This is a genomic window from Hoylesella timonensis 4401737 = DSM 22865 = JCM 15640 (assembly GCF_000455445.1).
Lineage (GTDB): Bacteria > Bacteroidota > Bacteroidia > Bacteroidales > Bacteroidaceae > Prevotella > Prevotella timonensis.
This window is the reverse complement of the sequence record NZ_HG417101.1, coordinates 1-41,557: the sequence shown is the minus strand read 5'-3', so window position 1 is coordinate 41,557 and position 41,557 is coordinate 1. Positions and strand designations below refer to the sequence as shown.

Here is a 41,557-nt window from a genome sequence, read left to right as displayed (position 1 = left end):
TTTTGCCCAATAAAACAGACTGTTTTGCACGGTTAAGTTATGCAGATAACAGCACTAACTCATGGAAATAACACGATTACTCCATGGAGATAGTTTTACAAAGTTATTTGCCTTTGCTGCTGGAGGTAGTGAAGAGGGGAGCCACCTCTGGTCGGTTCTTATTGATGACGATGAGGTGGTTCATGTTGTAATGTATGGTCACCAATCTTTTTTCGGTGTCTATATCGAAGTTGTCCATGCCTTGCTCCAAGGGAATGAACTTGGGGATGAGCGGTTCTGAATAAGTCCTGGCAGCTGGAGTGTGTGCTATTTCTACGTCACTTATAGGCAGCCGAATGCCCAAGTCGCTCATGCGTCGTCCTTCTGCCAAAAATATTTCTTGACGCATCAGGTAGATAAGTTCTAACAAAGCGTCGTTGTCTTTGCATTCGTCTATCATCTCTGCAGTGACCGATGTGCCCGACACCGTGGGAACTTGTATCAGATGCGGCGATTTACGGTTCAACACCAGTCCACTGCGGTATGGATCCTTGGGAGATGCTGCCACTCGGTAATCAGCTGCATCGGGATAGTGTTTGAATCCACCATTATATCGTCCTTCCAATTGGTCGTTAAGTTGCTGTTGTACTGGTCGCTTAGCAACCAGCTGCAACAGTTGCTTTAACTCTTTTTTAGCTTGCTGCGATTGTCCTTGAGAAAGGTAGGCTTCTGCCAAGATGAGATAATTTTCTTCGGCTTTCGCAATACTGATAGGGCATTCGTCGGTTGCCTTCAGCTGGAAGTATTTTGGATCGAGGAAGTCGAGACGGGGTAGTGGCTGGTACATTGTTTTCCAAATAACATCTTGCATGCTGTTGGTCACATTGTTCTTGCCGTCAAAGGTTACTTGCTCTATAAAGTCGTTGCTATTTTGCAGTGCCAATTTGCTTTCGTCAATAGCATTTTGCGCCTGTCCCATGACATAATACACTCTTGCCTTAAGAGTATGTACCAATGCTTTTTCGTGATTGTTGGTGGCATACGTCAGTGCTTTGTCAAGGGTGGTTTTCGCCAGTTGCAGTTGTTCATTAGCTGGTAGCGGATTGCCTCCTACAGTGGTGGGTAAGGCTCGAAAGTTCTCACCTGCCAGTAAGAAGGCATAGGCTTTCATCATATGTAACTTGAACAGATGTTCTGCGGTGGTGTGTTGGTCGTGCTGGCTCACCGTATTGATGCCATAGTCGGCAGATTCACGCAGATTGGCAACCAAGCGTTGCAGTTCGGCAATGTCAGGATCGGTGTTTTTCAGTTCTGGTTTGTCAAACACTTTGCTTTCACGCGTATAGTTGTTGAAATAGTTATCAGAAATAATTTCGGTATGGAGACAAAATTTGGCAATGGTGGTAGCAAATGCTTTCTCTGCACCGTTTACCCATATATCCATGGCACGATCTGATGCTAAGTATGTGTCTTCTCCAACATTGGGGTTTTCTACTTCGGTTGGCTCTATCAGACTGCAAGAAGCGAGTATGAACGTAAGTGCCAATCCTGTGCTATGTGTAATGAACTTATTCATGTTTTACAAATTTAATTGAATGGAAATGATGTATTGACGAGGCATAGAATAGGTGGAATAATTAAGTCCACCTGTTGCTACGGCACCTTGCGACCGTGCCCCTGCAATAGTGGCTTCGGGATCTACCGAAGCTGCTGTAAAGCTCAGGGGGTTGTACACGTTCAGCCCGATATTTACAGCCTTGACAGGTGTCCTGCCCGATGTGAAAGTGTGTGTGTAGCTCAAGGCGATATTCCTTATCTTTAGAAAGTCGGCTTTCTCTACAAAATAATTGGTAAAGATGAGCCAGCTTTTCTTTTGTGATTTTCCCATAAGAGCCGCTTGTGGTATGGCATCATCTTTCAGTCCTTTGGAAAAGCGGAACTGACGGTCGAACGAATGTACGTACGAGCCTGCTTGGTAGTCGCCACTCATAGTGAACTGCCACGACCGATAATTCACATTTAGCATCATGTTACCATAAAAAATTGGCACCGTGCGTCCTAAATCTTGCATATGCTGTACTTCCTTCAGCGTACCGTCTTCGTTGAGTATGGCTTTGTTTCCTCGTAAAAATCCTACTGACTTGCCCTCTTCCACCACCGTCTGAATGGTGCTGGGACCAAAGCCCCCTATGGCAAAGGGTATTGCTCCTCCCGTACTCAGTACTTTGTTGTGACTGGTATTGAACGATGTACGCAGACTTACACGCCAATCCTTCGTGCGGATGGGAGTGATGAGAGTGTTGATTTCTACTCCATGATTAAGGATATCACCGATGTTTGCCAAATAGTTGGCTGCTTGTCCCGATGAGGGGAGCGTGGGAATGCTGAACAGTGCATCGAGTGTACGAGCATGATAGTAGGTGAAGCCAATGGAGCAAAGGTCGTTGAAGAGGGAGCCTTCGAATCCTATCTCAAAGGCATGTTTCTTCTCGGGACCTAAATTGGCATTCCCGTATTGTCCAAATGTAGCGGCTAACTTACCTTGAAAGGAACTGATGTCCACTGTCTTTTGATAGGCGAAGGGTGGTGGGTAACTGCCTGCCACTCCATAGTTGCAAAACCAGCGTAACGTGGTGAGTATGCGACGACTCACGAGTGAGCGCATAAAAGGCTCATCGGTCATTACGTAAGACAGACCTACCTTTGGGTAAAACTGCCACCTTACATTCTCGCCAAAGGCTGTATTGTAGTCGATGCGAGCACCTAAATCAAGATAATAGCGATTTAGCAATCCGATGTTATCTTGTACGTAAAATCCGTAGCTGTGTAGGTAGCTCATCCATTCGTCAGCTTGTTGTGTTCCTGCTCCCGACATCACTTTTGCTCCGTCGCGTACGTTGGAGCCATTGTAAATAGCCTGATGATCGTGGTTGTTGAAGTATTGAAATCCAGCAGTGACAATGTTACTAATGCCGTGTTCAAAGTATGCCTTGTGTTGTGCATTCAGGTCGGCTGTCAGCCCAAAGTAGGTGCGGTCGAAATTGTTGATGCGCCCAGCGTCTGTAGTACCTATGGGCTTTACTTGGGTGTGAACCAAATACTGGTTGGTTACAATTTCTTTGTTGCCATTGGCACGGTAGTCCAATCCAAAAGTTCCCTTTAACGTGAGATTTGAAATAGGCTTATATATAAGCACTTGCGAAGTTTGGAATCGCTTCACAGACTCCTTGTAGTTTTGTAGCGCTTCGGCTTTGTCCACAAAAGCTTTCATTTGTGCAAATTGGTAGTCGTCTACTGCATCAATGTCGGCATTGAAATTGTGCTGTGTGCCGTCGGCTGCTTGGTACTTCATGTTGGCTGCGGCAGCGCCCTCCGTAAACCATAGCCCAGTGTAAAAGCCCTGATTACCATTGCGACTGCGTCTGTAGTCCTCTGCTACAAAGCCAAACGAGTTTTGATATTCCAAAGTGCGGTGTAATCGCGCATGCGAACCAAAGCGTATGTCGTACCTTTTTTGTTCGTTGTTGTTGTGAATAATGATTCCCGTATTACCACCCATACTGGCTCCTAAGCTATACCCAAAAGTTTGATTGCCACCCGACAGGGACAGGCGATACCGCTGTTGAAAACCAGTTTGGTTGAGCAATTCGCGAGTACGTCGAAAGTGATAAAACTGTGTGGTAGGTACATCGCACCCCATTTCGGCTGTTACAGTGGCTCGGAAGCCTGCTTCGGTACCTTTCTTTGTAAAGATTTGTATCACACCATTGGCAGCATCCGACCCATACAGCGTGGTGGCAGCTCCTCCCGGCACATATTCTATGTGGTCGATGTTCTCAATGGAGATGTCGCTGAGCGTACTCGACGATGCCATCTCGCCCATGGGCATGTCACCAATGGTGTATGGATTGGCTCCATATCCGTGTTTTGAGTAATTAAGGATAGAACCCGTATTGAGGTTGTCGATGCGCACACCGTCTATATATATAATAGGTGTGGAGTTGGCAAAAGCCGATGACAGTCCTCTTGACTTGATGATAGAGGTGGTTCCTGGCTGTCCGTTGGTAAGCAACAGTTGCACATTGGGCAGTGCATTTTGCAGCATTTGGTCGATACGAGTGGCTGGTGTCTTCTGCAGCTCACTTGCTGATACCTTCGTTACTGACGACGACAAGCGGCGGCGACGTATGGCGTTGCCTTGTCCTGTTACTACAACCTCATTAAGATTGATGCTATCCAAGAGGTTTTTATCTTTGTTCTCTATTTTGTTTACACCTGCCAAAGGGTTGATAACTTTGGGCATCATAGACTTTGCATCGGCTGTTTTCGCAAATAGGATGCAAGCCACGAGGCACGCGCTGTGCCATAGGGCAAGTTTTTTCATTGCTGTTAATCCGTTTGTTATTATAAAAAATAATTGTTGTCAAATTCAATCTGCTTACCTTATAAAGGTTCAAAAAGCGATGCAAAGTAAACTATTTTTCCACAAATATCAAAAAATATGGTCCAAATTTGTTTTTACAAAATGATATTTGCTTTCCTTAAAAGTTGAATCAATTATTTCTTTTGCCGAGTATTCAATTGAGGGCTTTCATTGAACAAATTTGGTTATTTCGCTTATCTACAGACGATTAAGGCTATAACGTTTATTTTTCTCGTTAGGATTTCCTGTAAATCATTGCACAATGGTCAATGATTTTGATATTTCAGACAAAGGTGGCTCTTGGATATGGTGACATGAATAAACTGCACTACAAGCCGCTGGGACAGGGAAAAACTTAACACACCTCTTGTTATTGTGGATGCAATTACTTCATGAACATCAAGTAAACGGCACAGAGCAGACAGCCAAATGCAGCAATGTGATTCCAGTGCAAGCTTTCGTTTTGAAAGAAAATAGTGGAAAAGACGCCAAACACCGTAAGACTAACAACTTCTTGAATGACTTTGAGTTGTACCAAAGAGAAAGGACCTCCGTTGTCCACAAAGCCGATACGATTGGCTGGCACTTGGCAACAATATTCCAAGAAAGCCACGCACCATGAGAAGATAACAACAGCAAACAGAGGCCAGTTAGAACTGACCCCTGTTTGCTGTAACTTAAGATGGCCATACCATGCCAACGTCATAAAGATATTACTACAGATGAGTAATAGAATGGTATAGATACCCGTCATTTTGATTTTTTCAATTGTTCGTCCATACTTGATGCAGCTCGACGCCCATCACCCATGGCAAGAATGACAGTGGCTCCACCTCTTACAATGTCACCACCAGCATATACTTCAGGTTTATTAGATTGCATGTTTTCATTCACAACGATGGTGTTCTTTCTGCCCAGTTCCAGTCCTTCGATAGAACGTGGTACGAGTGGGTTAGGACTCACTCCGATAGCAACAACAACCTGATCAACATCTAAAGTGATGGTTTCGCCCTCAATAGGTTCGGGACGGCGGCGTCCGCTGGCATCAGGCTCACCCAACTGCATGACTTGCAATACAGCTGACTTTACTGCACCCTTTTCATCCGTCAAATACTCAATAGGATTGTGTAAACACATAAAGTGGATACCCTCTTCCTTGGCATGCTTCACCTCTTCTAAACGTGCGGGCATTTCTGCTTCGGAGCGTCTATATACTAAGGTCACATCTGCCCCAAGTCGTTTGGCGGTTCGACATGAGTCCATGGCTGTGTTACCACCGCCAACAACCATTACATGTTTGCCCAAATTGATAGGAGTATCGGATGTAGGATTAGAGGCATCCATCAGGTTCACACGCGTGAGGTATTCGTTGGACGACAGGATGTTGATAGCATTTTCGCCAGGAATACCCATGAAATTTGGTAGACCCGCACCCGAACCGACAAAGATACCCTTGAAATTAGCATCTTCCAAATCTTGTATCGTAATCGTTTTGCCCACAATGCAATCCGTTTCAAAGTGAACACCCATCTTGCGAAGGTTTTCTATTTCAACGTCTACAATGTCATTGGGGAGTCGGAATTCAGGGATGCCGTATTTCAATACACCTCCAATTTCATGTAGAGCCTCGAAGACATGTACTTCATAACCATATTTTGCCATATCGCCAGCAAAACTTAATCCTGATGGTCCTGAGCCGATAACAGCAACCTTGATGCCATTGGCAGGCTGCAAATCGGGGAGTGAACTCTTTCCGCTTTCACGTTCATAGTCAGCAGCAAAGCGCTCCAAATGACCGATAGCTACGGCAGGTTCTTTCATCTTCAGATGTATACAACGGCTCTCACACTGTTTTTCCTGTGGGCATACACGTCCACAAACAGCAGGTAGGGCAGAGGTACTCTTCAACACTTTTGCAGCAGCGAGGAATTGTCCACGCTCTATATTTTTGATAAACGAAGGTATATTGATATTTACAGGACAGCCTTCTACACAGGTGGGCTTTGCACAATCGAGGCAACGCTTAGCTTCTGTCATTGCCATTTCTTTGGTTAAGCCTCTGTTGACTTCCTCTCTAAGAGTTGTAGCTCTGTACACTGGATCCAATTCTGGCATTTGGACGCGCGAAATAGCGGTGCGTTCTTTTGGTTTCATGGAAGCTCGAAGTTCTTTTCTCCATTCTGCATTACGATCAGTGAGTACATCTAACTTATCCTCGGTTGGCTCTACATCCATCTTTATGTTAGGTTTCGGCTTCACTTGTTTTTGCTCTACCGCTTCCTTGTGTGCCTGCAAACGCTCTAAATCTATGCGCTCCACATCCTTGAATGTTCCCATTCGTTTGAACATCTCGTCCCAATCAACTAAAGCACCATCAAACTCAGGACCATCAATACAAACAAATTTTGTTTTTCCACCTATGGTGAGACGGCAAGCACCGCACATGCCAGTTCCATCAACCATAATGGTGTTTAGAGACACATCAGTAGGGATGTTGTACTTTTGGGTAAGCAAGCAGCAAAATTTCATCATGATAGGAGGGCCTATAGCAAAGGCCTTGTCGACATGCTCTTGCTCTATAAACTTCTCCATACCTACGGTTACCACGCCTTTTTCTCCGTAGCTGCCGTCATCTGTCATGATGATAACTTCGTCAGAATTGGCTCTTACTTCATCTTCCATGATGATAAGATCCTTGCTTCTGCCTGCTAAAACGGACAACACTCTGTTACCTGCCTTCTTTAATGCTTTGATGATGGGCAACATAGGTGCCACACCAACACCTCCGCCAGCACAGAGTACGGTTCCAAACTTCTCAATGTGGGTGGCATTTCCCAGTGGTCCTACAACGTCAGTCACATAGTCACCCTCGTTGAGCTCACATAATTTGTAGGAAGATTTACCTACCTTTTGTACTACTAATGTGATGGTACCTCGTTTTGGGTCGGCATCAGCAATGGTTAAAGGCATGCGCTCTCCGCGTTTTCCTGTTCGTACAATCACAAAGTTACCAGCTCTTCGACTCTTTGCAATGAGCGGTGCTTCGATTTCAAACAAGAATACCTTTTCGGAAAATTGTTTTTTACGAATAATTTTATTCATAATCGTTTTTTGTATTAGTAATTTAGGTTATATAGTAATCAATTTTTATAGTTTGTTTTATGAGTAGACTACGCTGGCTTGAGATGCGGTATTTACAAATCGAATTGGTAGCCAATGGAAAACACATAAGAAAAATTTGTTCCTTGTAGCTTGGAATTGACCATGTGATAATCATGCTTCCATGCTTCTGCACTTCCCGTATCAGTGACTCCAATATTCCACCTTATATCCAGCACAAAGTTATATAATTCGTATGAAATCGCCATAGGAATAGTCAAATCAAATGTATTCAATTGTCCTTCCATATTGCGATCAATCATGGTAGGGGCATCAATGCTTTCTTGTTTGCTTCTTATACTGATGGCAGGTTGAATGCCTGTTTTTAATGCGAAGCCTTTGAAGATATACCAATTGGCTGTGATAGGGAAGGCGATATAATCGTGCTTCCAGACAAACATGTCTTTGCCAGAGCTATTATAAATACCTCCCATAGGGGCATAGTTTACGCCTCCGCTGACAGATAGGTGCTTAAAATATCTTTTTTCGATATCCACACCAGCCATAACACTTTTTCTAAAGTCAAGGTCTCCGTTAAACATACTTGCAAGGCTGTAGCCAACATAAGGCTTGAAGGTCATGCCGCCCACCTTATGTTGTGCTACACTGTGGATTGAAAGAAATAAGAAAAGAAAAGTATAAATATATTTACACTTCATTATTCTACTTATTTTTAGAAGTTCTGGTCATCAATTATTTCAAAACCGCAATAGGGTACCAAGGCTTTTGGCACACGGATACCATTGGGTGTTTGATTGTTTTCAAGGATGCTTGCAACGATACGTGGCAATGCAAGTGCAGAGCCATTGAGTGTATGGCAAAGTTCAATTTTGCCATCGTCTGTGTGACGGTAACGGCATTTCAAGCGATTGGCTTGGTAAGTCTCAAAGTTAGAAACAGACGAAACTTCAAGCCATCTCTTTTGTGCAGCACTCCAAACTTCAAAATCGTAACATATAGAAGAGGTGAAGCTCATATCACCACCACAAAGTTTCAAGATGTGATAGGGGAGTTCCAACTTTTGACACAAGCCTTCCACATGATTCAGCATTTCTTGAAGAGATTGATAAGAGTGTTCTGGGCGATCGATTCGCACGAGTTCTACTTTATCGAATTGGTGTAAGCGGTTAAGTCCGCGCACATCTTTACCGTATGAGCCTGCCTCGCGACGGAAACATGCAGAGTATGCACAACGCTTAATGGGCAAATCTTTCTCGTCTAAAATCACATCACGGAAAATATTTGTAATAGGAACCTCAGCTGTAGGAATCAAATACAAATCATCCAATTGCACGTGATACATTTGTCCCTCTTTGTCTGGTAATTGTCCTGTTCCATATCCTGAAGCCTGATTAACCACAAAAGGAGGTTGAACTTCGAGATATCCTGCTTTGCGAGCTTCTTCCAAGAAGAACGCCTCTAAAGCTCGTTGGAAACGTGCCATCTTACCTATATATATAGGGAAACCAGCTCCAGTAATCTTAACGCCTAAATCAAAATCGATAAGATTGTATTTTTTGCACAAATCCCAATGGCACAATGCGTTGTCTGGTAAATCCGGAATAACACCTCCTTCTTTAACAACGACATTATCAGAGGCATCTTTCCCTTCTGGAACGTCAGCATTTGGAATATTAGGAATCGTGCATAACAATTCGGTTAATTCGTGTTCTGCCGTTTCCATTGCATCTTGAAGAGACTTTGCTTCCTTCTTTAAGTCTGCCACTTGAGCTTTTATCTCATTGGCCTCGTTCATCTTCTTATCTTTCATCAGCCCTCCAATCTTTTTAGAAAGCTGGTTTGCTTCTTGCTTATTCTTGTCAAGTTTCTGTTGTGATTCCCGACGCTTTTTATCGATGTCCAGTACTTGAGCAATGGTCTCTTTCGCGTTTTCAAAGTGTTTCTTTTCTAATCCTTTTACCACGCGTTCAGTTTCTTCACTGATGAGTTTAAGTGTAAGCATATCTATTTTGTTTTAAATATTTCGTTCTGTTCACAAAGTTACTATTTTTAATTGAATCCAGTACATTGAATGGAGATATTTTAGTAGTTTGTCAAAGTGTTTTTCATTTTAAGTCAAGTTTCTGTACTACTGATGGTTGTTTGAGAAGATATGAATAAAAGTTTGTTTCATAATGCAAGAATCCCAATCCTCTGTAGAGAATTGGGAACCCTGTTGTTTGTTTGGAATAAGTTTGAAAATTGTTAAGCTTCTGCTTTTTTCATTTTTTCTGCGTAAGCTTCTTCTGAAAGAACAGAAACGGTACTCTTGTCTTTACGACCTTTTTGGAAGTAAACGATACCATCACTTAAAGCATATAGTGTATCGTCTTTGCCCATTCCTACATTCTGTCCTGGGTTATGCTTAGAGCCACGCTGACGAACAATGATGTTGCCTGCGATGACACTCTGACCACCCCAAATCTTTACGCCTAATCTTTTCGATTCTGAATCACGGCCGTTCTTAGAACTACCTACACCTTTCTTATGTGCCATTGTTGAATTCCTCCTAAAATTTAAGCGATTACTTGTTTAACTTCTACTTCAGTGAACTGCTCGCGATGACCATTCTTCTTACGATAGTCTTTGCGACGCTTCATCTTGAAAACGATGACTTTGTCACCTTTCACAAGAGGGTTCACAACTTCTACTACTACTTTTGCACCTTCTACTGTGGGTGCGCCGACAGAAATTGCTCCTTCATTGTCTACCAAGAGCACTTTGTCGAACTCAACAGTTTTTCCAGCTTCAACATCTTTCATGTGATGAACAAAGAGCTTTTTGCCCTGTTCTGCCTTAAACTGCTGACCGTTAATTTCTACGATTGCGTACATTATTAATTAATTATAAACGGGTTTCTCCGCAAGGCGACTGATATGTCTCAGTACTTCTTATTGCCAAAACGGACTAAATCGGTTGCAAAATTAATCATTTTTATTGAGTTATGGTACTCTTTATACAAAAAGAGCGTGCCTTTTTAAGAGACATTAACGAACGAATCCCTCTTTTGATGCAATTTCTAACAAAACTATCTGTCACAAACTTGAAAAATACGATTGCTGGATTCCATAAAATAGCACTTATAGTGTTAAGACTTCAGTAAAGTAGGAATCGAATAGTTTGTGGATGTTTTTAGGTTCATCTTCAAAGATTCCATAAATTGTACTGCCACTACCTGACATGGATGCATAAATAGCACCTTGCTGATAAAGTTGCTCTTTGATGACTTTCATCTCGGGAAATTCTTGGAAGACAGGTGTTTCAAAATCGTTGAACAATTCATCTTTCCAGCATTTTATCGGTTTATGAATGATATCTTTGCACGATACAGACGGTTTTTTGACATTGATTTGCTGATAAGCTCTTTGGGTAGAAATAGCAATGTCGGGCTTGATAAGTGCAAGTTTGTATCCTTTGAGCAGGTGCGATGAGTTTGATATTGGTTCTAAAACGTCACCAATACCAGAGGCAAAGCAAGGCTCTGACTTAATAAAAAATGCACAATCAGCGCCAAGACGAGCTGCATAGTCTTTCAGCTTGTCGACCGTTAAGTTCAAAGAGAATTGTTCATTCAGCAACTTCAGCATATATGCCGCATCACTGGAACCACCTCCCAATCCTGCTTGTGTTGGAATTTGCTTAAATAAGTGGATATGGATTTTAGGTAAATCAAAATCATTAGCCAGCAATTTATAGGCCTTAACGACCAAGTTATCAGTGTCTTTGCCTGGTATGAAATTGCCCGTTATCTTGATATCACATCGAGTGTCAGACGGAAACTCGTCATCCATAGGAGTTATCTCGAGGGCATCATGAAGTGGGATAGGGTAGAAAACAGTTTCGATGTCATGATACCCATTTTCCCGAACACCCACTACTTGAAGTCCTAAATTTATCTTAGCACATGGAAATACCACCATATTCTTTTATTTGTTTTATAGCTTATTAGCGCATCTTCGTGATACAGTTACTTTTTACTCATCGTTTGGTATGAATCTTCCACTCCTTTTTTCACCTTTTCGACATACGCATCAATCACTGCTATCGCAGTAATATTCACGATATCGCGAACAGAACATTCGAAATCCGTGAAGTGAATTGGCTTTTTCAGTCCCATTTGGATAGGACCGATGATTTCGGTATCGGTGTCTAAGGCTTGCAGAAGTTTATAACTTCCATTTGCACTGCTTATATTTGGAAATACTAATGTGTTCACCTCTTTTCCTTTCAAACGAGTAAAGGGGAACTTATCATCACGCAGTTTGCGATTCATAGCAAAGTTAACCTGCATTTCTCCATCCACTGCTAAGTCTGGAAAGTCAGCTTGCAGTTTTTCTACAGCCTTATGAACTTCAAGTGGACTCCACTCAGAATCGGAACCAAAATTAGAATAACTAATCATAGCCATGACCGGTTCGTCATTGAAAAACTTGACGGAATGGGCACTCAAACGAGCTATGTCATACAGAACTTTTTCGTCAGGTCGACGATTAATCAATGTATCCGCAATATAATATATACCTTTTTTGGTATCCAAAATATGCATAGAACCAAAGGTATCATAACCGGGACGAATCCCGATAACTTCCTTGGCTACTTTAATCGTATTCGAATACTTTGTATAAAGCCCTGTAATAAAAGCGTCTGCATCTCCATGTTCCACCATCGACATACCAAAATAGTTGCGCTCGTACATCTTGTCATACGCCTCGTCAAACGTATATCCCTGTCTTTCGCATTTTTCTGCCAAGTGTTTAGCGAAGGCAGCTCGTCTGCCTTGCTCTTGATCAGCGCGCATATCAACGATTTCGACACCTTTTAAATCAATCTTGAGTCTGTTGGCTAATCGACTTACACGGTCGGGATTACCTAATAAGATAGGATGACACATTCCCTCCTGCATCGCCTGAAAAGCGGCTTTCATCATGGTAGGATGCTCTCCCTCAGCAAATACGACACGTTGTGGATGTCGCACAGCAGAGGCATGGAGCTTTCTTGTGAATTTTGATTCTTGTCCAAGCAGCTGCTTGAGCGATTCCCTATATGCGCCCCAGTCTTCTATTGGCGTTCTTGCCACTCCGCTTTTTACCGCAGCCTTCGCTACCGCAACACTGACTTCTGTAATGAGTCGTGGGTCGATAGGCTTGGGAATAAAGTATGCAGGACCAAAAACTAAGTCATTGATGTGATACACTTCATTCACTACATCAGGGATGGGTTGCTTTGCTAAGTCTGCTATTGCCTGAACAGCAGCCATTTTCATCTCTTCGTTAATGGCTTTTGCATGGACATCCAAGGCTCCTCTAAAGATATATGGGAACCCGATGACGTTGTTAATTTGGTTGGGATAATCACTTCGTCCTGTGGACATTATGACGTCAGGTCTGCTTTCTATGGCATCTTCATAGCTTATTTCTGGAATAGGATTTGCCAAAGCAAAGACAATAGGGCGGTCCGCCATGGAGCGTATCATGTCTTTTGTGAGCACCTTCCCTTTCGAGAGACCCACAAAAACGTCTGCACCTTTAATCGCTTCCTGTAGTGTGTGTATGTCGGTACGATTGGTCGCAAAAGCAGCTTTTTGTGGATTTAGATCCTCTCTGTCTACTGTTATTACCCCATGAGAGTCTAACATCACAATATTTTCTTTCTGAATACCGAGTGCCATATACAGATTGGTGCAACTGATAGCTGCTGCTCCAGCACCATTGATAACGAGTTTTGCCGTTTTCACATCCTTGCCCGCTACCTCTAAAGCATTCTTTAGACCTGCTGCAGAAATGATAGCTGTGCCATGTTGGTCATCGTGCATCACTGGAATGTCCAATGTCTTCTTTAATCTTTGTTCGATATAGAAACATTCTGGGGCTTTGATATCCTCTAAATTGATGCCACCAAAAGTAGGCGCAATGCGTTCTACCGTTTCACAAAACTTTTCAGGGTCTTTCTCATCCAATTCGATATCAAACACATCAATCCCACCATAAATCTTAAACAGCAAGCCTTTTCCTTCCATGACAGGTTTGCCACTAATGGCTCCAATGTCGCCAAGACCTAAGACGGCAGTACCATTGGAAATCACTGCCACTAAGTTTCCTTTGTCGGTGTATCGGTATGCATCGTTGGGATTGCTTTGTATTTCTAAGCAGGGATATGCCACTCCTGGCGAATAAGCCAAACTCAAATCTGTCTGTGTGCGATAAGGTTTAGTTGGCTTTACTTCTATTTTTCCAGGGCGTTCACCCTCATGATAAGCCAAAGCGGCTTCTTTTGTAATTTTAACCATAAAGTTTGATTCCTAATGAAACAAATGAGGTTCATAGAAGAGATGAACGACTAACGCATTTTCTCCATATCACTGAACCTATTATATATTGAACTTATAACATTCAAGCAAAGTTAGTAAAATTCCATGAATACTGGGTGTGGTTTATTGTTTTTTTTGAAACTTTCCTTAGAAGGAAAAAATACTTTTTTTATCTCATTGGCTTATAATTCGGAAAATTTATCTAATTTTGCTTGATAATCATTGGTCACTATGCGTAAAAATAACAGTCAAAATTCTTACAGACAAGAGTTGCGTGAGCGTATCTTAGCTACGGCTATGAATGAATTTTATACCAAAGGTATTAAAGCCGTTAAGATGGATGATATTGCCAAACGCCTTTCCATATCAAAACGCACGCTGTATGAGATTTATCAGAACAAAGATGAATTGTTGTTAGAAGGGATGAAGGCTGCCGAAGCAGAATTTGATGCTCACATGAAAGCCTTTTCTTTCCAACAAAGCAGCAATGTAATGGATATTCTGATAGAGTTTTATCATTACCAAGTCACCAAATTAGCTAAAATAACGCCTGCATATTATGAAGATCTCCACAAGTATTCATTGATTACGGAGTATCTGCATTCCAAACAGAGCGAAAGAGATAAAAATGCCTCGCTATTTATTAAGAAAGGTATTCAAGAGGGATTTTTCAGAGCAGACATCAACTATTCGATAGTAACACAGATTGCTCGTGAATCTGTGCATTATGCCATGATGAATCAACTGTACAAGGAGCACTCCATTCAAGAAGTGTTTAGTAACATTATCTTGCTGTTCATCAGAGGCATTTGCACATTGAAAGGGCTGCAGAGGTTAGAAGATTTGTCTTAAACTCCTGTTTTTCACGGCGCATACCGTAAATGCTCAGTACTTCGGTGCATAGTCCTCAACCCTCTTGGTTCTTTCCCATGTACTGCTTCGTCATCATATCATAATACAATGATTCTAATTCTGCAACGCTGAGTTGCGAAATGCTATATTCGATGTTTCTAATCAGTTCTTCTCTTCGGAGTTCTTGATCTTTTTCAAATCGTTGAAACTTTGTCATTTTCAGGTTTCATTATAGGAAGTTAGTACAAGATTTTTATTTATGCTCCCAGCTCTTTCTTTCATATCAAGATTTATAGTCGTTGAATCTGTTTGACACCCTTTACCGTCTCCAGTTTCTTTACCAAGGCGTCCAACTTGGAAACATCGTCCACCTGAATGGACAGATTTCCACTAAACAATCCATCATGTGAGTCAATATTGATAGAGCGCATCATGATCTTCTCTTCCTTGGCAATGATACTGGTAATGTTGTTCACAATTCCAATATCGTCGTTGCCAATAATCTTTAATATAATGGTGTACAACGAACTTCCTTGTCCGCTCCAACGTGCTTTTACTATGCGATAGCCAAAACGCTTCCGAAGTTCAGGGGCATTGGGGCAGTCTTTGCGATGAATCTTTATACCACCACTTACCGTGACAAAGCCAAAAACGGCATCACCGTAAATAGGATGGCAGCATGGCGCCAATGAATATTCCACACCTTTCAAGTTTCTGTCAATCACCAAGACATCATCATTTGATGAATGTGATTGAACATCAGGTTTTTCAAGATTGAAATCTTCAGCACTTTGTGCGGGTCTTGTTGAGATGCTGTTGAGTTCTTTGTCTCTAAGATCAATATATTGGTCGATGATATCGTTAACATCCAGTTTTTCGTCTGCAATTTGCTTGTAAAACTCGGACACCTCCTTGAACCCCATTTTCTTTACCAAATGGCTCATGATGGCTTCGTCTAAATCCACCTTCTTATTCTTAAATCGACGCTCTAACAGCTCTTTTGCATAGAGTCCGTCTTTGGCTTGCGTCTCCTTCAAAGCCAACCGAATCTTCGATTTAGCCCTACTTGTCTTGACAATATGGAGCCAGTTGGGATTAGGCTTTTGGTTATTTTGAGTGATAATCTCCACTGTATCGCCCGATTTCAACTGTTCTCGGATAGACACGTTCTTGTCGTTAATCCTCGCACCCACGCAGGTGCTGCCTATTCTGGAGTGGATATAATAAGCAAAGTCTAACACCGTAGCCCCTTTGGGAAACTTCTTGATTTCGCCTTTGGGGGTAAAGACATACACTTCGTCTTCGTATAAATCCAACTTAAACTGATCCATCACCTGCAAGTCGTCGCCAGCTTCTAAAGCTGTACGAATCCCTGCAAGCCATTCGTCCACATTCCCTTGGCTCTTTATCCCTTTATACCGCCAGTGTGCTGCCAATCCTCGTTCGGCAATTTCGTCCATCCTTTCTGTTCTAATCTGTACTTCTACCCATTTGTTTTGTGGTCCCAGCACGGTGATATGCAGACTTTCATAGCCATTTGACTTTGGCACAGAGAGCCAATCGCGCAAGCGTTTGGGGTTGGGTTGGTACATGTCTGTAATGATGGAGTAAGTTTGCCAACATTGCATCTTTTCTTTTTCTAAAGGAGAGTCCAAAATGATGCGAATAGCGAAAAGGTCATAGATACCTTCAAAGCCGCACTTCTGTTTTTTCATCTTCTGCCAAATCGAGTGAATACTCTTGGTGCGTCCCTTCATGTGGAATTTCAGTCCCGCACTCGTTAGCTTTTTCTCAATGGGTTCAATGAAGGAGGCGATGTATTTGTCACGTGCCTGTTTTGTGGCATTGAGCTTCTCTTTAATAAGGTAGTAAGCGTCATGCTCCAAATACTTCAAACTCAAATCCTCTAACTCACTCTTCAGTTGGTACAGTCCCAGCTTATGAGCCAAAGGCGCATACAGATAGCTTGCCTCCTCACTCACCTGATGTTTGGCATCTATGTTTGACACATCTCGTATTTGACGCATGAGGTTCACACGGTCGGCAATCATTATCAAGATGACACGCATGTCCTCGGCAAAGGACAACAACAAGTTTCTGAAGTTCTCGCTTTCAATCACAGGATTCTTGCGGTATAGCTCATCTATTTTAACCAGTCCGTGAATGATGTGCGCAACCGTGTCTCCGTATTTCGCTCCCACCTCTTCTATGGTCAAAATACCATTGACAACACTCTGGTGAAGTAAAATGGCAATCACGCCATCGCGTTTCAATCCTATTTCTTGAACAGCGATTTCGGCTGTCTGTAAAGCATTCAAAAGGGGGTTAAGCCCAAAAACATCACGATCTACTTGTCCGTTTTCAACACATGTCTTGAGGTGTTCTCTGATATTTTCCTCATCATTATCCTGCAACGATTCACCAATAGACTGATGAATACGTTTGAAAATATCCAAATATTCTTGTCGTTCCGTATCCGTAAACTCGAATTTCTTGCTCATATCCCAATCTTTCTGTTGCCACAAAGATAATATTTTTTCTTCCAAACAACTCTGTTTTTCACAAAAAGTAGCTATCTTTGTCTCAATATTCAACGAACGTAAACTCGTGCGATGAGCAAGTCTTTTTAATTCAAGTTCTTATGACACAGCAAGATTTACAACAAATCTCTCAACGTGGTATGACGGAAGAACAAGTCAACCAGCAGTTGGAAAATATTAAAAATGGGTTCCCCTTCTTGGAATTACAGGCAGCGGCAAGTACAGAACATGGCATCATGGTTGCCGATGAGCTTCAGAAAAAGCATTATGTAGAGTTGTGGAACCAATACAAACAGGGCAATCACAGGATTGTGAAGTTTGTTCCTGCCTCTGGTGCTGCCAGTCGCATGTTCAAGGATTTGTATGCTTTTTTACATGCCAGTTATGACGTTCCCACTACCGACTTTGAAAAAGAGTTCTTTGGCAACATCAAGAAATTTGCGTTTAGTGAAGAGTTAACCGAAAAATGTGAAGAGAACGAAGGGCAGAAGATGACCAAGCTAATGGCTGAAGGCAAATATAAAAAGGTGGTTGAGAATTTGGTGGAGCCAAAAGGACTCAATTACGGACAGTTGCCAAAGGGGCTTTTGCTGTTTCATTATTACGAGGACGCCGCCCGTACCCCGATGGAGGAACATTTGGTAGAGGCTGCGCTATATACGAGTTGTCATGGAGAGGCTTACATTCACTTTACCGTATCGCATCAGCACCTCGAACTCTTTAAGAAACGTGTGGCTGAAGTAGTGAATAGATTTTCAAAGCGATATAAAGTTCAATATCATATTTCATTTTCAGAACAAAAGCCAAGTACCGACACCATTGCCACCAATATGGACAATACGCCATTTAGAAATGAAGACGGTTCGCTGCTATTCAGACCCGGTGGGCATGGCGCATTGATTCAGAACCTCAATGACATTGAGGCAGATGTCATCTTTATTAAAAACATTGATAACGTAGTGCCCGATCGATTAAAGACGGATACGGTGACCAACAAGCAACTCTTGGGAGGGATTTTGATAGAGGTTCAAGAACAATGTTTCCATTATCTTAATATGTTGGAAAAGGGAAAATACACGCACGATCAACTGGAAGATGCAATCCGATTTGTTCAGCGTGACCTTACGTGTAGAAATCCTCGACTGAAGTATATGGAAGACGAAGAGTTAATTCCTTACTTGAAAGCCAAACTCAATCGCCCCTTGCGCGTTTGTGGAGTGGTTAGAAATGTGGGCGAGCCTGGAGGAGGTCCTTTTATTGCAATAGGTAAAGATAAAGCAACCAGTCCTCAAATTTTGGAATCGAGCCAAATTGACAAGTCTAACAAAGAGTATGTTCGGATGTTTGAGCATAGTACACACTTCAATCCCGTTGATTTGGTTTGTGCTGTGAAAGATAGCAAAGGGCAGCCTTTTAACCTTCCCGACTATGTAGACCCTGAAACAGGTTTCGTTTCTTATAAGAGTAAGGATGGTAAGGACTTGAAGGCATTGGAACTACCGGGGTTATGGAACGGTGCCATGAGCAACTGGAATACCGTCTTTGTAGAGGTGCCACTAACAACTTTCAATCCTGTAAAGACCGTCAACGACCTTCTTAGAGAGCAACATCAAGCCTAAAGCAGACTCGTAGGAAAGCATCTTTTTTGAAAAGAAACTTTTTTATAAAAAAGCTTGTGTAAACATTTAGAAAAGAAAAAGCGCTGTTCTCTTCATGCAAATTGGAGGGAATGAACAGAAAAGTGGGAGTGAATGAATAACATGGACTACCCACTTTTTCTTTATCTCTACTCTTCATTTGGTAGCCCAAAGTTCAGCTAAGCACTTTTTCTTCATTTCTTTTCTTGTTATTTTCACATGTTCACAGCCCTACAGAGAAGTGTCAATTGTTATTATTTTTCAGAAAACGCATACTTGTAAAATATTTAACAAGCCGTTCATTTTGCGCATATTTCCATACAAACGTGAATATGGTCACGAATTTGTGATTTTTATATTTTCCTCATTCACAAGTACTTTTATTCAAATGAGCAACGATGTTTTACTTTAACTCATGGAGTTAACCACCTTAACTCATGGAGTTAAGAGTGCTGAAGTATATGTTTTCCATGCTTGTCTACATGTTTTAGAAGGCTTATCTCAATGCTTCAATGCACTCCTTTCCATGATTTTGTACTTTTACCATGTTTCGATGTGTCGTCGAGTTGCTATTTTCAACTTTTTGAAATAGTAATTATATTGACAAATCCTCCTTATTTTTGTCGCATTTTGTCAATTTTATTGATACTTAAAACGCAATTTTAGCCTCTTGAAAACAAGTAAAAAAAAAGCAGCTCAAAGTTTCTCCAGCACACTTATTTTACACGCGCCACATTTCTTATAGCATCCCCCGCATCGTTGCGAAACATCCACTAATAGAGCGTTTCTTTGAGAATATGGAAGATAGTTGCGTATAAAAGTTCTTAAAATCAATGGAGACAGTCATAAAATTATTATAAATAAACTCATATCTTTCGCTTCTATCTCATTATTATTGTATTTTTGTGCTTGGTTTTATAAATTGAATAACAACACTATTATGGCAGAAGCTATTGATATTCGTGAGTTAAATATCCGAATCGAACAACAGAGTGGGTTCGTCACCAACTTGGTTCAAGGAATGGATCAAGTAATTATAGGTCAAAAACATTTAGTAGACTCATTGCTCATCGCTTTGTTGAGTGATGGTCATATACTTTTAGAAGGTGTGCCGGGTTTGGCAAAAACGCTGGCAATCAAAACGCTGGCTCAGCTCATTGATGCTGACTACCGTCGTATTCAGTTCACGCCAGACCTGTTGCCTGCCGATGTTATCGGAACTTTGATTTACTCGCAAAAAGAAGAAAAATTCCAAGTAAAGAAAGGCCCCGTGTTCGCCAACTTTGTTTTGGCAGACGAAATTAACCGTGCCCCAGCCAAAGTTCAAAGCGCACTCTTAGAGGCAATGCAAGAGCACCAAGTCACGATTGGAGAAAACACGTACAAATTGCCCCATCCATTTATGGTTATGGCGACACAAAACCCCATAGAGCAAGAGGGTACTTACCAACTTCCAGAGGCTCAGGTGGACCGTTTCATGTTGAAAGTGGTGCTGGACTATCCTACATTGGAAGAGGAGAAGCTCATTGTTAAGGAGAATATTCAAGGCTGTCTGCCCCAGGTAATGCCAGTAACTACCGCTGAAGAAATATTAAAAGCAAGAACCATCGTCAACGAGGTATATATCGACGAAAAAATAGCCCAATATATTGCGGATATTGTTTTCGCCACCCGATACCCTGAACGATATGAACTACCTGAATTGAAGAATATGATTACTTTCGGCGGCTCGCCACGTGCTTCTATCAATTTGGCAAAAGCAGCACGCACTTATGCTTTCATCAAGCATCGCGGATATGTGATTCCTGAAGACGTGAGAGCTGTGGTTCACGATGTATTGAGACATCGCATTGGATTATCTTATGAGGCAGAAGCCAGCAATCTGACATCCGAGGAAATTGTATCGAAAATTATCAATAAAGTAGAAGTTCCTTAAGGCTGGGTAACAAAGGACAGGCTTGAAAGAAGTAGACAAGGCATGACAGCAGGAGTAGCACAACTTGAGGTGAGATGACAATGGAAACAAGTGAAATTCTAAAAAAGGTCAGGAAGATTGAAATCAAAACTCGTGGATTGAGCCAAAACATCTTTGCAGGACAGTATCATACGGCGTTCAAAGGTCGGGGTATGGCTTTCTCGGAGGTGAGAGAATATCAATTTGGAGATGATGTTCGAGATATCGATTGGAATGTCACCGCACGTTTCAATCACCCCTATGTCAAAGTGTTTGAAGAGGAACGCGAACTGACGGTCATGCTACTCATTGATGTCTCAGGCTCTTTGGATTTTGGTACCAAGAAACAAACCAAACGAGAAATGGTGGCCGAGATAGCTGCCACACTGGCATTCAGTGCCATTCAGAATAATGATAAGATAGGAGTGATTTTCTTTTCAGATAGGATAGAAAAATATATCCCACCCAAAAAGGGACGCAAGCATATTTTGTACATTATTCGTGAGATGCTCGACTTTGAACCACAGAGCAGAAAGACAGATGTCGGTATGGCGATAGAGTATCTTACCCGAATGATGAAGAGAAGGTGTACAGCTTGTATTTTGAGTGACTTCTATATCAAACATGAAACTGCCGAGTACGAACACTTCGAGCATGCGCTGACCATCGCCAACCACAAACACGACATCGTTGCAGTGCAGGTATATGACCAACGAGCTAAAAGCTTGCCCAATATCGGATTGCTGAAAATCAGGGATGCCGAAACAGGACATGAGATGCTGATTGATACCTCATCGGCTAAACTTCGTCGTACCCACACAGCTTACTGGTTGGAGCGTGCTGCAAAACTCAAACAGATATTTGCAAAAGGTGGGGTAGACTGGACCAGTGTAGCCACCGATGAAGACTATGTGAAAGCCATGATGCGCCTCTTTGCACAAAGAGGTGTGTAAACATTAGAATGGTCACGCTACTGAAAAAGGAACGGTATGTAATTGTCAAGAAAGAATGAATTTGAAAAAAAAGAACTTTATAATTCTGCTGATAAGCACAGTGTGGTGCTTAGGACTGCATGCCCAAATAGGTGTACAGCAAAGGTTAGACTCTGTTGGTATCTTCATAGGACAACAGATTAATATGACGATTGACGTCACAGCACCTAAGAATGCCACCATTCATTTTCCCGCTTTGAAACCGTCGCACTATCTGGTGCCAGGTGTCGAAATACTTGAGATTTCTAATGGAGACACGACAGCACTGGACAATGGGTTCGTGAAGGTATCGAAGCAATATACGCTCACTTCGTTTGATGAACACTTGTACGCCATTCCCGGACAGAAAGTACAGGTAAACGGCAAAGACTATGTGGGAAATACCTTGGCACTAAAAGTGGTTACGGTGGATGTTGATACATTGCATCCCAACCAATTCTTTCCACCCAAGGACGTTCAAGACAATCCTTTTTCATGGAAAGAATGGAGTCCTATCTTTTGGTTGAGTGTATTGATGTTATTACTTTGTGTATTAGGCTTTTACCTATTCCTTAGAATTTACAATAACAAACCCATCATCACACGTATCAGAATTATCAAGAAGATACCGCCTCATCAAAAAGCACTCACCGCAATAGACAAGCTGAAAAGTGAGAGAATGGTGTCATCTCCCGACCAAAAGACTTATTACACTGAGCTCACCGACACGTTGAGACAGTATATAGAAGAGCGATTTGGCTTTAATGCCATGGAGATGACAACCTCAGAGATTATTTATACGCTGCATGAGAAAGGAGACAAGAAGATGATTGATGAGCTGAAAAGTCTCTTTGAAACAGCCGACTTGGTGAAATTTGCGAAGTACGAAACGCTTATCAATGAGAATGATAAGAACTTGGTGAACGCTATCAACTTTATTGATCAAACAAAGATGGAGGGTGAACCCACCGAAGAGCGCATTGTTCCGAAATTAGATGAAAAAGACAGGCGAACTCAAAAGACCAGAAAGACCATCAAAATGCTCTTAACTGCCATTGGCATCAGCGTGTTTGCTTTGCTTATCTATATTGTCTATCAGGTTTATTTGCTCATGGTTTAACATCTGGAGACTACTAAATCGTAAAATGAAATAACGTGGAATTTGTAAATAAAGAATATTTCTTACTGCTATTATTGCTCATTCCGTATGTGATATGGTATTTCCTGTATCGTAAGAAGAGTGAACCTACCATGAAGATGAGCGATACACACGCCTATCTGTTTGCACCGAAAAGTTGGCGTACACGCTTGGTGCACGCACCGATGGTGTTAAGATGCCTTGCTTTCATCTTTATCATTTGTGTCTTGGCACGTCCCCAAACCCACAATGCTTGGGATGAACGTTCGGTGGAAGGCATCGATATCATGTTGGCAATGGATGTGTCTACTTCTATGCTTGCAGAGGACTTAAAGCCCAATCGCTTGGAAGCTGCCAAAAATGTGGCAGCAGAATTTATTTCTGGAAGACCGAATGATAATATTGGCTTGACCATTTTTGCTGGAGAAGCCTTTACCCAGTGTCCTATGACCACAGACCATACGTCACTTCTCAATTTGTTGAGAAACGTTCGAACAGATATTGCAGCACGAGGATTGATATCTGACGGCACTGCCGTAGGAATGGGATTGGCAAACGCTGTATCACGCCTGAAAGACTCGAAGACTAAAAGTAAGGTTGTCATCTTGTTGACAGATGGCAGTAATAACATGGGCGACATCTCACCCATGACCAGTGCTCAAATTGCAAAAAGCTTGGACATCCGCGTCTATACGATTGGGGTTGGAACCAATAAAGTAGCTCCTTACCCCATGAGTGTAGGAGGAGGAACTCAATATATCAACATTCCTGTGGAGATAGATTCCAAGACTCTCAGTGATATTGCAGCAGTGACCGAAGGAAACTTCTATAGGGCAACGAATAATCAGCAGTTGAAACAAATCTATAAAGATATTGACAAACTGGAAAAGACAAAGATGAATGTCAAGAAATTCTCGAAGCGTTACGAAGCATTCCAGCCATTTGCCTTGTTGGCAGTGCTTAGTTTGTTGCTCGAGTTGGTACTGCGGAATACGGTTCTGCGTAGGATTCCTTAAAGAACGGTAGTTGAGAATGCCAATGCCCTACGATATTCAACGCTAAAAAATATGGTTATAAACAGATTGCAGCTTGCTGCAGATGAATACGAACACGATGATAAGATTTGATGATCCTATATACCTTTGGCTTTTAATCGTTATCCCTATCCTTGCATTGATTCGCTTGATAGGATATCGAAGACGACTTGTGAAACTCAAGAAGTTTGGAGATATGGAGCTGGTACAGCAACAAATGGCTGACATATCGAAATATCGTCCAACTGTTAAGTTTTGGTTGTTACAAAGTGCATTAGCACTGTTAATCGTAATGTTAGCCCGTCCACAGATGGGGTCAAAGATTTCTAACGAAAAACGGAATGGCATAGAAACGATTATCGCTTTGGATATTTCAAACTCCATGCTGGCTGAAGATGTTGTTCCTTCACGTTTAGCCAAGAGTAAGCTGTTGGTTGAAAATCTGGTAGATAACTTTACCAACGATAAAATTGGTTTGGTAGTGTTCGCAGGCGATGCCTTTATTCAGCTACCCATTACCAGCGATTATGTAAGTGCTAAAATGTTCTTGCAAAATACTGACCCTTCCCTGATTACAACGCAGGGTACTGACATTGCGAGAGCCATTCGTTTGTCAATGAGCAGCTTTACACAACAGGACAAAGTGGGGCGAGCCATTATCCTGATTACGGATGGAGAAGACCACGAGGGTGGTGCACTCGAGGCAGCAGCAGATGCAAATAAGAAAGGCATCAACGTCTTTATCTTGGGGGTGGGCAACACACAAGGAGCGCCCATACCTGTAGCTGAAGGTGGCTATATGAAAGATGAAAACGGACAGACGGTAATGACAGCCCTCAATGAAAAGATGTGTCAAGACATTGCACGGGCTGGCAAAGGGACTTATATCCATGTGGATAATACGAATGATGCCCAAAAAAAGCTCAATGAAGAATTAGCAAAACTTCAACGTGGAGAAACGAATAGTGTTATTTATAGCGAATATGACGAACAATTTCAAGCTTTTGGTATCTTAGCCCTATTGCTATTGATCATAGAAGTTTGTATCTTGGAAAGTAAGAATCCATTACTTAAAAATGTCCGATTATTCAAGAAGAAACAGTAGAAGTACGATGAGCATAAAGAAAAAGAGACATATCTTCAGTTTATTACTGCTCACTTTGGGCTTTACCTCTATGTTTGCCCAAAGCGACAGACAATTCATACGTTCAGGAAACAAGCTATTTAGAGCGCAAAACTATGCGAAAGCCGAGGCGGAGTATCGCAAGGCGATTGCGCAAAATGCACAGAATTCGCAAGCATTGTATAATCTTGGGTGTGCGCTGATGATGCAGCAAAAAGATTCAGCGGCTATCGTACAGTACGAAAATGCTGGGAAAATAGAAACCAGCAAGAGTAGGAAAGCCAAGGTTTATCATAATATAGGTGTCATTTGTCAAACTCATCAGATGTATGGTGAAGCCATTGAAGCCTACAAAGAAAGTTTGAGAAATAATCCGCAAGACAACGAAACTCGTTATAATCTTGCACTTTGCAAGCGTCTTCAAAAGCAACAAAAGAAGGACAACGAGCAAAAGAAAAAGAATGATAAAAAAGGTAAGGATAAAGAGAAGAAAGACAATCAGCAACAAAAGCAAAAGGACAATCAGCAGAAACAACAAAACAAGCCAAAAGACCGCATGAGTAAAGAAAATGCAGAGCAACTGTTAAATGCTGCCATGCAACAAGAGAAAGCTACTCAGCAAAGAATGAAGAAGGCTGAACAACAGCCTCGCTCACGGAAGTTAAAACGAAATTGGTAAGTTGGTTTCTTCCTATTTTATAACTGCATCTATGAATCGATATATAAAATATACATCTATACTGCTCATTTTCAGTGTTCTATGCGCTCTGAACACTTATGCACAAAGCATTTCGGTGTCTGTGCCCAGTCAGGTAGCTGTAGGCGAAAACTTCAGACTCTCATACACCATCAACACCCAAAACGTGGAAGATTTTAGGGCAGGAAACATTCCTTCAGCAATTGAAATTATCGCAGGCCCTTACACTTCCAGTCAGTCAAGCTATCAGATGGTGAATGGAAAAACGAGTAGTTCGTCCTCTATCACCTACACATATACGCTCTATGCTTCTAAGAATGGCACTTTTACGATTCCAGCGGCTCGTGCTCGTGTCAATGGAAAGGTCATTAGCTCAAAATCTGTCAAAGTAACTGTCTCTGGATCTGCACGCAAAGGACATGGTACGCCATCCATGCGTGATGACGAAGGAGCAGACATGCCGATGAGATCAACTGGCAGTAGAATCTCTGGAAACGACCTCTTTATAAAGGTGAGTGCCAACAAACGACGGGTACATGAACAAGAGCCCATATTGCTCACATACAAGGTGTACACGTTAGTGGACCTCACACAGTTGGAAGGTAAAATGCCTGACCTTACTGGATTTCATACACAGGAGATTAAACTGCCACAACAAAAGAACTTCCACATTGAAAAAGTCAATGGCAAAAACTATCGATGTGTAACTTGGAGTCAATATGTGATGTATCCACAAATGACGGGTAAATTGAAAATTCCAAGCATTACGTTCAAGGGAATTGTGGTGCAACAAGATCGAGCAGTAGATCCTTTCGAAGCATTCTTTAACGGAGGGTCTGGCTATGTCGAGGTGAAACGAAATATCAAGGCACCAGAAATCAACATTCAAGTAGACCCCTTGCCCAAACGCCCCAATGATTTTTCTGGTGGGGTAGGTAAGTTTAACATTTCTGCCTCTATCAATCATTCGGAAGTAAAGGCTGGAGAACCTATGACATTACGTGTAGTGGTGAGTGGAATTGGCAATTTAAAGCTGATGAAGCAACCTACTATCGAGTTTCCAAAAGATTTTGATAAGTATGATGCAAAGGTGACAGACAAGACCAAAGTGACTGCCAATGGGGTAGAAGGTAGCATGGTTTATGACATTTTGGCTGTTCCTCGAAACCAAGGAAAATATCAATTGCCACCAATCAAGTTCACCTATTATGATACGGGGTCTAACAGTTACAAAACTATTCAGACACAATCTTTCCAAATCAATGTGAAGAAAGGAAAGGCAAACGCTGGTAATGTAGCAGATTATACTCAGACACAAGAAAATGATATTCGTAACATAAAAGAGGGAACGACAAAACAACATGCCATTGATAAATTCTTCTTTGGCTCCACAGCTTATTGGATAAGTCTGCTAATTCCACTTATCACTTTTGTCGTATTATTGATTGTATTTAGAAAACGTGCTATAGAGCATGCCGATGTGGTGAAGATGAGAGGAAAGAAAGCGAACAAAGTGGCTACGAGGCGATTAAAGAAAGCACGTCAACTCATGGAGCAAAACAAGCAAAATGAATTTTATGATGAAGTTTTGCGAGCCTTATGGGGATATGTTAGCGATAAATTGAACATGCCAGTAGAACAACTGTCGCGTGAAAACATCGCTGATAATTTACATCACCAAGCGGTAGACGATGAAACGGTCAATACATTCTTATCGGCTTTGGATGAATGTGAGTTTGAACGATATGCCCCTGGTGACGCCTCTGGAAATATGAATAAGACAATGGACTCGGCTATCACAGCCATTATGAACATAGAGAATGTATTGAAATCGGTTGCAAGAATGAACAAAAGCGCGCATCGTCGTACCAACCTCATATTACTTCTGTTCGCAATGTTGCTATGGTCAACGGCAATTTCGGCAACTACCAAACAAGAAGCTGATATGGCTTACAAGCATGGTAGTTATCAAGAGGCAATTAAAATGTACGAGGAATTGTTGAAACAAGGTGTCAGTGCTGACCTTTATTATAATCTTGGAAATGCGTATTACCGTACAGATGACCTTACAAAAGCGATTCTTGCTTATGAACGTGCATCCTTATTGTCACCTGGAGATGATGACATCAAGTTTAATCTACAATTTGCGTCTGCCAAAACAATAGATAAAATTACACCAGAGAGCGAGATGTTCTTTGTGACATGGTATCACTCTTTGGTGAATTACACCAGTGTTGACAATTGGGCGAACATAGCAATTGTTTCTATTGTATTGGTACTCGTTTTAGCTCTCTTATATTTGTTTGTCCCAAACCTTTTGCTCCGAAAGGTAGGCTTCTATGGAGGTTGCTGCTTCCTTATCCTTTTTGTAATGAGTAACTTCTTTGCTTATCAACAGAAGCGTTTACTTATGAACAGAACAGGAGCTATCGTCATTGCTCCTGCCACACAGGTGAAGAAGACTCCCTCCAATAGCAGTACCGACGAGTTTGTTATTCATGAAGGAACAAAGGTCTACATCACGGACAAAGGACTTAATGACTGGCGTGGCATTCGCTTATCAGATGGACGAGAAGGATGGCTAAAGACGACAGAGATAGAGGAAATTTAATCACTAAGGAAATCGTTTAAGGATTTGGATATACAAGCACTCATAGAACTTGACCAGCAAGTATTGCAAAGCTTGAATGGCTCAAACTCATTATTCTGGGATGGAATGATGATGACCATTACATCGAGTATCACGTGGATACCCTTGTACTTGTCACTCCTCTATCTCATCATTAAGAATAATGAAACGATGTCTCAAATCCTTTTAATCTTCGGATTTGCTTGCTTATGCTTGTTGTTATCTACAGGTGTTGCTGATATTTCTATCAAGCCCTGGATAGAACGCATGCGTCCATGTAACGACCCCATGTTGAAATATCAAATAGAGGTGGTTAATAATTACCGACCACGAACATTCAGTTTCTTCTCTGGACACGCTTCAAACACGCTTTCCATAGTCATATTCATTTGTCTTTTAGTGCGAAGCCGACTATTAAGTATTTTCCTTATCTCATGGTCTCTACTCAATGCCTATACGCGATTGTATTTAGGGGTGCATTATCCCAGCGATATTTTTGCAGGACTTATTTGGGGAACTGGTGTGGGATTTTTCACTTATTATCTATTTCAAAGGTTATCTCACCGTGTGATAGCAAAAGGAAACTTTATTTCAAGTCAATATACCAATACAGGCTATAGCTTTCAAGATATTGATATGGTAATCCTTATTTTTGTGTCAACCTTGCTCTATTCAACATTAAAAGCGTTAATTTTGTACACATAAAAAAAATAAACATATTTTCCAGTGGAAACAAAACATATACACATCAGCGATTATCAGTACGAACTGCCCGACGAGAGAATTGCAAAATTCCCAATAGCGCAGCGCGACCATAGCAAACTTCTCATTTACAATCATGGCAAAGTGGGTGAGGATGTCTTTTATAACTTATACGAACACCTGCCTCAGGGGGCGTTGATGATTTTCAACAATACAAAGGTGATACAGGCACGTATGCACTTTAAGAAAGATACGGGTGCACTGATAGAGGTTTTCTTGATGGAACCAGCCATGCCAGCCGATTATGAACAGATATTCCAAAGCAAGAGACATTGCGCATGGTACTGTATGATTGGCAACTTAAAGAAATGGAAGAGTGGAAGTTTAACACGAGTTTATCACATTAATCAAAAATCGGTAACGTTAAAAGTCACTCGAAGAGAACCAACAACAGATGAGCATCAGCCTGCTCAGGGACTTCATGCCACGCCTTCAACTCATCATTGGATAGATTTTGATTGGGATGCAGAGGATGTTTCTTTTGCCGAGATTCTTGAATCAATCGGCGAATTACCGATACCTCCCTATCTGAATAGAGAGACACAAGAAAGTGATAAAACTACCTACCAGACGGTATACTCTAAGATTAAGGGTTCTGTTGCAGCTCCTACTGCTGGTTTACACTTCACCGATTCGGTGCTTCAAAGCTTAGATGAGCATGGTATTGACCGAGAAGAGTTAACCTTACATGTGGGAGCAGGCACCTTCAAACCTGTAAAAAGTGAAGAAATAAAAGGACATGCTATGCATACCGAATATATCTGTGTGCATCGTCAAACACTTGAAAAATTGCTAAGACACAATGTTGAAGCGATTGCCGTTGGTACAACGAGTGTGCGAACCTTGGAAAGTTTGTACTATATGGGCGTGTTTCTTGAGACTCATCCAGACGCTACGGAAGACGAATTGCATGTTCAACAGTGGGCTCCTTATGAACGACTGCACACAAATGGACAAGTTGAACATTTGGATGGCGGCTTGATAGATAACATTTCACCGAAACAAGCCATACAAAACGTGTTGGACTATTTAGTAAGAAATGAGCTTGAGAGCTTACATAGCTCGACACAAATCATCATAGCACCTGGTTATCAGTATAAAATTGTCAAGATGCTAATTACCAACTTTCACCAACCACAAAGCACTTTGTTGCTTCTTGTGAGTGCGTTCGTAAACGGTGATTGGCGTACCATCTATGATTATGCACTGGCACACCAGTTCCGATTCCTAAGCTATGGTGACAGCAGTTTGTTGATTCCTTAAGCAGGTTTCAATGAGTCAACAGTTATTTAACTAAAGAAAGAAACGACAATATGAAAATAGGAGATAAAGTAAGATTTCTTAGCGAGTCGGGTGGTGGTGTCATTGCTGGATTCCAAGGAAAAAGTATTGTATTGGTGGAAGATGAAGATGGCTTTCAAATCCCAACTCCCATCAATGATGTGATACAAGTAATAGATGACGATTATAGCACCGGGAAAGTTGTTGGATCTACACTTCCTAAGCCCACATCGGTAAAAAATGCGCTTACTTCATCGGCATCCGATGACGAAGAAGAACCGATTGACGATGACCCATCCACCAAGGAAATCTCTTTTCGCACACCAACAGAGGAGAGAAAAGGTGGCAATCTGCTGAGTTGCTATCTGGCTTTTGTCCCCATGGACATGAAGGATATGACGCATACTCGTTTTGAAAGTTACTTTGTCAACGATAGCAACTACTACGTTAGGTTTACATATTTATCGGCAGAGGGTAACAGTTGGAAGCTGAAGAGTAGCATGGAGGTGGAACCAAACACGAAAGAATTTATCGAAGAGTTTGGAAAAGAAGACCTGAACGATTTAGGACACGTGGCGATTCAATTGCTCTCGTACAAGCGTGACAAGTCTTTTATGTTGAAGCCCACGATAGATGTGCAATTCAGAATAGATACCGTAAAGTTCTATAAGCTTCATACCTTTCAAGAAAATGATTTCTTTGAACTTCCTGCCTTGCTATATACGATTGTAGAAAACGACAAAGTGACCCGTCCTTTAGTCGTAGATTCCAAGCAATTGAAGGAAGAAATGTATCAGAAAGAGCCAAAAGACCATATCGAGGTGACTAAAGCTAACGAGAAAGGGAACGATACTTATGTCCGCCGATATAATGCTCGCAAACAAACAGGAAACCCATTCCAACTGAAACATCGTGGAGATGAAGACATTGTTGTCGTGGATTTGCATGCCCACGAGCTATTAGATACAACTACAGGTATGAGTGCCATAGACATTCTCAATTTCCAATTGCAAAAGTTTCGCGACACCCTTCAACAATATAAAGATAAGAAGGGGCAACGCATTGTCTTCATCCATGGTAAAGGGGAGGGCGTACTACGTAGAGCGTTGATTAATGATTTGAATTATCGATACAAGAAATACCAATACCAAGATGCGAGTTTTCAAGAATATGGCTATGGGGCAACCCAAGTGACAATTCGTTAATGGTTTCAATAGACTTTATTTTATTAACTTATAATCTTATTATGATGAACGGTGGATTTGTTAAAGTGGCCTGTGCAGTGCCATTAGTGAAAGTGGCTGACTGCATATACAATGTAGAACAAACAATGGCCCAAATTCAGCAAGCTGAAGAGCAAGGAGTTGAAATTATTGTATTTCCAGAGTTAGGAATTACATCCTACACCTGCCAAGACTTATTCCAACAGAAGCTTCTACTCGAGGCTTCCGAGGTTTCCATTCTTCATTTGCTCGACTTCACACGTCAGTTGGATATAATTAGTATCGTAGGCTTGCCCATTGTGGTGGGTGATTTGTTACTCAACTGTGCGATGGTCATCCAGCGAGGGCAAATCTTGGGTGTCATTCCGAAGACCTACTTGCCCGACTACAGTGAGTTTTATGAAAAGAGATGGTTTGCTTCTTCGCAGGATTTGAAGGAGACTACCATTCGTTATGCGGGTCAAAACATCGTGGTAACTCCTGATCCTCAGATATATACTACTGACGATGGGGTGCAGTTCGGCGTAGAGATTTGTGAAGATGTTTGGGCGCCCGTTCCTCCCAGCAACACGTTGGCATTGGCTGGAGCTGACCTGATTTTCAACCTCTCTGCCAGTGATGTCGTCATTGGCAAGTTCGACTACCTCAAGAGTCTCTTGTCACAGCAGAGTTCGCGCACCATCACAGGTTACATCTATGCAGCCAGTGGTTATGGCGAAAGCACACAAGACTTGGTTTATGCAGGCAATGGACTTATTTATGAGAATGGCGTATTGTTGGCAGAAGGAAAGCGTTTCACTATGGAAAGCCAAATCCATTGTGCACAGATAGATATTGAAATGCTGAGAGCGGAGCGTCGTACCAACTCTACTTACGTAAATGCGCAGCGACAAGTCAACACCTTTGCCAGTCAAAGAGGATTTTCAAGCAGTTTGAGTCCTAACCAGTTTGCTATTTTCAACAACACCTCGGCTATCCATTATATTTCGTGTATAGCTCCAGAGAATGAAACAACCTTCACACTTGAGCGGAAGATAAATCCACATCCTTTTGTCCCCGCCCCGAATCTCTTGCTAGATAGCTGTGTTGAAGTGCTCAACATACAAACCATGGCACTTGCCACACGATTGTCACATATACAAGCCAAGACGGCTGTCCTTGGAGTTAGTGGCGGATTGGATTCAACTTTGGCTTTGCTCGTCTGCGTCTTGACCTTTGATAAGTTGGGACTGGATAGAAAGGGAATTATAGGTGTCACGATGCCAGGGTTCGGAACTACTGGACGTACTTACCACAATGCCATGGACCTCATGCACAAACTGGGTGTCACGGTCAAGGAAATCAACATCGAAAAGAGTGTACTGCAACACTTTGAAGATATTGGACACGACCCACAAGTGCAAGATGTGACCTACGAAAACAGTCAAGCTCGTGAACGCACGCAAATTCTCATGGATTTAAGTAACCAGCTCAATGGACTTGTTGTTGGCACAGGCGATATGTCCGAATTGGCTTTGGGATGGGCAACCTACAACGGAGACCACATGTCTATGTATGCGGTCAATACTGGCATACCCAAGACTTTGCTGCGTCATTTGGTTAGCTATTACGCTCAACACCTTGCCGAAAATCAAGACATTGCGACGATACTTTTAGACGTCATCAATACCCCTATTTCTCCTGAGTTAACTCCTGCCAACGAACAAGGGAAGATAGAACAAAAGACAGAAGATTTGGTAGGGCCTTACGAGTTGCACGATTTCTTCTTGTATTACGTGCTTCGCTTTGGGTTCAGACCTCGTAAAATATTCCTTTTGGCAAAGAAAGCCTTTACTGAAAGCATGGCACAAGAGGGGCAACATCAACCAAACGATGCTCTTCAAATGAAAGGACAATATGACGAGGAGACTATCAAAAAATGGCTCAAGGTATTTTTCAAGCGTTTCTTCTCACAACAGTTCAAGCGTTCTTGCTTGCCCGATGGACCTAAGGTGACGAGTGTCAGCCTGAGTCCTCGTGGCGATTGGCGTATGCCAAGTGATGCTATCAGCAGGTTGTGGCTTGAAGAGTGCGATACTCTCTAAAGCGTACTATTAGTTCGCTTGTCAAAACAAAATTAGATGATATAGAGTAAAAAGGAAATCAACCGTTGTGCGCTGATTTTCTTTTTACTCTTTTTACTTGGCGACTGGTTCGCTGCTATTATAAAAGTCGACATACTGTTGCGCCACTTTCACGTAATCATGGTGCTTTTGAATGTATGCGATGCTTTGTTGTTGAAGAACACTGAGTCTTTCTGGATGCAATATCAGGCTCTCCAATTCGTGGTAAACACTTTCATAACAGGGTTTTACATTCACGATTGGTCTCAACGTGTCTTCGTGCAATAGCTGGTAGTTTTCAGGTTCGCCACCCCCTACACACACAATTCCCTTGCTCATTGCTTCAAGCGCATTCATGGCAGGAGTATAACTGTAAAGCTGATCCAGAATGACATCTGCTCCGTTCATCATGCGTTGGTATTGCTCAAAAGGAACACTTTCTGCTATTTGCAAACTCACTTGATGAGGATATTTCAACACGAGGTCTTGTGCAGCTTTCAACATGATGTCTGTTCCTTTGTAGACAGACCGTTCACGATTGATGCCTATAAACAGTTTTAGCCGATGGTCACCTTTCGTCATTGGTTGCCTTTCTCTCATCGTTTTTGTCCGAATAGGAAAGGGGATGAACGTTGTTTTGTCGGGAAAGTGGGCGTGGTAGCATACCCAATATTCGTAAAGTCCTGCAATGATGCCGTCACAATTGTGTGCCATATATTCATTGAGCCATTTTTTATCCGTCCCTAACCAGTCCCTTTGCTCTTTTAGTGCATTGGCTGTTTGGCGCAATTCTTTGCCCATATTGAAATCGCTATACTCCAGCGGCATGTCGGTGCAACAGGTGTGAACCCAGTAGTAGTCCATTCCAAAGGCACCCATAAATATTTTTTTGTTGTGTTTGCGCAAGTATTTGTAAATGGGCATAATGCGGTGTGCTTTGATTTCCAAGAACATCGGATTAATCACCTGCACGACATCATAGCCACATAACAGGGGGAGTAAGCGATATAGTTTCGCCATATAGCGCATACCACCTAATTTTCCCAGTGTTCTTGACAAATCGATGTCGCGCTGATAGTTCTTCCAGAAGTCACCATTCGATACCACTATTACCGTGTGTCCCAACTGTCGCAGTCCTTCTGCCAATGTCCAGTGCACATTGCTGTATTCTCCTAAAAGCAAAATCTTCATCTCAATGTCATTAAAATGAGCAAATATCTGCCTGCTTTGGTGCGTATTAACCGTCTGAAAAGGCTATACTTACGGGTATATTTCTTGTCGGGTAGCGGATATAACCCATGTCGCCTCATCTCCCGCAAAGCAGTTTCAAGTCGGTGAAGACTGTGCGTATAGCGTGCCACATTATATATATAGTCCATTGAGAGCTGTGCGATGCGTCGCTGCATGGCGTTTCGTTCCATGAGAGGCAGCGTGTCTATGCGTCGCTGAAATTGTCCCAATATCCGAAGGGTATCTTTCAAGCGTTGCAGTTGGGTTTTCTTATTTTTGCTCGTGGTACACGAGTTGTCTCTCTTTCGATAGTAATACGCCTTAGCATCGGTAATGTACAATCGTTCGGTGCGCAAGATGAGCAGGGGTGTAAATTCCTCGTCTTCGTTCAACAAGCCCGGTGTAAATCTTAATCCCCACAACAAATCACGCTTAAAGAGCATGCTCCAAACAGCGACTTTAAGGTTGTGTGTACTCATATATTGGCTACCAGTCATGGGACCCTCAACACTATAGGTATTCTTTTGCTTTTTGTTACGTGTCAAATCGAACTTCACCATCTCAGCATTCTGACATCGCACAAGATCCAAACAATGTTCATAGACAAAGGGGATGAGTGCATCGTCGCCATCGACAAACTGGATATATTCACCTTTGGCGACACACAACCCCATATTACGAGCACTTGCAGCCCCTTGGTTGGGCTGGCGTATATAGACAATTTTGTCGAGATAAGCGTTCAATGCACTGAGGAGAAACGTGTCGGAGCCGTCATCCACCACAATTATCTCGCAGTTTTGTGCGTCAAGCGATAGCATCAGAATACTGTCTAAGCACTCGATAACCATTGATAATGGCAAATTGTAAACGGGTATGATGAAGCTCACTAACGGCTTCTTCGATACACCTTGTGTATAAATTGGTTCAGTTGGCATAAGCGTTGTATTCCTATGAGACTGGAAAGCCTCGTCTTGAATGGAATGTCTTGCTGACCATGAAAGCTGAATGAGGGTAGAGTGGGTTTTGCTCCCGTCATCTCGCAGACATCCATTTGTATATTTAATATGTGTTCGTAGTAAGTGGCAAATCCCTCATGTTCTGTTAATTGAGATTCTTGTAACAAAGCAAGATGGGCATGCAGCAAATCCTTGAGTTGTTCACCACCAGCCGTTGCGGTGATGCCCTGCGGATTGTCAACGTAGAAATACATACCTTTATCGGTGGTGGCTACCACCTTGCTTTGTCGTAATAGCAATGGTAGGGTGTACACATCTTCAAACACCTTATTCACAGGATAGCGTACTTGGTTGAAAAGCTTGCGTTTGTACACCTTGTTACAAGCGTAGGTGTGTAGGTAGGCTTGACTCTCAAACCAATAGGTGAGCATATTGTTGTAACGCTTTGCAGGAAAGGATAATATCTTTTCTCGCTGTTTGTTTCCAGTGTGGAGAGTGATAGGATATTCAATGATATCTATCTCTGGTTGTTCCACCAATTGTTGCATCATTTGTTGGTAGGTGTCTTTGCGCACATAGTCGTCACTGTCTAAAAACGTGACGTAGCTACCTTGTGCCTGTAACAACCCAGTATTGCGAGCAGCACTTAGTCCGCCATTGGCTTGATGTACCACTTTGATGCGGGCATCTTGCTGGCAATACTCATCGCACAGCGCAGGACAACCGTCAGGTGAACCGTCATCTACCAAGATAAGTTCCCAGTCGGTAAAGGTTTGTTGCAAAATACTCTTCACACATCGTTGCAATGTTTCCTCGACAAAATAGACAGGTATGATGATACTTAATAGCATGTCTTGACTGTTGTAACGTATCTGCAAAGGTAACTGTTTCTACGCATAAACACAAATAGGTTTCGTGTTTTGTTAAGTAACTCTCACCGCTCTTTCATGGAAGGAAGGTTGTTGGTAGTTATAAGTGGCTTCGAGCAAGATAATTCCGTAATTTGTTAGGAAAAAATCTTTTTATAGGATCTATTCCCGTTGTCTTTATCAAATAATCCAAAACTTTATGTCTATAATCTCCCCCCCCCGCATTATTTCCATGTTTTTATTTGGCGGTGTGAAAACAAATAACTAATTTTGCAAGCAAAATTACATTACTAACCTGTAAAATTTAATACAATTATGACAAAAGCAGAACTGGCAATGAATGCCAACCCCGTGGTGGCATTCCTGCAGAAGCCTACGGAAGAATTTACGAAGGCAGACATCATCCGCTTCATCGAGGCCAATGAAGTGAAGATGGTCAATTTCATGTATCCTGCGGACGACGGCAAGTTGAAGACCCTCAACTTTGTCATCACGAACAGGGATTACCTTGAAACCATACTGACATGCGGTGAGCGTGTCGACGGCTCGAGCCTGTTCTCATTCATCGAGGCGGGAAGCAGTGACCTGTATGTGCTGCCGCGTTTCAGCACGGCGTTCCTCGACCCGTTCGCAGAAATCCCGACGCTCTGCATGTTGTGCAGTTACTTCGACAAAGACGGCAATCCGCTCGCATCTTCTCCCGAGAACACGCTGCGCAAGGCGTGCCGCGCATTCCGCGAGACAACGGGAATGGAGTTCTATGCGATGGGCGAGCTCGAATACTACGTCATAGACGAAGACCCGGAGGTGTTCCCGGCAATCGACCAGCACGGATACCACGAGTCTGCCCCGTATGCCAAGATGAACGACTTCCGCCAGCAGTGCATGCTCTATGTGGCACAGACCGGAGGGGAGATAAAATACGGGCACTCGGAAGTGGGCAACTTCACAGAGGACGGCCTGCTCTACGAACAGAACGAGATTGAGTTCCTGCCGGTGTACGCCGAGAAAGCCGCCGACCAGCTCATGCTGGCGAAATGGGCTATTAGGAACCTGGCATACGAGATGGGGCTCAACGTGACGTTCGCCCCGAAGATCACCGTGGGCAAGGCAGGAAGCGGGCTGCACATACACATGCGCATGGTGAAGGACGGCAAGAACCAGATGCTCGATGGCGGGAAACTGAGCGCCGCAGCGCGCAAGGCCATCGCCGGAATGATGGACCTGGCAGAGAGCATCACCGCCTTTGGCAACAAGAACCCAACGTCATATTTCCGCCTCGTGCCGCATCAGGAAGCGCCGACAAACGTTTGCTGGGGCGACCGCAACCGCAGCGTGCTCGTCAGAGTGCCGCTCGGATGGACAGCAGGCATCGACCTCTGCCACGCAGCAAACCCGCAGGAGCCGGAGGCCATCGCCGACACATCGGCAAAGCAGACGGTGGAGATGCGCTCACCGGACGGCAGCGCCGACCTGTACCAACTCATCGCCGGCCTCTGCGTGGCATGCCGCCATGGCTTCGAGATGGACAACGCGCTCGAAGTGGCAGACAGCACATACGTCAACGTCAACATACACGATGCAGCAAACGCCGACAAACTCAGTAAACTGGCTCAGTTGCCTGACAGCTGCTGCGCATCCGCCGACTGCCTCGAGCGCCAGCGCGCGGTGTATGAGGAGAAGGGCGTGTTCAGCAAGGCCATGATCGACGGCATCATCAAGCAGCTACGCTCATTCAATGACCGCACGCTCCGCCACGACATCGAGAAGAACCACGATGCCACGAAGAAGATCGTGCAGGAATACTTCCACTGCGGATAAGCCTGCAACGGCAAAATAGATATTCAGGAGTTAAGGAGTTGCGGAGCCAAAGAGACAACCTCGGCTACACAATCCCTTAACTCCTGATATTTTAAAAACTGCGGTATTAAACAATGAAGGATAAAGGGGCATAGTTGCCGCCCGAGTTCCTTAACATCTCTTAATTCTTTAAAGGGGTCAGTCGTAAAACCCAGTTGCACCCCTCCCTCTCATGCACATAATTTCATAAGCCTGTAAAGGAAGAAAGGAATATCCGTTACTCCCCTGAACTGTGCCCTGAAGGCTTTGACTTTTGCATTGAAGGATTCAGCATTGGCATTTGTGGCTCTGTTGACAAAGAAATTGAGTATGGTATCATAATGGTTCTTAAAGGTGTCAATCACCGTATAGAAGTTGTCCACCCCCAACTTCTCTACCTCGTTAAACCACTTAGCCAGTTTCAGCCTTGCTGCGTCCTTGATGCTTTTGGCATTATAAATATCGGTAAGTTCCATGGCCAGGTTATAAGCTTTTTTGAGTTCTGGGTAGTTTTCAAAGATTATTTCCGCCCTTAGCCTTTGCGATTCCGTCCACTTGGACTTGTGTTTAGTCAGTATAAACTTCGCCCTGTCAAGTAGTTGCTTGCGTGTGTCACCGTTGCTGTATCTGAATGGTTTGTAGGTTTCGTTCTTGGCTTTGGCTTCCTTCATCTCCTCATTTTCCTTATCCCTCGCAGTCCACCGGTAGGCTATGCGCATGTCGTCCAAAGCGTCATAGTAAAGTTTCTGCACATGAAACCTGTCACTGGTGATGAGTGCCTTGGGGAACACCGTGCGCGCAATAATCATCATAGAGGAAGATAAGTCAAGCGTTATCTCCTTGACAGTCTTTCTTTTGGAAAGGTCAATCTTTTCCAGAACACGGATCACATCTTCGGCTTTTGTTCCCCTGACCACAGCTACCAGCGTACCCCTGCCACCTTTGCCAGCCTTGTTGGTCAGAAACGTATAGACCTCACCGCTGCTTAGACAAGTCTCATCGATACTTAGGCTCTCTCCCAGGTTCTCATCAAACAGCAGCCAGTCTCCCGCATGCGACAACTGCTCCCACTGGCGATAATCGCTGAAATGCTCCTTGTATTGGGTGGAAAGCTGCTTGCCGTCTACGCCATAGTGAGAACCAATACCTGTAATGCTCTCCGCAGTAGACTCAATTCTACTCTTTTAAAAAAGAAACGAACTCAGGGGATAGTTTGCTGCCCTCAGCCGTCAGGTCATCGTAAGAATAACTGAATATCTCACCCGTGGAACTGTCACGCCATTTTCGACGGCGGACATGAAGGTAAACGGGCTTGCCACGAAGGGGAAAGTCATGGACAACCCGTTCGGCGGTAAAGCCGTAACTGCTTACTGTGCCGGCCTTGCGGTCTACCTCTTCCATAAAGTTACGCTCATCCAACCAGAAGTCTATCTGGGAAATGCTCTCTTGGATATCTATCACATCAAAATAATCTGCGAGTATCTCTGGAAAGATACAACGCAACAATTGCTCGGTCTTCATGATGCAAAGATAACAAATACCTATGAAATTATGTGCATGAGGAGAGAGGGATGCAACTGGGTTTTACGACTGACCCCAAATACCTATGAAATTATGTGCATGAGGAGAGAGGGATGCAACTGGGTTTTACGACTGACCCGTTTTACGACTGACCCGAAAATAGGGGAGTGTAGAATGTTCTAACAAAAGAAATAGAGCGGAATACGGGAATCGAACCCGCCTCTCAGGCTTGGGAAGCCCACGCACTACCGATGTGCTAATTCCGCAAGAGAGCCGATACCCGGACTCGAACCGGGGACCTACTCATTACGAATGAGTTGCTCTACCAACTGAGCCATATCGGCGTTTCTTATTTAGGCGAATGCAAAGGTAAGCAATTTGCTTGATATATACCAATAGTTCAAGGACACATATCAAAGAGATTAGAGTTTATTAACATTTTTAGCAGGTCGGTTTTGGATAGCTGGAACGCTTGCGACTGTTTTCTTCTTCATCGATTTAGTGATGTCGTAGCCCCTATTTTGTAGCTTACCTGTTGATAACCAACAAGTCGGTCAGTGCGTTCGCCTGCTCCTCTAAAGTAGAGAAGTGCTTGATATTTGTTTTCTGTTTGATAAAAATTGCCCTCTGATGATACAGGTTTTAGTTCGTTTTGGTTATTGACAACGACATATTGATAGGAGTAATATCCTTGTTTGAGAAGTACAGAACCCTCATAACACTTCGTATCTCGATGATAAGTCATTCGATATTCGGGTGAAAGCTGATGATGAGTCCAATTGCCATGCAGGTAAACCTCGCCAGTTTGCTGCGGAGCTCGTAAACGAAAGTGAACTATCTGATATTCTGAGGTGGTGTTGTTTTCGATGTTGTCACTATTCCTAATATAAAAACTGCCATTCGCATCCTCGTCGTAAACATAGCTGGGGCGAGGCTCGTCTGTCCAAACATAGGCATGATAGTCGGTACCATCCCAGCCAACTGTTTCTATTCCCATTGTGGGATGGTTGACATCTAAGGTTTCAAATTTGCGATATTCGTTGCCACCATTAAATATAAGTGCCTCATTATGTTCCCAACGGAGTCCCTCTGGTGTGATGTACTGTGGCTTAATGTTGAATCGTTGCTGTGTCCATATCCCATTTTGAAGCACCACTGTTTGGAGTTGTGTTTGTGGATCAGTGACAGACAGGTTGCCATATCTCACAGTCATGTTGACTTGTTGATGACTTCCTCGAATATCCCAGTCCGTGTTATCCGTTACATCTAAGCCAATTTGCGCTAAAGGCTCAACAACCATGAAGCAAACGGTCAGTATTTTTTCATTGTCA

The 41,557-nt window shown here is 42.7% G+C and carries 32 protein-coding genes and 2 tRNA genes; 14 read left to right on the top strand and 20 right to left on the bottom strand.

All coding sequences use genetic code 11. The features are described 5' to 3' along the window. Nucleotides 1–103: 103 nt before the first annotated feature. From BN35_RS11400 to BN35_RS11350, 10 genes are all read right to left on the bottom strand, one after another. Entirely contained in the window at nucleotides 104–1,555 is a 1,452-nt protein-coding gene (locus BN35_RS11400) for a hypothetical protein (protein WP_025072342.1), read from the bottom strand. A gap of 3 nt (nucleotides 1,556–1,558) precedes the next feature. Continuing rightward, nucleotides 1,559–4,282: a TonB-dependent receptor domain-containing protein gene (locus BN35_RS11395; RefSeq protein ID WP_036909115.1), complete on the bottom strand. Its 2,724-nt coding sequence runs from the start codon at nucleotides 4,280–4,282 to the stop codon at nucleotides 1,559–1,561. Between the two features lie 505 nt (nucleotides 4,283–4,787). Next, nucleotides 4,788–5,156: a DMT family protein gene (locus BN35_RS11385; protein ID WP_025072339.1), complete on the bottom strand. Its 369-nt coding sequence runs from the start codon at nucleotides 5,154–5,156 to the stop codon at nucleotides 4,788–4,790. Next, nucleotides 5,153–7,504: a bifunctional dihydroorotate dehydrogenase B NAD binding subunit/NADPH-dependent glutamate synthase gene (locus tag BN35_RS11380; protein WP_025072338.1), complete on the bottom strand. Its 2,352-nt coding sequence runs from the start codon at nucleotides 7,502–7,504 to the stop codon at nucleotides 5,153–5,155. Before BN35_RS11380 ends, BN35_RS11385 begins: the two co-directional genes overlap by 4 nt. Nucleotides 7,505–7,596: 92 nt before the next feature. Then, entirely contained in the window at nucleotides 7,597–8,220 is a 624-nt protein-coding gene (locus BN35_RS12865) for an outer membrane beta-barrel protein (protein WP_025072337.1), read from the bottom strand. 14 nt (nucleotides 8,221–8,234) lie between these two features. Beyond that, nucleotides 8,235–9,524, bottom strand: coding sequence for a serine--tRNA ligase (gene serS / locus BN35_RS11370; protein ID WP_025072336.1), 1,290 nt, complete (start codon nucleotides 9,522–9,524; stop codon nucleotides 8,235–8,237). 242 nt (nucleotides 9,525–9,766) lie between these two features. Continuing rightward, nucleotides 9,767–10,057: a 50S ribosomal protein L27 gene (rpmA, locus tag BN35_RS11365; protein WP_008121848.1), complete on the bottom strand. Its 291-nt coding sequence runs from the start codon at nucleotides 10,055–10,057 to the stop codon at nucleotides 9,767–9,769. A gap of 20 nt (nucleotides 10,058–10,077) precedes the next feature. Further along, complete coding sequence (gene rplU / locus BN35_RS11360) at nucleotides 10,078–10,395, bottom strand: 50S ribosomal protein L21 (protein WP_008121852.1); 318 nt, start codon at nucleotides 10,393–10,395, stop codon at nucleotides 10,078–10,080. A gap of 246 nt (nucleotides 10,396–10,641) precedes the next feature. Further along, nucleotides 10,642–11,481: a 4-(cytidine 5'-diphospho)-2-C-methyl-D-erythritol kinase gene (ispE, locus tag BN35_RS11355; RefSeq protein ID WP_025072335.1), complete on the bottom strand. Its 840-nt coding sequence runs from the start codon at nucleotides 11,479–11,481 to the stop codon at nucleotides 10,642–10,644. Between the two features lie 47 nt (nucleotides 11,482–11,528). Further along, nucleotides 11,529–13,847 carry an NADP-dependent malic enzyme gene (locus BN35_RS11350; RefSeq protein ID WP_025072334.1) on the bottom strand — a complete coding sequence of 773 codons (2,319 nt, stop codon included), beginning with the start codon at nucleotides 13,845–13,847 and terminating at the stop codon, nucleotides 11,529–11,531. 252 nt (nucleotides 13,848–14,099) lie between these two features. On the opposite strand from BN35_RS11350, the gene BN35_RS11345 reads away from it, so the two are divergent. Then, the gene (locus tag BN35_RS11345; RefSeq protein ID WP_025072333.1) at nucleotides 14,100–14,720 is read left to right on the top strand and encodes a TetR/AcrR family transcriptional regulator; all 621 of its coding nucleotides are present in this window, start codon (nucleotides 14,100–14,102) and stop codon (nucleotides 14,718–14,720) included. A 55-nt stretch (nucleotides 14,721–14,775) separates the two neighbouring features. Here the strand turns inward: BN35_RS11345 and BN35_RS13825 are convergent, their stop codons facing one another. Both BN35_RS13825 and BN35_RS11340 read right to left on the bottom strand, forming a co-directional pair. After that, a complete protein-coding gene (locus tag BN35_RS13825) occupies nucleotides 14,776–14,937 on the bottom strand; it encodes a hypothetical protein (protein WP_169337615.1) in 162 nt (53 codons plus the stop codon). Between the two features lie 73 nt (nucleotides 14,938–15,010). Then, nucleotides 15,011–17,221, bottom strand: coding sequence for a RelA/SpoT family protein (locus BN35_RS11340; RefSeq protein WP_025072332.1), 2,211 nt, complete (start codon nucleotides 17,219–17,221; stop codon nucleotides 15,011–15,013). A gap of 140 nt (nucleotides 17,222–17,361) precedes the next feature. On the opposite strand from BN35_RS11340, the gene BN35_RS11335 reads away from it, so the two are divergent. The 12 genes from BN35_RS11335 to BN35_RS11280 all read left to right on the top strand — a co-directional run bounded on the left by BN35_RS11335 (nucleotide 17,362) and on the right by BN35_RS11280 (nucleotide 33,793). Continuing rightward, nucleotides 17,362–18,879, top strand: coding sequence for a DUF4301 family protein (locus BN35_RS11335; RefSeq protein ID WP_025072331.1), 1,518 nt, complete (start codon nucleotides 17,362–17,364; stop codon nucleotides 18,877–18,879). Nucleotides 18,880–19,837: 958 nt separating this feature from the next. Beyond that, nucleotides 19,838–20,833, top strand: a complete 996-nt coding sequence (locus BN35_RS11330; RefSeq protein WP_025072330.1) for an AAA family ATPase — start codon at nucleotides 19,838–19,840, stop codon at nucleotides 20,831–20,833. An 80-nt stretch (nucleotides 20,834–20,913) separates the two neighbouring features. After that, entirely contained in the window at nucleotides 20,914–21,804 is an 891-nt protein-coding gene (locus BN35_RS11325; RefSeq protein WP_025072329.1) for a DUF58 domain-containing protein, read from the top strand. Between the two features lie 55 nt (nucleotides 21,805–21,859). Continuing rightward, on the top strand, nucleotides 21,860–22,942 hold the full coding sequence (locus BN35_RS11320; RefSeq protein WP_025072328.1) for a membrane exported protein: 1,083 nt from the start codon (nucleotides 21,860–21,862) through the stop codon (nucleotides 22,940–22,942). Nucleotides 22,943–22,977: 35 nt separating this feature from the next. Continuing rightward, entirely contained in the window at nucleotides 22,978–23,976 is a 999-nt protein-coding gene (locus tag BN35_RS11315; RefSeq protein ID WP_028901218.1) for a vWA domain-containing protein, read from the top strand. Between the two features lie 97 nt (nucleotides 23,977–24,073). Beyond that, nucleotides 24,074–25,099, top strand: coding sequence for a vWA domain-containing protein (locus BN35_RS11310; RefSeq protein WP_025072327.1), 1,026 nt, complete (start codon nucleotides 24,074–24,076; stop codon nucleotides 25,097–25,099). A gap of 7 nt (nucleotides 25,100–25,106) precedes the next feature. After that, complete coding sequence (locus tag BN35_RS11305; protein WP_174362023.1) at nucleotides 25,107–25,796, top strand: tetratricopeptide repeat protein; 690 nt, start codon at nucleotides 25,107–25,109, stop codon at nucleotides 25,794–25,796. Between the two features lie 31 nt (nucleotides 25,797–25,827). Further along, a complete protein-coding gene (locus BN35_RS11300; protein ID WP_028901219.1) occupies nucleotides 25,828–28,425 on the top strand; it encodes a BatD family protein in 2,598 nt (865 codons plus the stop codon). 24 nt (nucleotides 28,426–28,449) lie between these two features. Further along, entirely contained in the window at nucleotides 28,450–29,148 is a 699-nt protein-coding gene (locus BN35_RS11295) for a phosphatase PAP2 family protein (RefSeq protein ID WP_025072325.1), read from the top strand. Between the two features lie 21 nt (nucleotides 29,149–29,169). Next, nucleotides 29,170–30,468 carry an S-adenosylmethionine:tRNA ribosyltransferase-isomerase gene (locus BN35_RS11290; RefSeq protein WP_025072324.1) on the top strand — a complete coding sequence of 433 codons (1,299 nt, stop codon included), beginning with the start codon at nucleotides 29,170–29,172 and terminating at the stop codon, nucleotides 30,466–30,468. A 50-nt stretch (nucleotides 30,469–30,518) separates the two neighbouring features. Then, nucleotides 30,519–31,691 (top strand): DUF2027 domain-containing protein, encoded by a 1,173-nt coding sequence (locus BN35_RS11285; protein WP_025072323.1) that lies wholly within the window; start codon nucleotides 30,519–30,521, stop codon nucleotides 31,689–31,691. A 44-nt stretch (nucleotides 31,692–31,735) separates the two neighbouring features. Beyond that, a complete protein-coding gene (locus BN35_RS11280) occupies nucleotides 31,736–33,793 on the top strand; it encodes an NAD(+) synthase (protein ID WP_025072322.1) in 2,058 nt (685 codons plus the stop codon). Between the two features lie 93 nt (nucleotides 33,794–33,886). On the opposite strand, the gene BN35_RS11275 is transcribed toward BN35_RS11280, so the two are convergent. Genes BN35_RS11275 through BN35_RS11265 form a run of 3 tightly spaced genes read right to left on the bottom strand, consistent with a single transcriptional unit; the run spans nucleotide 33,887 to nucleotide 36,848 of the window. Beyond that, nucleotides 33,887–35,002, bottom strand: a complete 1,116-nt coding sequence (locus BN35_RS11275; RefSeq protein WP_025072321.1) for a glycosyltransferase family protein — start codon at nucleotides 35,000–35,002, stop codon at nucleotides 33,887–33,889. After that, nucleotides 34,999–35,976, bottom strand: coding sequence for a glycosyltransferase (locus BN35_RS11270; RefSeq protein WP_028901345.1), 978 nt, complete (start codon nucleotides 35,974–35,976; stop codon nucleotides 34,999–35,001). The genes BN35_RS11275 and BN35_RS11270 overlap by 4 nt, the downstream gene beginning before the upstream one ends. Further along, nucleotides 35,928–36,848, bottom strand: a complete 921-nt coding sequence (locus BN35_RS11265; RefSeq protein WP_028901346.1) for a glycosyltransferase family 2 protein — start codon at nucleotides 36,846–36,848, stop codon at nucleotides 35,928–35,930. The genes BN35_RS11270 and BN35_RS11265 overlap by 49 nt, the downstream gene beginning before the upstream one ends. A gap of 333 nt (nucleotides 36,849–37,181) precedes the next feature. Here BN35_RS11265 and BN35_RS11260 point away from each other — a divergent pair, with 333 nt between their 5' ends. Beyond that, entirely contained in the window at nucleotides 37,182–38,687 is a 1,506-nt protein-coding gene (locus BN35_RS11260) for a glutamine synthetase family protein (RefSeq protein WP_025072319.1), read from the top strand. 209 nt (nucleotides 38,688–38,896) lie between these two features. Here BN35_RS11260 and BN35_RS11255 read toward each other — a convergent pair whose 3' ends face one another. The 5 genes from BN35_RS11255 to BN35_RS11235 all read right to left on the bottom strand — a co-directional run. Continuing rightward, nucleotides 38,897–39,880, bottom strand: a complete 984-nt coding sequence (locus tag BN35_RS11255) for an ISAon1 family transposase (protein ID WP_458692671.1) — start codon at nucleotides 39,878–39,880, stop codon at nucleotides 38,897–38,899. A 1-nt stretch (nucleotide 39,881) separates the two neighbouring features. Then, nucleotides 39,882–40,226 (bottom strand): ISAon1 family transposase N-terminal region protein, encoded by a 345-nt coding sequence (locus BN35_RS11250; RefSeq protein ID WP_025072317.1) that lies wholly within the window; start codon nucleotides 40,224–40,226, stop codon nucleotides 39,882–39,884. A 195-nt stretch (nucleotides 40,227–40,421) separates the two neighbouring features. Then, nucleotides 40,422–40,492: transfer RNA gene (locus BN35_RS11245), tRNA-Gly, on the bottom strand. A gap of 5 nt (nucleotides 40,493–40,497) precedes the next feature. Next, nucleotides 40,498–40,570: transfer RNA gene (locus BN35_RS11240), tRNA-Thr, on the bottom strand. Between the two features lie 146 nt (nucleotides 40,571–40,716). Further along, on the bottom strand, nucleotides 40,717–41,557 hold an 841-nt coding region (locus BN35_RS11235; RefSeq protein ID WP_044071529.1), incomplete at its 5' end, for a type IX secretion system plug protein.

Coding starts and splice junctions, on each gene's coding strand:
- BN35_RS11395 (WP_036909115.1), bottom strand. CDS start 4,282: ATGCCCAAAGTTATCAACCCTTTGGCAGGTGTAAACAAAATAGAGAAC.
- BN35_RS11385 (WP_025072339.1), bottom strand. CDS start 5,156: ATGACGGGTATCTATACCATTCTATTACTCATCTGTAGTAATATCTTT.
- BN35_RS12865 (WP_025072337.1), bottom strand. CDS start 8,220: ATGAAGTGTAAATATATTTATACTTTTCTTTTCTTATTTCTTTCAATC.
- BN35_RS11320 (WP_025072328.1), top strand. CDS start 21,860: ATGAATTTGAAAAAAAAGAACTTTATAATTCTGCTGATAAGCACAGTG.
- rplU (WP_008121852.1), bottom strand. CDS start 10,395: ATGTACGCAATCGTAGAAATTAACGGTCAGCAGTTTAAGGCAGAACAG.
- BN35_RS11330 (WP_025072330.1), top strand. CDS start 19,838: ATGGCAGAAGCTATTGATATTCGTGAGTTAAATATCCGAATCGAACAA.
- BN35_RS11300 (WP_028901219.1), top strand. CDS start 25,828: ATGAATCGATATATAAAATATACATCTATACTGCTCATTTTCAGTGTT.
- rpmA (WP_008121848.1), bottom strand. CDS start 10,057: ATGGCACATAAGAAAGGTGTAGGTAGTTCTAAGAACGGCCGTGATTCA.
- BN35_RS11400 (WP_025072342.1), bottom strand. CDS start 1,555: ATGAATAAGTTCATTACACATAGCACAGGATTGGCACTTACGTTCATA.
- ispE (WP_025072335.1), bottom strand. CDS start 11,481: ATGGTGGTATTTCCATGTGCTAAGATAAATTTAGGACTTCAAGTAGTG.
- BN35_RS11275 (WP_025072321.1), bottom strand. CDS start 35,002: ATGAAGATTTTGCTTTTAGGAGAATACAGCAATGTGCACTGGACATTG.
- BN35_RS13825 (WP_169337615.1), bottom strand. CDS start 14,937: ATGACAAAGTTTCAACGATTTGAAAAAGATCAAGAACTCCGAAGAGAA.
- serS (WP_025072336.1), bottom strand. CDS start 9,524: ATGCTTACACTTAAACTCATCAGTGAAGAAACTGAACGCGTGGTAAAA.
- BN35_RS11310 (WP_025072327.1), top strand. CDS start 24,074: ATGATAAGATTTGATGATCCTATATACCTTTGGCTTTTAATCGTTATC.
- BN35_RS11260 (WP_025072319.1), top strand. CDS start 37,182: ATGACAAAAGCAGAACTGGCAATGAATGCCAACCCCGTGGTGGCATTC.
- BN35_RS11250 (WP_025072317.1), bottom strand. CDS start 40,226: ATGAAGACCGAGCAATTGTTGCGTTGTATCTTTCCAGAGATACTCGCA.
- BN35_RS11350 (WP_025072334.1), bottom strand. CDS start 13,847: ATGGTTAAAATTACAAAAGAAGCCGCTTTGGCTTATCATGAGGGTGAA.
- BN35_RS11345 (WP_025072333.1), top strand. CDS start 14,100: ATGCGTAAAAATAACAGTCAAAATTCTTACAGACAAGAGTTGCGTGAG.
- BN35_RS11325 (WP_025072329.1), top strand. CDS start 20,914: ATGGAAACAAGTGAAATTCTAAAAAAGGTCAGGAAGATTGAAATCAAA.
- BN35_RS11280 (WP_025072322.1), top strand. CDS start 31,736: ATGAACGGTGGATTTGTTAAAGTGGCCTGTGCAGTGCCATTAGTGAAA.
- BN35_RS11265 (WP_028901346.1), bottom strand. CDS start 36,848: ATGCTATTAAGTATCATCATACCTGTCTATTTTGTCGAGGAAACATTG.
- BN35_RS11380 (WP_025072338.1), bottom strand. CDS start 7,504: ATGAATAAAATTATTCGTAAAAAACAATTTTCCGAAAAGGTATTCTTG.
- BN35_RS11340 (WP_025072332.1), bottom strand. CDS start 17,221: ATGAGCAAGAAATTCGAGTTTACGGATACGGAACGACAAGAATATTTG.
- BN35_RS11270 (WP_028901345.1), bottom strand. CDS start 35,976: ATGCCAACTGAACCAATTTATACACAAGGTGTATCGAAGAAGCCGTTA.
- BN35_RS11335 (WP_025072331.1), top strand. CDS start 17,362: ATGACACAGCAAGATTTACAACAAATCTCTCAACGTGGTATGACGGAA.
- BN35_RS11285 (WP_025072323.1), top strand. CDS start 30,519: ATGAAAATAGGAGATAAAGTAAGATTTCTTAGCGAGTCGGGTGGTGGT.
- BN35_RS11305 (WP_174362023.1), top strand. CDS start 25,107: ATGAGCATAAAGAAAAAGAGACATATCTTCAGTTTATTACTGCTCACT.